We start from the raw sequence: 57,205 nt of genomic DNA, 5'->3' as shown, positions 1-57,205 counted from the left end.
GGTACGACATCCGGATCAAACGGCAAAGCGGACGAAAAGACTGTATCAAACTCCATATCAGCATCGATATTGAAACCGGTGTGATCCAGTGGTTTACGACCACACCATGGAATCGACATGATTCCAAAGAGTTTGAACATCTAATTAAAAACCTCCCGGAACTTGGTAATGTACTCGGTGACAAAGCATTTTCCTCCAGGAACAACTGCCAAATAGTGGCCGATAAAAATGGCACACCCTATCTCTGTTTCAGAAAGAATGCTACAAGCAAAGCGAAAGGCAAACCTGCATGGATTATCTCGTTCAGAGCACACAAAAAGGACCCAGATGCATGGCTTGCAGTCTACCATCTACGGTCTATTATCGAAAGTGTATTCTCTTCAATCAAGAAGCGTTGGGGTAGTATGCTTTTGAGTAAGAAAAGGTGGATGCAGAAACGGGAGTTAGCACTGAAGGTCTTTTCCTACAATGTAAAACAGGTTCTTATGGTTCGCTATGCGAAGGAACGGAAAGTTCCATTGTGGATCTCAGTCGTATAAGTCCACAGTAGGACCTTTCCATTCCCACACAAGATAGTGAATACCAGGATTATTTTTAAAGAACACGATGGTTTTGTTGAAAAAATCTGTAAAAAAGCTTGTTGAATTATGATTTTTTCTGTTTGCTGTGCGTGATTCTCACAGCAAAATGAGACGTTATGCTGAATTTATGGATTCATTTCGGGATGTAGCCTATGCAAGGATATTTTTTATATAGCGTTGACGTATGGTGAACTGCATGGTTGCGAACAAACTTGTATTCATCGGTCTTGGACTGTATGATGAAAAAGACTTATCACTTCGTGCTTATGAAGAGCTTACAAAAGCAGATACAATCTACTGTGAATTTTATACTTCAAAACTCAATGGTTTTAATAAAAATACTTACGAAAAACGCATAGGAAAAAAAATCACGATATTGCCCAGAGAACAAATAGAACAAGGTGACATGATCCTTCAAGCAGCTGAACAAGGAACAGTATGTCTTCTTGTCGGCGGGGACCCAATGACAGCAACAACCCATATTGAACTCCGGTTACGTGCTGAGAAAAAAAAGATATCCACACAGATTATCCATAATAGTAGTATCATTTCAGCAGCACCAGGGCTTCTTGGTTTGCAAAATTATAAATTCGGGCGGACCACAACACTTGCGTTTCCAGAAAAAAATTATTTTCCAACAAGTCCATATACCATCGTTGCTGAAAACAACAAAATAGGATTACATACTCTTGTTTTACTTGATATTCAAGCAGAAAAAAATCGATATATGACTGCAAACGACGGACTAGATATATTAGTAGAACTGGAACACAAAATGAAGCAACAGGTTCTTTCTGAAGATACGTTGGTTTGTGTTGTTGCTCGTGCAGGCGCTCCTGATAGTTTATGTGCTGCTGATACACTCCATTCATTACGTAGCAAAGATTTTGGACCACCACCCCATACTCTAATCATCCCTGGGATACTTCATTTTATGGAACTTGAAGCATTGCAGATACTTGCAGGTCTACCTGCACATCTAGCTACAAAAGTACAAAAACAATAATAAACCGGTTGACTATTTCCCTTGATAAAAAACTAGTTAGGGGTTTGGATGCCAGAGCAAAAAAGTGACGAGTTTGTCGGTATCATCTATGGTGATGTTGGTTCGACAGCATTCAATTTCACAGTTGATGGCCACAATATCAGGAAATTTGACTATGTTGCCGCTCCTCATGAAGAAGGGTATGTCCTTGCTCAAGTACTCGATATAAAAGGTCGTTCTGATTTGAAATTTGAGGATGCTGTCAGTGTGAAAACTAATGGTACTTTGCCTCAATTTAAAACCGATATTTCTGCATATGCTGGTGTGATTGGTTTTCGAGATAAAGAAGGAATTCTCCAAGTACCACGAACACCGTTTGAACCTGGTGCTCGAATCATGGTTGCTCAAGAAGATCTCATCCGTCATGTTCTTGGGTTACATCCTGACAAAGACACCGGAGCGTATATTGGCTTGTTAAAAGGCCATAATCTTCCAGTGTATCTCAATATTGATTCCCTCGTTCAAAAACATGTCTGCGTTCTTGCAAAAACAGGTGGTGGAAAAAGCTACGCCTGTGGAGTACTTGTTGAAGAATTACTGAAGAAAAAAGTCTCAATGGTGATCATCGACACTCACGGTGAATACATTTCACTCACTCAACCAAATAAAGATAAAAAAGATCTCAAAAACATGGAAAAATTTAATGTGAAACCAACTTCATATGCCGATCAAATTGTTCTCTATTCTCCTCTTGGTGGTAACAACGAGGTGCGTCATCTCACATTAAATGGTATGAATCTGGAGGGGCGAGAAATCGTAGAGTTACTCCAAGCAAAACTCTCAGGACCTCAGGTTGGTACCTTATATCAAGCAGTCAAAGAAATGAAAGAATTCAAACAAGTCTATTCATTACATGACATTATCGAAGCAGTTGAAAAAAGTAAAAGCAATGCTCGATGGAATGTCATAGCATCACTTGAATCTCTTGAATCCATCGGTGTTTTTTCTGAAAAAGGGACTCAAACCAGCGAGCTTGTGAAAAAAGGTCAATGTTCCATTATCAATATGAAGGGAGTCCCCCCAGATATTCAAGATGTTGTTGTTGCTCGATTAACCAAAGAACTCTTCGAAGATCGAAAACTCGGGAAAATCCCTCCGTTTCTCTTAATTGTTGAAGAAGCACATAATTATTGTCCTGAGCGAGGATTTGGAAATGCGGTTTCATCAAGTATTCTCCGAACTGTTGCATCTGAAGGAAGGAAATTTGGTATGGGGCTCTGCGTCATCAGCCAACGACCCGCAAAAATCGATAAAAACATTATTTCACAGTGCAACACGAACATCATTTTAAAAGTAACAAACCCAAATGATCTGAAGGCAATCACTCAATCAGTAGAAGGATTAACAACACAGACTGCTGATGAAATACAACGTCTCCCTATCGGTGTTGCTTTGATATCTGGTGCAAGCATCCAAATTCCAATTCTTACTGAAATTCGCACCCGTGAAACCAATCATGGTGGTAAATCAGTAACAATCTACAAGGATGTCGATCCTACTGACTTTAAACCAAAAATGCCAAAGATGCAGGCACCACCACGACAAGTACCAGTACGTGCTCCAGAACAAGTTGCGTCAGCAGAAAATAATGGTCCTACTGAAAAAGCAGTAATTGTCACTCGTGTTGCAATTCGTCTTGGCTGGGTGAAAACCACAGATCCGACAGAGGCAATCCAGTTTCTCTCCTCTGAAGCTGAAAAGATGAACGAAAATCCATACAAGTATCTTGAATCATTGGCACAACTTGGCAAAAACTTCTGTTATCCAAAAGAACCTGCCTGCCACAGATGCCCTATGAATACTGGTTGCCGATATAATCTGTCACATATGAAAAAACCTGGTTTATTTAGAAGAAAATAACGTATGACAAAAAAAATAAGATTCAAAAATTCTGCTGTTAGTTGTTTTGTTGTCATAAGTATCTTTCTGATATCTGGTTGTACTGAATTGATCTCTGATCTCTCTTCAATAAAATATGTGGAATCACCAACACACATCCAATATACTTTGTCATATGGATATACTGTTCACCCAACAGGCACAGGAAGCTATGAGATTCTGTATCGCTGTGAACTGCCATCAGTTCTTGCTGGTTCTGTTACCTATGAAGTACTCTATGATACGGATTATTCGATTACAACGATACTGAATACTAGTATGATTGAATGGAACATTTCATCTGACGAAAATCAAAAATTCAACCTTGGGATAACTGCAGATATCACTGCACATTGCTTTTACATAACTGATCTAACCGGGAAAGGTGCTCAGACCATCGAATCGATCCACGAAATGCATCCAGAACTTGCTGCTCAATATTGCCATGAGCAGTCAAATGAAACCATTGTTTTTATCACACCGAAAAACACAGACATCGTCCGCGTCGCCTCAGAAGTATACCAACAAACAGCATCATCAAATGCAGTACTTGTAGCAAAAGCCTTGTTTGCCTGGTTAAAAGAGCATACCGCGTATTCTCTTCACAGCAGCACCGATTCTGATATCCAACCTGCACCAACAACACTTATAAAAAAAACCGGTGATTGTGATGACTTATCATTTCTGTATGTTTCACTTTGTCGTTCAGTAGGAATCCCTGCACGGTTTATCCGCGGGTATCTTCTCTCAGAAGATAGCTTTGGCATGGTAACGGCGACACCCCACGCATGGGTTGAGGTTTTTGTTGGTGGCGACCTTGGACATCAGGGTTGGATTCCTGTGGAATGCGCAAGTACATCTTCTTCACCAACGGCAGATATTCATCAGAATTTCGGATGTGAAAGTGCATCCCACGTTCGATTATTTGTTGATGATGGAAGCAACGAATCAATCTCTGTTTTCATGCAAGGCATTTCGTATAAAATATTTAACAAAAATCGACATATGACTATTGAACCAATAACACAGATACAGAACTATGCGGTTCTTGTAAAACAAAAACTTGTCATCACTCAAGATAATCAACGATCCTTTGAATGAAAACAACCAAAACAAAAAGATTATGTTCTTGTTGTTCGTTCTCTTTATGGAAGATATACGAGCATTGTTCTTGAGATAGGATGTTGTGATTCGTTTGGTTCAGCAAAAAACCGCAGAGCAATTCATGAGATACATGCAAAAATACCCTGAGTTATATGATGCTCTTGCAGAAATAATCAAACAACAGTGTTCAATCAGCAATCCAACCATAGTTGATCTTGGAACTGGCCCTGGCCTTCTTGGTCCAGCAATTTTTAAAAAAATTCCACAAGCAAAGGTAGTTGGTGTTGATCCTTTGCAGCATATGCTGGTGCTTGCACAACACACAAACAAATTGTTTTCTTCTTTTTTTCCATTGCTTGGAAAAGCAGAACATCTGCCTTTAAAAACTCAATCAGTTGATCTTGTTATCAGTCGTTTTAGTCTTCCTTATTGGGAGCATCAACAAGAATGCTTTCGAGAGATTTATCGGGTGTTAAAACCTGGAGGGAGTATTGTTTTCGAAGTGTTAAATAAGGATTTCTCTTCAGTACGCCTTTGGTTTGTTCGATTCCATATGATGCTCCGGGGTGCATCTAGCATGGTTATCAGGTATCATCTTGATGCATACAAACAGGCGCACACCATGGACGATATCAAAAAATTGCTCCAACCGGCATCCTTTCGGAATATTCAGATCCTGGGAGCAAGAAAAGATTGGAAATTTACGGTACTTGCTCAAAAATAAAAAAAAGCGTTTTGTACTTTTTAAGTGGAAAAACGATATGCTTTATACAGAAGATATAAATACTATTGAAACCAACTATAGTATTATCATTATGCAGAGACAGGTAGCGTTCTTCATAGTTATCTTCATGGTGTGCAGTGCGGTAGCTCCGATGGTTTCCTCCTCACAACCTGTAACCATAGACGCAGATCATTCTTTTAAGCTCAACAATATAACCGATGCTGGTCAGGATACAGAAGTGTATCTGCTTCGAGGTGAACATTATCTATATCTTTCTGCTCAAGAAGCAACCGATGCATTCACCGTTCTTTTTTCATATCCTCCACAGTACGGATATCAAGTTCCAATCTATCTGGAAATCCATAATGATACCACAGAAAAACTGCTTGGGTATCAAATCGAAGATGATATCAACAAACCAAATAAGGTTATCCAATTTCATATTGATAGCTTAGATAAACATGCATTGGTGCTGCTGCATTTCTCATGTTACGTCGTTGTTCAGAATCATGATTTTAGCGACCTTTCAGATAACGTTCGGTTTCCTCGACGATGGCAGCTTCCAAAAGATACCAGGGTATGGCTTTCATCAAGTAAGGTTGTTCAGGTTCACAGCTTCTTGATTCAACGGAAAGCACAACAACTCCGAGGCATTCAGAATAATATGATATCGTATGCTAAAGATGTCGCTTGGTTTATCCGGCATCATCGATATGGTTTATTTGTTCTCCAATTAAATCTCGGTGTTTTTTTCTCTCAGGATGCACGGACAACCTTGCTTATCGGTGGTGAAAATGTTGGCAGATCTCATCTTGCCTGTGCATTGTTCAGATCGCAAAACATCCCTGCACGAGTTATTCTTGCGCATAATGATCAAGGGTTCTGGACGCAGATGCACTACATGGTTGAATACTATGTACCAGGATATGGTTGGGTGCTGCTTGATTCAACCCGCGGTGAAACACCCTATGCCACCAAACATCAGATCATCAACCGGATTTGTTATCCTTCTGACGAGCAGGATACGAAAACCGATTATATCTTCAAACGTATGAAAGGAGAAGAGCGGTGGCTGTGGATTAACACCTCGGCAGTGACACCATATTACGTCGATTGTAAAACTGGGAGTAAATCTCAGATGTTTCAAGAAGGTGTTGTATCCACGGATACGTTTACGAGTGAGTATACCGTATTTTTTACTGGTGTTGTTTTCCGGTTATATCAGCAGTATCTTGGGTTGAATTTAACCGGTGACAATAAACTTCATTTCGAACAAGCTGTGTTGTACCAGCAGAAAGCTTTAAAAGAATTCTCTGAAAACCAAGATATTCATGGATATTTACTGAATTTAGATTTAGCATACGGTGAATACAAACAGATTATCATCTAAAAATTATATATTTACAAATTTTAAATGGTATATAGACTATATAGAGTAAGTTAAGAAATGTTTAACATACTATCAACTCCTTATGCTTCTAAAACATCCGATAAAAATACTCTCCAAAACAATGAAAAGAACGGTTATTGTATTCGTTGTGGAACTAAGATTCCATTAAACCCTGAACGTCCGTATTGCTTGCATGATTTTCAAACGTGGAACATATACGGCGACTCAAGCTACGTTGAACACAAAGGTTTTTGTCATATCTGTGGTAAGCCGCATACTCCGTCAAAGGAAAACCCTGTCTGTGTTGCATGTTTCAGAAAAAATTCTAAATTGTTTCCATCTAAAGATTTCAAAAAATTAATTGTTAAGACGCACTAGCACATTCTTGATGTAGCCGACATCCTTTCTATAGAACAGAAAAAAACCAACGATACCATTTCCATTTTACAAGAACTAACTTAGACTAGCCTTTAGAATGTGCGAATGTTGGTATATCTAATATTCACCGATCAAATACCCAAATGAGTAATATCGGCGTTTTTGAAGATATAGGGTATGAGGTTGTTCGTGCATCGTTTTATGACGCTGAGGTTTTTTTGATTTCTTCGCCTTCATATAGATGTGTCACAAATCTTCTATTCTCTGGTTGATGATATTTAAAGATACCTTGGAAAAATGTCAAAATGTACAACATCGCTTTTCCATACATTTATTACGTTTTTTTGTATATAGTTTCAGCATGGCAGATTTGTCTCAACCCCGACCTACCGCAGGAACCACATCATGGAAACGAATCCTCATACCACTCATCCCGTGTGTTGTCTTCTGTCTTGGCATGCTTCCAACAGTTTTTCTTGCATACCTGTTTTTCTATTTTTTCTCATGGTCAACCATTTGGCATTATCTAGTGATACCTATTGCCCTGTACCTTGGTATGGTGATTCTATTTCTCTCAGAGCTTTTTATCTCAGCAGGTTGTATCAAACTATTTAAACTCACGTATGCCCCTGGAGTGTATACCTACACCCTACGTGATAAAAACGCGTTTCACTGGGTGGTTGTCTGCGTGCTCTATACACCGATGAGGATGCTCCTTGAAATGTTCCCCATGGGCCGGATAAAAAATATATACCTTCGTCTTCTCGGAATGAAAATCGGAAAAAATACGCTGGTTGGTGGTGTGATTAAAGATCCATGCCTAACTGAATTTGGCGATAATACCACGATGGGCGAATACGCAATTATCTATGGTCATATTCACAACACAGAGCACGGGACTATTACCATGAATAAAGTAAAGGTTGGCAGCTGCTGTGTTATCGGTGCAGGTGCGATTGTGATGCCCGGTGCTGTAATCCAAGACAATGTTACAGTTGCTGCAGGCGCAGTTGTTACCCAGAATCAGGTGCTTGAATCAGGAAAAATGTATGGTGGTGTCCCAGCAAAAGAGATCTGCAAAAAAGAACCTACAAATACTTAATAAATTATCCTCGATATGATATACCATCGTCGGTATCTTTATATACATAGATTGCTATAAATATAAATCATAGCGGGGAACTACCTATGAAGAAATACCTAGTTGGATTTGTGTGTTTAATGCTTATCTGTCTCCCAACGTTAAGTGCTGCAGCCGAATTTACCCATACGGTTTTTGCTGAATATGGAACAACAACTACCTGTCCCTACTGCCCACCAACCTCTGCAGATCTCTACAGCATCTATCAAAGTGAAGATTATCCGTTTTACTACGTCTCATTAGTAGCAAATAAAAACAAACTCGCAGGTCAACGTTTGTACAAATACAAAGCAGTTGCTGTTCCTGTTGTGTATTTTGACGGCGGCGATGTAAATCAGGTTGGCGACTCTGGCGAAACAGTGTACCGAAACATTATCGAAACTATGGGAGCACGTACAGTAAAGCAGAAAATCGATATGACAACTGCAGTAACCTGGCTTGGCTCAGCAAAAGTAAAAGTTAGCGTCACCCTAAAAAGCCAAGGTTTGTATATTGGTATCCTCCGATCCTATGTAACTGAGATTGTCTCACGCTGGCTTGACGCTGATGGATATCCATACCATTTTGCATTTCTTGATTTTGCTATCAATCGACCCGTGATTCTGCTGCCTGGTATTCAGAGAACATTTACGAAAATCTTTGATGGTGCTGCAACCCATGGCGATCAAACCTTTGAGGATATCACGCAGGATAATATTATGGTGATCTCAACAATATCTTATTGGATGCCCCAGAAACGAACAGGATACGATGACAAAACATATTATGCATTTATTGTTGATCAGACATCAGCAGACACTGCACAATAAATCACCGAGCGTTCTCTCCACTCATACTTTTCCAAATCTATAAATAAAACTCTTCCTATCACTCTTTTTCATTGATTCAGTCATGTAGTAGGTTACAGTATGAATGAAGATCGATACCAGCGGCAACGGCTAGTCCTTGAATTTGGAGATACTGCCCAGGATCTTATCAGAACAAAACATATCGTTATTATTGGCGGCGGCGGTCTCGGAAGTCATGGTGCTGAAATTATGGTTCGTATGGGTGTTGGATCAGTAACTGTGATCGATGATGATGTGGTTCATCGTAGTAATCTTCATCGGACTGCAGTTTTTACTGAAAAAGATGTTGGTCAACCAAAATCCGTAGTGTTACAAGAACGTCTATCACTTGTTAATGCTGATGGTATAATTCAGGGTATTGTGAAAAAGGTGACTAAAGAAAATATTTCTGAACTTGTGCAAAATGCTAATTTGATTCTTGATGGAACCGACGATCTCGAGACTCGTTTCCTGATCAATGAAACAGCGTTACAAAAGAGCATCCCTTGGGTGTATGCAGGAGTGTATGGAACCATCGGTATGATTCTGGGCATTGTTCCCGGAAAAACACCGTGTTTTGCTTGTATGATACAGACAGTTCCTGAGAAAAAAAGTATAACCCCGGTTCTTGGAAATTTACCTAGCGTAGTAGCATCGATTCAGTGTACTGAGGCGTTGAAGATCCTACTTGGGAAACCAGTTGGTAATTTAATTATGTATGATCTCTGGTTACACCGTTTCGACCTAATACCCTTGAAAAAAACCACGACCTGTCCTTGTTGCGGTAATCAGAGTACTCTGAGGAAAAGATAAGGTTTGTTGTCATGAAAATTATCGTGAAAGTAATTGGGAGATATACAGATATCGTAGGAAAATCTGAATTAGTTCTCGATATGAGCGACGATAGTTGTATCTGGGATATTATTAATCGCATGATTAGCTTGTTTCCGAAATTTGATCAGGATAAAAAATTCATGATGGTATTAAAAAATAATGTTTTTGCCCGTCGTGAAGAAAAACTTATTGATGGCGATGAGATAACGTTAGTGCCGCCAGTGGTAAGTGGTGGATAAGATGGTTATGAAAAAAATTTGTCTCTATTTTTTTATGTTGATCGTGGGTACATTCAGTGTTTCTGTAGTACTAGGAGCTACCGTTCAGAATACTATCTATGTCGACTATTTCTATAACCCGAATTGCGGTTCATGTCAAGCTCCACTGCAAATCATCAAAGCAATAGAACCATTCTACTCAAAGTATACGTCAGTTGTTGTATTTCAATATAAGGATGTTCGAGAGGAACCGGTAAAAAGTGAGTACGAATCATTAAAAAAAGAATATGGCGTAGGTTATCCTTTTGCTCTCGTCTATAACGCTACGAATAAAACACTTCTCCCGAAATCAGATATTATGCTCGAAGGTAAACTCAATGAAACGATTCAGCAATACCTCGCAGGAATACCAGCACAACAGTTTGACCGTGAAAATTTAACTTTTGATGTGTTGTTTTGGACGGTAACAATTAACGTCAAAGAATATTCTCTCCCAGTATTAACCATCATTTTTGGTGTGGTTGATAGTTTTAACCCCTGTGCTTTCTTTGTTCTTATCTTTCTTATGAACCTACTGATTCATATGCAGTCACGGAAGAGAATGCTGCTCATTGGCGGTATTTTTGTCTTTTTCTCAGGGTTGATTTATTTTATTTTCATGAGTATCATCTTGAATGCTTTTGTATTTGCTGAACGGATGTTGATCCTTGCAAATACTGATATTTTGATCCTGACGATTGCGGTTGGTTTTGTTGCAACTGTTCTTGGTTTATTGAATATCAAGGATTTCTTTTTCTTTAAAAAAGGTATATCCCTGAGTATTCCAGAAAGTAAAAAACCGGGAATTTTCAAACGAATGCGTAGGCTCATTCATGAAAAATCGTTAGTTGCAGTAATCGGCGGGGCAATATTTCTTGCGATATCAGTGAATCTATATGAACTGATTTGCTCAGCAATTGTACCAACTGCGTATATCAATATCCTCACAAAATATAATTTGAACATGCTTGAATCGTATCAATATCTTTTTGCGTATAACGTTGTGTATGTAATTCCCTTTATTATTATTGTTCTGATTTTTGTGTATACTCTTGGTCGACGACAGCTTTCTGAATGGCAGGGTCGTTTGTTAAAACTCTTTTCAGGAATTATGATTTTTTCATTTGGCCTGTTGTTCCTGATTAATTACCAATTATTAGAAAATATGTTTACCCCTGTCATTCTGCTTTTCGTTAGTCTTGCAAGTACCTGGGCTATAAGCAACTATTGGAAAAAATACAAAGAGCAACCAGAGAGACCTGAACCTGATAATAATAAGAAACCTGTTGATGAAGAAGATAAATAGTTATATTTGAAGGGTTTTTTTAGTTATCGCTACGAAGTCTAGTTCTTTGATGATGACCATCCGTTCAAACGAATACGTGCTGATGAATGGTGGTATTGCTATTAAGTCGTGTTCTTTGAGATATCTGATTTTTTGCATTTCATCATCTTTGTATTCTTGATAGGTTGGGTAGATTGAGATAAGTATCGCTTCAAAGGATTTTGATGCGAAGAAAATCGTTGATGGGGTGTCAAGAGCTTCTAGTTCATGAGGGGTTGGTACTCGATGTGGGGTGAATTTGATATGGTACATGGTGAGGAGTTCGAATCCAATTTTTTTCATATTTGGAACGATAAGTTGTCTAAGGATGCCTTCTTCAATAAATTCTTTTTTCATGCGTGAGACCGTATGTCGTGAAAGTCCGACTTTCTGTCCGATTTGTTGGGTGGTATCATTTGGATGTTCAACAAGGGCAGTGAATACTTTTTTTTGTTTATCAGTCAGGCTACGTGCTGATGTCTTTTGAAACCACGATTTTACTTGATGTCGTTGTTCAGGTATTATCTGACCGAATACATGACTCAGTATTCTTTTGAGATCTAAAAATCTGATGATGTTGCTTGTATCAAAAGGAAAAATAACTTCGTTGGGATATTCTTTGTCGAGTAGACCTAGTTTCCCAAAGGTTTGTGTTCGGATTTCATTGATTCGCCCGATGTTGGTGTAGTTTTGTGAAAGGTTCAATGAGAATCCTTTTTCTTGTTCACCGATTGAGAATATGATTTCATCAGAAATTTCAATGAATTTTTTCGTCGTTTCGATTCTTTTTTCGAGCGGTATTGTCGGGTTGAATTGTGTGTAGATGACTGCAAGGAGTTCGCAACCGAGATTGTTGAGTTGTGGTACAAGATAACTTTGATAGTACTGTTGCGTTTGAAGTCGTCGTTTGATTGCAGTGAGTGTTGAGAGTTTTACGGTAAGTATTCTTGATAGTTCAGTATCTGTAAGGCCTGGATAGTTGATGAGTCCAAGGAGAACTTGTTGTTCTTTAGACGTAAGTTTTGTTCGTTTCACGTTGGACGAATGGCAATTCAAGATATATATTTTTCTCATTTTTACAAAATTAATTATTTATTTTATTAAAAAGATTAAAAGTAATAAAATTTTAATCATTATTACATTTTATAATCATTAAAAATATTAATCTGTACAATCAATATCACAAACTTTATTAAATCATGATGAATTCACCTCAAACAACAAAAACAAATGTGAGAGGCGTGAAAAATTATGGGAATGACAATAACTGAAAAAATACTCTCTAACCATCTTCTTGAAGGAACCAAAGAGCAAGGAAAAGAAATCGGCATCAAAATCGACCAAACACTCACCCAAGATGCGACTGGAACCATGGCATACCTCCAATTCGAAGCAATGAATGTACCTAAAGTAAAAACAGAACTCTCGGTCAGCTACGTTGATCATAACACCGTCCAAATCGGTTTTGAAAACGCTGACGACCATAAATATCTCCAAACCGTCGCAGCAAAATACGGCATCATCTATTCTCGCGCTGGAAACGGCATCTGCCATCAAGTCCATCTGGAACGATTCGGAAAACCAGGAAAAACACTACTCGGATCAGATTCACACACCCCAACCTGCGGTGGAATCGGTATGCTTGCAATCGGTGCAGGCGGCCTTGATGTTGCTGTTGCCATGGCTGGAGGGCCTTTCTATTTAACGTATCCAAAAATCATAAAAATCAACCTCACCGGAAAACTTAAACCCTGGGTATCAGCAAAAGACGTCATCCTCAAAGTCCTTGAAATATTCACAGTCAAAGGAAATGTCGGAACCGTGTTTGAATACGGTGGTGATGGTGTCAAAACGCTCTCAGTCCCCGAACGCGCAACGATAACCAACATGGGTGCTGAATGCGGCGTCACCACTTCACTATTCCCAAGCGACGAAATAACCAAAGACTTTTTGAAAGCACAAGGAAGAGAAAAAGACTGGATTGAACTCAAAGCAGACGCAGATGCAACCTACGATAAAATCGTGGATATCAACCTCAGTGAACTTGAACCACTTGCAGCAGTACCACATAGCCCAGGAAACATCAAAAAGATTCGAGATATCGAAGGTATAGATGTTGATCAAGTCTGCATCGGCAGTTGTACAAATTCATCCTATAAAGATCTCATGACGGTTGCTCATATCTTAAAAAATAAAAAAACACATCCGAATGTAAGCTTTGTCATTGCACCCGGCTCAAAACAGGTTTTCGAAAACATTGCAAAAGATGGTGGTTTTTCAGATCTGCTCTCAGCAGGTGCTCGATTTGCAGAATCGGCATGCGGTTTTTGCATAGGAAACAGTCAATCACCAAAAACCGGTGCTATCTCACTACGAACCAGTAACCGGAATTTTGAGGGACGATCCGGTACCAAAGATGCACAAGTGTATCTCGTCAGCCCTGAAACAGCAGCAGCTGCAGTAATCACAGGAAAAATTACTGATCCCCGAGATCTCGAAAAAATAGGAATCAAATATCCAACGATCAAACTCCCAAAGAAATACTACATTGATGATAGTATGTTTATTTATCCTCCTGCAGATGGTACAAAGATTCATATCTACCGCGGCCCAAACATCGGTGAACCACCAAAAAGTACACCAATGCCTGATGAACTCCATGGTGTAGTAACCATCAAGGTAGGTGATAAAATTACCACTGACCACATCATCCCTGCAGGGGCACGAATGAAGTACCGCTCAAATGTCCCAAAATACTCAGAGTTTGTCTTTGAAATCATTGATCCAAAATTCCATGAAAAAGCAAAACAAATCCGTGAAAAAGGTAAGCACAATATCATCGTCGCAGGGGTTAGCTACGGGCAGGGATCATCCCGAGAACATGCTGCAATATGTCCAATGTATCTTGGAGTAAAAGCAGTACTTGCAAAATCACTTGAGCGAATTCATAAAGCAAATCTGGTAAATTTCGGTATTCTTCCGTTACGGTTTAAACACGAGCAAGACTATGATACCATCGAACAAAATGATGAGCTGCACATCCCGAACATTCAAAGTTTACTTGAAAAAAATCAGCCGCTAAAAGTTATTAACAAAACCAGGAATAAAACCATTGAAGTTGAGTATGACCTCTCTGATCGAGAAAAAAAGATTCTCCTTGCAGGAGGAACATTAAACATGATGGGAAAAACTGTAAAAAAAGAAGGAAGGAGTTGAAAAAAATATGGCACAGAAAGCAATTCGAGAAGCAGACGGAAAACGTATGATGGCACGTCTGCTCAAAGAATATTCCAACGGAAAATATTGTATTGAGGACAAATTTATAACTATTGGACCAGACACAGATCTGAAAAAAATACCAACACAGCATAAATGGGTAACAGAACAAAAACTAGTCGTAAAACCAGATCAACTGATCAAACGACGGGGAAAAAGCAAATTACTCCTTCTAAATGCTGACTGGAAAGAGGCAGAAAAATGGATCAAAGAACGTATCAACAAACCAATTACTGTCGGAACTGTAACTGGAATTCTTGACCATTTCATTGTCGAACCATTTGTCCCCCATGAACAATCAGATGAACATTACCTTGCTATTATATCAAAAAGAGAGGGCGATGAAATACTCTTCCACCATGAAGGAGGAATCAACGTTGGTGATATCGATGCAAAAGCAGTCCGCTATTTTGTACCAATCGGCGAATATCCAACTGCTGCAGATATCGAAAAAAAGCTCCTTAACAACGTTCCTAAAGAACGAAGATCACTCATTGCCGGTTTCATAGAAAATATGTTTAAATTCTACGCAGACCTCCACTATGCGTATCTTGAGATCAACCCGTTTGTTGTCACAGGAAATACTATTGTTCCTCTTGATCTTGCAGCAAAACTTGATGACACCGCTGAGTTCGAATGTGGCAAAAAATGGGGTGAACTTGAATTCCCCTCACCATTTGGCCGGATGCTGACAAAAGAAGAAGCATACATCGAAGAACTGGATTCGAAAACCGGCGCTTCTTTAAAACTCACCGTGCTCAACCCGGAAGGACGCATTTGGACGATGGTAGCTGGTGGTGGAGCATCAGTCATCTATGCAGATACAATTACTGATCTTGGCGGTATGGATGAAATGGCAAACTACGGTGAATACTCAGGAGACCCAAATGAAGAATTCACCTATCTTTATGCGAAAACGATCCTTGATCTCATGACCCGAAAAAAACACCCAAAAGGAAAAGTCCTCATTATTGGTGGTGGTATTGCAAACTTCACCGATGTTGCCAACACGTTCAAAGGTATTGTCCGAGCGATTCGAGAATACCAAGCTAAACTCAGAGATCATAAGATTAAAATTTTTGTCAGACGAGGCGGGCCAAATTACAAAGAAGGACTCCGAATCATGCGGGACTTAGGAACTGAAATCGGAGTCCCTATTGAAGTGTATGGCCCTGAAACCCATATGACCAAAATTGTTCCTATGGCAATGAATGTGATAAAAGGAGGAAAATAGATATGCCGCCACAAAAAAAAGACTATCTGCTTTTTAGTAAAGAGACCCAATCATTTATCTATAACATGCAGACCAATGCAGTGCAACGAATGCTTGATTTCGATTATGTCGCTGGTCGAAAAACACCATCGGTTGCTGCGATTATCAATCCGACCGGCAGTGACAGTTTTCAGAAGTTTTTCTACGGACCAAAAGAAATCCTCATCCCAGTATACAAACTCATGAAAAATGCAGCAGCAAACCATCCCAATGTGGATGTAATGATTAACTTTGCATCATTCCGATCCGCAGTATCATCAACCCTTGAAGCATTTGAATATCCGCAGATACGAACCGTAGTGATCATCGCTGAAGGAGTTCCAGAACGAAGAATGAAAGAACTCATCGTCAAAGCAAAAAAACTTGGAAAAGTAATCATTGGACCTGCGACAGTTGGTGGCATCATGGCTGGGGCGTTTAAAATCGGTAACACCGGTGGAACCATTGAAAACATCATCGAATCAAAACTTCACCGGCCTGGCTCTGTTGGTTTCGTCTCAAAATCAGGCGGTTTAAGTAATGAGGCGTACAACATTATCGCTCAAAACACAGATGGACTCTATGAAGGAATTGCAATCGGTGGTGACCGTTACCCAGGCACAACACTCCTTGATCACCTCCTCCGATTTGAAAAAAATCCTGAGATTAAAATGCTGGTCTGTCTTGGCGAAGTTGGTGGTGGTGATGAATACAATATCGTTGAGGCCCTCAAGAAAAAACAGATTACGAAACCATTGGTTATGTGGGTAACAGGAACTTGTTCAAAAGCATTTAAAACTGAGGTACAGTTTGGCCACGCTGGTGCAAAGGCAGGTTCTGATGCTGAAACTGCTGATGCAAAAAACGCTGCACTCAAAGCAGCAGGAGCAATCGTTCCAAACTCTTTTGACGATTACGGTGAAAAAATCAACCAAGTTTACAACGAACTAGTGAAAAAGAAAATCATTGTACCAAAACCCGAACCACAAGTACCTAAGGTACCTATGGATTATAATGCTGCAGTGAAAGCAAAACTTGTACGACGGCCAACGAATTTTATTAGTACAATTTCTGATGACCGGGGAGAAGAACTTATCTATGCTACCATGACCATCACTGAGGTTTTCGAACAAGATATCGGGATTGGTGGTGTTCTCAGTCTTCTCTGGTTTAAGAAACTGTTACCAAAATATGCAACCAAGTTTATTGAAATGGCAATCATGGTTACTGCAGATCATGGCCCTGCAGTATCTGGTGCTCATAACACGATTGTTGCAACGCGAGCAGGAAAAGATCTCATCTCATCGCTGGTCTCAGGGATGCTCACCATTGGTCCTCGATTCGGAGGAGCAGTTGATGGTGCTGCACAAATGTTTTCCCAAGCGCTTGACGAAGGAAAAACACCGCAACAGTTTGTCACTGAAATGAAGAACAAAGGCGTCAACATTCAAGGCATTGGTCATCGAATCAAATCCATTCATAATCCAGACATGCGGGTAACTATCATCAAAGAATACGCAAAGAAACATTTCAAAAAAACATCAGTGCTTGATTACGCACTTGAAGTCGAAAAAATTACTACGTCAAAACGTGATAACCTGATTTTAAATGTTGACGGATGCATTGGCGTGTGTTTTGCTGATATGCTCCGCAATGAGATGCCAAAACAAGAAGCTGATGAGTATATCAAAATGGGTGCGTTGAACGGTTTATTTGTCCTTGGTAGAAGCATTGGCCTAATCGGGCATCATCTTGACCAGAAACGACTCAAACAAGGACTCTATCGACACCCCTGGGATGACATCGCCTATATGCTCCCTGAACCTGAACACAAAGGAAGGTGAAAAAATAATGACTACGAATGAAAAAATTATCTACACCAAAGTTGACGAGGCGCCAGCACTAGCAACCTATTCATTCCTCCCTATTGTTAAAACATTTACCGATGCTGCTGATGTACCAGTTGAAATACGAGATATCTCTCTTGCCGGAAGAATCATTGCGAATTTTCCTGAATATTTAACCCCTGCACAAAAACAAACCGATGATCTCGCCTATCTAGGAGACCTTGTGAAAAAACCAGAAGCAAATATCATTAAACTCCCTTGTATCAGTGCATCGGTACCGCAACTGAAAGCAGCAATCAAAGAACTCCAAAACAAAGGATACAAAATACCTGACTATCCAGAAGAACCGAAAAACGAAAAAGAACAAGAAATCAAAGCAAGGTATGATAAAATCAAAGGTAGTGCAGTCAACCCGGTTCTCCGTATGGGCAACTCTGACCGACGGGTCCCTGCTTCAGTCAAAAACTATGCAAAAAACAATCCACATTTTATGGGAAACTGGTCAAAAAAATCAAAATCCCATGTCGCTTACATGAACCGTGATAACTATCAGGAAAACGAACAGTCAACAACAATCACCAAGGAAACCGCAGGTAACGCAAAGATTGAACTTATTAGAAAAGATGGATCACCAACCATTTTAAAAGATAAAATACTGCTCAATGAAGGAGATATTATCGACGCGACAGTAATGCGAAAAAAAGCATTACGAAAATTTTTAGAAAAACAAATCAACGATGCAGCAAAAAAAGACATACTGTTTTCAGTCCATCTGAAAGCAACCATGATGAAAGTATCAGATCCTATCCTCTTCGGCCATGTGGTATCTGTTTTTTTCAATGATGTGTTCGAAAAACATAAAACAACATTCAAAGAACTCGGTGTCAACCCGAACAACGGTCTTGGCGACTTATATGCAAAAATCCAGATGCTTCCTGAAGAAAAACGAAAAGAGATTGAACAGGACATACAACAATGCTATCAGAAACGACCAAAACTTGCCATGGTGAATGCAGAAAAAGGCATCACCAACCTCCACGTTCCCAGCGATGTGATCATCGATGCTTCGATGCCTGCTGCAATTCGAAATTCAGGACAAATGTATGGACCTGATGGAAAACTTCATGACACCAAATTTGTCATCCCAGACAGCAGCTATGCAAAAGTGTATGAAACCGTCATTGATTTTTGTAAACAACATGGTGCATTTGATCCGAAAACAATGGGTTCGGTCCAAAACATTGGTTTGATGGCACAAAAAGCCGAGGAATACGGATCTCATGACAAAACCTTTGAGATACCAAACGATGGGACCGTCAGGGTTGTATCACAATCAGGAGAAACACTGTTTGAACATCCTGTAGAAGAGGGTGATATTTGGCGTCTCTGCCACACAAAAGATCCTGCGATTCGAGATTGGGTAAAACTTGCAGTAACCAGAGCACAAGCAACTGGATATCCAATTGTATTTTGGCTAGATAAAACACGCCCGCATGATGCACAACTCATCAAAAAAGTAAACACCTATCTCAAAGACTATGATACCAAAAACCTCGAAATACACATCATGGCTCCTGCTGAAGCAACCTTACATACCTGCAAAGAAATCAAAAAAGGAAACAACATTATCGCGGTCACTGGAAATGTCCTTCGTGATTATCTGACTGATCTCTTCCCAATTCTTGAGGTTGGAACCAGTGCAAAAATGTATTCAATTATTCCACTTATGAATGGCGGAGGTTTGTTTGAAACAGGATCAGGAGGGTCGGCACCAAAGCACGTCCAGCAATTCCAACAGGAAGGCCATCTCAGATGGGATTCACTCGGTGAATTTCTCGCACTTGTTCCATCTCTTGAACATTACAGCAGCCGAACGAACAATACCAAAGCGAAAATTCTTGCAGAAACTCTTGATACTGCAATCGAAAAATATTTACAGAACAATAAATCACCATCTCCGAAAGTTCATGAGCTTGACAACCGCGGCAGTCATTTCTACCTTACCATGTACTGGGCAGAAGCACTTGCAGCACAAACCAAAGATAAAGAACTCCAGAAACGTTTTGCTGTGCTTGCAAAAACACTGAAAGAAAACGAACAGAAAATACTCCAGGAACTAAATGCTGCTCAGGGAAAACCTGTTGACCTCGGTGGATACTACAAACCTGATGATGCCCTTGCATCAAAAGCAATGCGCCCCAGTCAGACGTTCAACCAAGCATTACAAACAGTAGCTTTGGTGAATGCCTAAAAGCATTCCCATAAACACGTCTTTTTTCTTCTCTTTTTCTAAAATTTTTCTAAAAAAAATGTATTTATAAGTTGGTTCGTGTTTAACCCTACCTGTAGGCATGTCCGAAAAAACAGTTGAGGAAGGGATCATACAGCTGATTAAAAAAGCAGAAACCGAACTGCCAAATGATGTTACCATCGCATTACAGCACGCACTTACCAAAGAACATGGTGTTGCAAAACTCCAGATTAAAACGATGCTGAAAGCAGTCGAAACTGCTCAAAAAACCAAAGTACCTCTTTGTCAAGACACCGGCATTCTTACTTTTTTTGTGAAGATTGGTCAAAATTTTCCATATTCGCCGCAGATCAAAACATGGATCCAACAAGCAGTTATCAGAGCAACTACTGAAATTCCAATCCGTCCGAATGCTGTTGATCCTATTTCACGAAAAAATACCTGCTTAAATACCGCGGATCTGAGTCCACACCTCATCTATGAGTATACCTCTGGTTCGCATGCAACCATTACTGCTTTTCCAAAAGGAAGCGGGAGTGAAAACATGAGTAAACTTTGGATGCTTGCACCGTCAACACAGTTTGATAGAATCGAACAGCTGATCGTTGATGCAGTGCGAGAAGCTGGTGGAAAACCATGTCCACCAACAATACTTGGCATCGGTATTGGCGGGAGTGCAGATCAATGTCTTCAACTAGCAAAATATGCACTGCTCAGACCACTAGGTGCTCCACATCCAGATAAGATACTTGCGCAGAGAGAACAAAAAATAATACGCCAGTGCAATCAGACAGGTATAGGTCCTATGGGTCTTGGTGGAAAAACAACAGTGCTTGCTGCACATATTGAAACTGCACCGTGTCATCCCGCAAGTATGCCTGTTGGACTTATTATGCAATGTTGGGCGAATCGTCATGCTACCATGATCATCAATGCAGATCTATCCTGGGAGATACTTTAACATGGAATATTATTGTACGTTACCTTTAAAAAAGGATCTACGAAAAAAAATTCGCGTCGGCGATATCTTATACGTCACAGGAATACTTTGTACTGCTCGTGACCAGGCACATAAAAAACTCCTCAACAGAAGAAAAGCATCTTTTATAACAGCAGATATGGCACTATATCACTGTGGGCCGCTGATGAAAAAAGAACACGATCGGTGGGTTGTTCTTTCTGCAGGGCCAACAACAAGCAGCAGGATGGAGGAGTACGAAGCAGCAATTCTCAAACGATACGGTTTTAGTTGCATTATCGGCAAAGGTGGCATGGGGGAGAAAACGCAGGAAGCATTACAAGCAAACTCCAGTATTTATGCTTCATATACGGGTGGTGCAGGAGTTCTTGCTGCTAAGGCCATACAAGAAGTTAAAAATGTGTATTGGTTAGAAGAACTTGGTATGGTTGAAGCAGTTTGGATTTTTGATGTTTGCGAATTTGGACCCTTGATAGTTGCGTTGGATGCCCATGGAAGATCTCTGTATAGACATGAAAGCAATCGATAGGAAAAAATCATGAAAAATTCAGTGAAAGCATATATTGATCTCACCAGATTTCAGTTTGGTTTTGCTTGGCCGATTTTATTCTGTTCTGGTTTTTTTCTTGGATGTGCACAGTATCGTTGTTTTGATTGGGTTACCCTACTCAAAGCAGTAATTATTGGACTCTGTGGTTTTGAAGCTGGTTTGGTACTCAATGATTATGTTGATCGACATCTTGATCAAAAGGACATTGATCCGACGTTAACCAGATACTGGCGCGTGTTTAAAAAACGACCAGTTGGAGAAGGACTTCTCCATCCGAATCAGGCGCTCGGTCTTTTTTTTATTCTGGTAGCACTCACGTTGCTTGTCATTGCAACCCTTCCCCATCCACATTCGTTGTATCTTGTACTAATAACTGCGTATTGTTATAGTGTTGAATATTTTTACCAGATACATAAACGAAAACAGAAATATCCGATCGTACAGCTTATCGGTCGAACTGATTTTGCCTTGTTTCCTGTTGCGGGGTATCTTATGGTTGGCCATCCTGATATAACTGCTTTGTTGTATTTTTTGTTTTTTTATCCCTTTTCCTTAGCACATCTTGCAGTCAATGATATGGTTGACGAGCTTAACGACCAAGCGCGGAGGATGCAATCAATTACTATTCTATATGGTTTTACCGGAAGTATGATCTGGATAACTTTTTTTACGATTATTCATTATGCTATGGCAGCGATTTTTGTTCTCCGTCAGGGAATTATTGCATTGATTGGTTTTGCAATTGGTTTTATAGTACTAGGAATTGCAAATGTCGGTATCATCAGAAGGCAAACCCGGCAGGCAGCATTAAAGGCGTTGCCCTTCTTTCATAGTACGATGCTGATTTATTCGGTTTCACTGATTTTAGATGTGGTATATTAAACAAAAGGGTGCAATTTTTTGATAGCAATGGATTGTTGGTTTCCTTTTTTATTCTGTTCAGTAGTATACATAGTCAAAACGTAGTTCAATAAAAAGACAGAATGAAAATCATGGAAAAACGATAAAAAATTCTTTTATGAAAAATAAAGAAGATCACTTGCTAAATTGTAATACGACCGAATATCTTTTGCTGTTCGATCAAAACGGATGAAACAGATATTTTTGTTAAAAGAAATGGTACAGATGTTTATCATTTGACCAACCACTATCTGTTTGATGTTCCCAAGATGCTTTTCAAGTAATGGATATAGTTTCAGACTAAATGCTATAATCTGTTCTGTATTGGCATTGGTTTCAGTGAGGAGAAGGTAGTTTGAATCAAATTCTTCATGGTTTGTTTTCACAACTGTTTGGTGTTGAGATTGCGCAAATAAATTTTCAAACCATCCTCCATATTTTGTTATTTTTTTGTAAATTGAAAATTGGTGCGGGATATCTGTTTTTAAGGGGAGTGCAAAGATTCTTTCAGTAACATGTTTCGGTTGGTTTGAGCTGTGAGGATGACTATGGTAATGGTGGTGATGATGACTATGGTAATGGTGGTGATGATGACTATGGTAATGGTGGTGGTGACGATGCGATGGCATTAATACATTCCTCCCTGTCGACTCCAATATTGCACATCAAAAAGAGTTATCTTTCCACGTGACGTGTCTCGAGCATAGATGTTTTTATAGTTATCAATTCGATTATCGGGCGACATACCCGTAATAATTTCTGTAAGAGCAACCCCGATAGTATCCTCAATTGTTTGTTGTGGTTGGAATCCTTGTTCAAGTATGAACTCCTCCATTGCTTTTTCGCGCTTCGTTTTGCCAAAAAACTACTCAATACTATGAGTATACAAAACAAAACGATTAATACGAATGGAACAACAAAAAACAGCATTGATGTTTTATCAGGATATATAACTAGCCATACGAATGCTGCGATAAACAAAATCGCTGCAAACAATCCTAAACTATTTCTAGCTTCCATCGGATCTCCTCAAAATGATATATCGCAGAAGGTTAAAATAACTATTGTTTTTTAGTACATCGCCGTGAAACTTTTTATTTCTTTTTTCAACTCATTGACAAGCATCTCAACTCGCTCAGTTACCTCTGGAGAAAGACCTTGTCCGCATGACACATCTTTTGGTTGTACACCAAAAATTCGAAAAGAGTTTGGTAATTCGTTGAACTGTTTTGCGAGTTCAATAACCTGGGTTAGATTTATTTCATGGGCAGATATCGGGGAAAAATCGATGTTTTGTATTTCTTTTTCAGTAAAAATACGATATGTTCCAGGTTGTGCGTTATGCAGTACTGCATCGATGACGAGTACGTGGTTAAAACGAGCAAGGATGTGAAAGAGTTTTACACCCCCGGTCCCACCATCAATAAGCTCAATATGTTGTGGCAATGTTTTCCTTTGATCTTTGAGTTTTTCAAGTAGAACAATGCCGATGCCATCATCTCGTCGTAATGGATTTCCGATACCAATGACGCCTAGCTTCTTCATACAACGTTTTCATTCTTTTTCTATTTAAAGGTTACATCAAGATAATGGGTGCTGCAAGAGATACAAGGATCATAGGCTCGAACGAGCATCTCAAGAATGAGTTCTATTTCTTTAGGCGTCTTATTAATGATCTCTGGAACAAGTTTTTCCATATCCTGTTGAATGTTTGCATGGTTCTGATTGGTGGGAATAATACAGTTTGCTTTGATGCAGTATCCTTTTGAATTCAACGTGTAATCATGGATCAGAAGACCCCGAGGTACTTCAACAAGACCGACACCGCGTCCTGATTTGACGACAACCTTGGTTGGTTTTTCTTCTTTGATTCCTCGATCTAGTAACGTATCAATGAGCTGAATTGAATCATCGATGCTATGGGCAAATTCTACAAGTTGTGCAATGGTATTCATAAAAGGGTTGTAGTTAATTGGTTTGAGGTTAAACATTTTTGCAACATCTTGTGCCCAAGGGTGTAATTGTTTGCTGTTGAGATTAAACCGGGCGAGAGCACCAACCATATAGGACGCTCGGTTGTGCTTTGTGTATTTCGCGGTTGATTGAGGAACCACATATTCATTGGTTAACAGCTGATAGTTATGATATTCATGGAATCGACCGGTATCAGTCGAGTTGAGCACACCCTCATATAATGCGTATTCATCATCAGAACTCAATGCAATATATTCGGTTTCTCTAGTGAATTGTGGTATCGCATCAGCAACACTTAAAAGTATTTTTGCAACATCATGAACAACGGGTTTACTTTCTTTAAGTCTTTTTTGAAGTGTGAGGAGTTGTTTTTTTGTCGGAACCATGGAGAAACCGCCGACAACAAGTCGTATCGGATGAATGGTTCGACCGCAGATCAGATCAGACATTTCATTGGCAAGCCGATGGAGTTTTACTATTTTTAGAACTGTTTCCTTATGTTTTGATGCAAGCAGTGGAAATACACTACCAACACCAAGAAAATCAGGAGCAGCAAGATATCCAATGTGAAGGATATGACTTTGCATGTTTTCTGCATGGATTGCAAGTCTTCGTAACAGCTGGGTTTGTTCTGAGATGCTCACATTTAAAGCATCCTCAGTTGCTTTCAAAGATGCAAGAGAATGACCAATGGAACATATCCCGCAGATACGAGAGGTTATCGCTCTGAGTTCGTTGTACTGCTGGCCTCGGAGCATTGCTTCAAAGAATCGCGGTGCTTCAACTACAGACCATTGGATTTTTTCTATAGTTCCGTTTTTCACATCAAGTGTGATATTTCCATGGCCTTCAACACGGGTGAGATGTTCAACATGAACCGAGAAATCTTTCGTCATTGGGCACCACACTCCGCTCGACCATAGTTATACATCGTACATCTTCTTCTAATATCCTCATAGGAGAGGTTGTACCGTTCAAGGACTTCCCAGACACATTCAGTTTCAGCTTTTTTCACAAGACCACGGCATCCTTCGCAGGGACTGCCATTGGTTGGACAGATTGCTTTGCATCCTGCACGTGTAATTGGACCAAGACAGTACATACCCCGTTCGAACAAGCAGACATTTTCATTTTTCTTGCATTCAACACACACAGGATATGTTGGTATTTCTGGTTTTTTACCGAGAGCAAGTGCAGTAATTACATGTTTGAATTCATCTCGATCAATAGGACATCCATGGATGTAATAATCAACTGGGACAACCTCATTGACTGCTTTAGTTTTATTGACGTTGAATAGTTCGTTTCCTTTTACCTTAGCATTGCCATAGACATCTTTCATGACTTCTTCAGGCATCCATTGATTCCTGATTTTATTAACACCACCGATCGTTGCACAGGCACCAAGAGCAACAAGGATTTTTGCTTTACTCCGAATGTATTTTAATCGTTTTTCATCCATCGGTCGCATGATTGAACCTTCAACAATAGCAATATCATACTCATCTGAATGTTCTTTCATCACTTCTCGGAAGGATACAATATCAACGATTTCTAACAAATCAAGGATTTCTTCTTCAAGATTTGCAATCTGTAGTTCGCATCCCTCACAATCTGCAAAATCAAAAACAGCGACACGAGGTTTTGTACTCATTCAAACGCCTCCGGCAGTCTTTTAATTTGATTATAATTGAACACAGGTCCTTCCTTACAAGTGTAAATACCATTGATCTGGCAATGTCCACATTTTCCAACACCACATTTCATCCGTCGTTCAAGTGAAACCCAGATATTCTGATCAGGGATACCTAATGTTTGCAGACATTTGATAACAAATTTATACATCACTGGTGGACCAATAACCACAGCAATTGTATTCTTTGCATCAAGTTTATCTGCCCGGATTTTTGGAAACAGCGTTGTTATAAGACCAATGCATCCGCCCCAGCATTCGTTAGGTTCACAGCGGTCAACAGTCAACTCACATTGCATGTTGTCAACTTTTTTCCATACTTCAACATCATTCATAAACACGATTTCCTTCGGACGTTTTGCTCCATACAAAATAATCAGATCTTTGTATTTCTTCCGATGTTTTGGATCGGTAACATAGTTAATCAAGGAGCGCATCGGAACCATCCCAGTTCCACCTGAAACAAATAACATGTTTTTTCCTTCAAAGAGTTCCATATTAAAACCATTACCAAGCGGCCCGCGAATACCTACTTTATCACCAGGCTGTAAGCTGACAAGCTTTGAAGTAACATTACCGATTTTGCGAACCATGATTTCAAACACTGGTTTATCTGATGGCGGAGATGAGATGCCAAAGGGAGCCTCACCGTACCCCATAACCGATACCTCAACAAACTGTCCTGGTTTGTGACCAAGTGGTTTTTTATCATCAAGTTCAAGTTCAAACAACGTGTCAAGCTCATTACATTGGGCAACTTTTTTGATGGTCGCACTGCGAGGGATATGGATGATACCTTTCTCACCGACCTCAGTTTTTTCTTTGATGAAGAAACAACTAGTTTCTTTTTCTGATGGCAGCTTTTCAAGATCATTAAAGAGTTTACAAGGATCAGCGATATCAGGAAGACATGCAATGCCGCATCGACCGCAACCAACACAAGCTATAAACCCATATCGTTCTGGAAGATAGTTTCCTTTTCTGAAGAACCGGTGACGATACCTAGCTTTAATCTCCTCCCGGAATATCTCACCACTACCGACTTTAGTAAAATCACGAAGCATGCACCCATCCCACGTTCGAATCCGTTTCCCATCTTTCAGATTTAAACTTACATCTTCTCGAACATCGTAACAATAACAGGTTGGGCAGACCATGGTGCATGAGCTACATTCAACACATTTACTCGACTTTTCCTCCCAAATTACATGATGGTAATTTGCTACAAGAACCGACGACCATTTCTTTTTATCAAGCCGTAGTTTCTGTGTATATTTCGTTGGCAGTTCCCTGCGTATTTTTTCTATGGTTTTCAACTCTTGTGATGTTGCTTTAGTTCCTTTTGCGTATCGTTCAAAGAGTGCCTTTCCTTTATCAGACCCGATGGTTACCGCATATGTTTCTGTGCTGATATGGGTAAGCATGAGGTCAAAACCATCGTTTACCGTATGGGTGTTCATACTCCCTGCAAAGGAACGATCTGATACTGTTTCGATATCTGAACCGATAATGAGTGTATTGTCTCGTCGTTTTTTGTAAAAATCATCTTTTTGATCATCAAGATACACAAGGTCTGACTGTTGGAGAGCAATAATATCATAGGGATGGATGCCGATGATAATCCGTGGTTTATCATTGGATGCTGGTGTGACATCAAAGGGTTTTTCCAGCGAAAACGTCATCAGTGATTCATACTGAGGAAGGAAATATTTTTTTGGTGGAAGAATTGTCACATCATGATCAAGTCTGAGATCTGTAGCATTTTCCAGAGGGGCAAACCAAAATCGTTCCCCTTTTGCCTGAACGCCAACAACCTCATAGGTTTGATCAGCAATCAATTTGTTGACGAACGAATCTAACTCCTTTTTTGAAACGATATAAACAGGTTTCTCCATGAGCAGTCACCTTGTTTTTCTCGGAAGAAATATCAATTAATGTACTCATCCCCGAGAGTGTCTAACCCCCTGAACAACTTGTATCATATAAGGGTTATGTTGGCGGTTGAGGCAGGAGAAAACAGCAGTTATGGTGGGTTTGCAATAAAACCATGCCGCATGAGTGACTGGGTTTCATCCCGTGCTTTTTTAATGATACTCATCGCATGATCATAGAGTTCCTGTCGTGATGGCTTCACCCGAGCGATACCTTGTTCAATTGCTTTTAACCCGACAGCAACAGCTTCCCGTGGAAACACCTCCCATGAATCCATGGTTGGCACAATATAGGTTTCTGATAAACCTTGATCTTCTGCAGTTTTTGCAAGTTCTTTTGCTGCAGCAATACACATCTCATCGGTAATTGTTTTTGCTCGAACGTCAAGAGTTCCACGGAAAATGCCAGGAAAACCAAGTGAATTATTGATTTGATTTGGAAAATCAGATCTGCCGGTTGCGATAATCCGTGCACCTGCTGCTTGTGCCTCCCAAGGCCAGATTTCTGGAACTGGATTTGCCGTTGCAAAAACAATAGCGTCATCAGCCATGGATTTAATCCATTCTTTTTTAATCGTTCCAGGTCCTGGTTTACTTGCAGCGATACAGATATCTGAATTTTTAAATGCTTGTGCCATCCCTCCAGTTCGACCAAGCCCATTTGATTTTAGACATATCTTCCATTTTTCAGGATTTTCATGTTTTTCTTTTTCAAGATCTTTTCGAGAGGGATGCAGGATACCTTTGCTGTCAACCATGATGATGTTTTTTTGTTTCACTCCTGTTGCAACTAAAATACGGGCTATCGCTATGTTTGCTGCACCAGCTCCAATCATACAAACCTGTGCTGTGCCAAGTTTTTTTCCGACAAGCTTCAACGCATTGAGAGCACCAGCGACGACAATAGTTGCCGTTCCCTGCTGATCATCATGCCACACAGGTATGTCCATTTCTTTTCGTAACCGGTCGAGGATGTAGAAACATTTTGGCTTTTCGATATCTTCAAGATTGATGCCGCCAAAACTAGGTTTAAGCCATTTAACTATCTGGATGATCTCCTCTGGATCTTTGGTGTCAAGACAAAGAGGATATGCATCAACTCCTCCAAGATATTTGAAGAGCAGTGATTTTCCCTCCATAACTGGCAGTCCTGCTTCCGGTCCGATATCACCAAGGCCAAGAACTCGTGTTCCATCGCTGACCACTGCAATGGTGTTCCATTTGTTGGTAAGTTCATAGACCTTTGATGGATTTTTTTTAATTGCTTTACAGGGTGCCGCAACACCAGGGGTATACCAAATAGCAAAATCATTGAAATCACGGATACAGCATTTTGGAATAACTTCAATTTTTCCTTTATAAAAAGGATGCAGCAGCATTGCATCTTTTCCAGGTTTATTGGCTTTATCAAGAAGTTGTTGGACATTTGTGTTTTCCATAATTTTTCTCCCCATAACATCCTACTCTACGAAGGTATAAAGGTATATCTGTTCTCTATTTATTAGTGTTCCATCAGATTATCGTTCTTTTAATGGGGTTGGCCCAAGCTTTTTAAGTTCAGCGACAAAATCAGCAACTACTGACGCAAATTTTTTTCCTTCTGACGCTGAAATATATTCGAATCGAACGCGCTCATGTTCTAGACCCATATCAGTAAGTAGTTTTTTTAATAGTTTAATACGTCGATTCGTCTTGTAATTTCCACTTTGATAATGACAATCACCAGGATGACATCCTGCAACCAATACTCCATCTGCTCCTTTGCTAAGTGCTTCAAGAATGAAAACAGGGTCAACACGACCTGAACACATCACTCTGATTGACTTCAGATTCGGTGGATATTTCATCCTGCTAGTTCCTGCAAGATCTGCCCCAGCATAGCTACACCAGTTGCAGAGAAAACCAACAATGCTTGGTTCAAATTCAGTCATCAGGTATCGCTCTCCTTAAGGTTTTTTTTATGATGTTGAAGAAGACTGAGTGTGAGTTCTACTGCTTTGGGAACTGCTGCTGCTATCGGTGGGCTGAGGACATCGGTAAAAACACGTGGTGCTCTTTGAAGGCTGATTCCAATGATAGTGATGGTTTTTGGAAGGTTTTGCTGACCGAGCTGCTGTGCTAAACGGAGTGCTTCAGGGAGACTTACATCATGAGGATTGTAGGTATGCGTCGTTGGTAACTCTGAAATATCATACTGCTGCACGGTTCCTGGTTGAAGATCTGGTTTTTTCATCGTGTCGATGAGTATTGCTTGGTCGTAACCGATGATCATGTCAAGTAGGTTCATTCCACCAGTAGACGCAGTTTCAATGATGATCTCTTGATTGTTGAGATGCTTTTTCAACTCATCTACAACATGAATACCTGCTCCATCATCGCCAAGAATTGGATTCCCAATACCGACAATAATTGTTTTCATAGGCTTGTTTTCCTTTTTAATTTCGTATGATGGTTGTGCAGATTTTGTTCTCATACGTATAGATAGTTATATGAAGAGGCATATTCCCTGGCAACGTATGAGTTGCGCACCCAAAGCATGGATCATAAGCTCGAAACGCCATCTCAATCTTATTGAGTATGCCATCATTGATTACTCCTTTTTTGATAACACTACGAGCCGCATCACGAATTGACATGGTAATCGCACCAGCATTATTCGTCGTTGCCACAATCATATTTGCTGAATCAATGAGCCCCTGCTTGGTAAGTTTATAGTGATGGATTAACGTTCCTCGTGCCGCCTCAACAACACCGATTCCTTCGCCAGGTTCACCAATCGGGTTTCGCACTTTTGTTGAGGTAATATCCGGGTCATTAATGATCTCTTCTGCCCGTTCTGATGCATAGAGGAGTTCAATAAGTCGCGCCCAGTGATACGCCAATGTCGAGTTGACTGGTTTACTCCCAAGTGTTTCATACATCTTTTGATACTCCTTCTGTGCACGAGGAGTTGCCATCCCGTCTGCTACGTTAAGTCTTCCAAGCGGGCCGACTCGGTAAATACCACTGTCTTTACCTGCGGTAAGTCCTTTCCATCCGACTTTTTTCAGATAGGGATATTTCATATAGGTCCAGTCAACAACTTGTTCATCGATATGATTGGTGTATTCATGTGCATTGAATTTTAAAAACTCTTTTCCCTGCTGATCGGTTACGCGAATCATGCCATCATAAAAATTAACCTTGTTTTTTTGATCGACAAGACCCATATTATAGGTTGGTAGCTGATACGGATCACTTCTGATAAGGTTCACGTAGTCTTTATTTTTGAGGACGATGTCATGAAATAATGTAAGACTATATTCTGCAAAACGAACACAGGATTTCGCCTTGTTTTTTATTTCTGTTACTTCATCTCTAGTTAATGCTTTGGATACACCACCAGGTAGTCCGCAGACAGGATGGGTTGCTTTACCACCAAGAATTCCAGTAATCTGTTGGCCATATGCTCGATGTTGAATGACTTGTTTTCCAATGTCAAGCCCAGCTTTTTCAATAACACCTAAGATATTTCTCTGTGCTTTTGGTGCATCAGGTCCAACGATGAAATCAGGGCCCCCGAGATAATAAAAATGCAATATATGATCATAGATGAAATACCCGCAGTGCATCAATTCCCGAAGTTTTTTAGCCGTAGACGGTGGTTCAACATGATAGGCAGCATCAAGTGCTTTTGTTGCTGCAAAATGATGGGCGACTGGGCAGACACCACAGATACGTGACGTGATTTGCGGCATGTCTTCTGCTCGTCTCCCTCTGACAAATTGTTCAAAACCACGAAGCTCAGGAATCTGAAGATACGCATTTTCAACATCACCTTGGGCGTTGAGAAAGATACTGATCTTTCCATGGCCTTCAAGTCGTGTTATCGGATCAATGGTGATGGTTCTCATCGGATCACCTTACGTTTCAGTAGTGAAGACGGCAACGTATATTTGTAGAACGTTCCGACAACGTCAACAATTTGATTGATGAGTTGATCTACTTGTTCATCAGTTTGTTTTTCTTCAGTGTCGATACCAAGAATTGAAGCAAGCGCTGAGATCATTTTTGCTCCTTGATCAAGAGCATTGGGTGTTGGTCCACCACATCCTGTACAGGGCATATTTGCCTCAAGACATCGAGCAGCGCAACCGCCTCTTGTTGCTGGCCCAAGACAGATGATTCCTTGCTCAAGTAAGCATTTTTCTTCGATTTTATCCACATCGATAATGCGGACGATTTTACCGATTTTTTTCTCGCTTTTTTCAAACCGACATTCGTCACACACTGATTTTAACGGTGCGAGTACAGCTCCTTTTGGCGGTAGTTTTTTTTCAACAAGTGCGTTAAATGCATTTATAATCAGATCTGGTGTTGGTGGGCAGCCAGGAATATAGTAGTCAACCTCGACAACCTGATCAAGGGTTTTTACAGTATCATAAAACTTAGGAAGCGTTAGAGTTCCTTCAGGTGTTTTTGTTGTTGTTTGCGGCTCTATTTTCTTGTGATTATGTGTCGAAGGGTTATTATGGTAGACTGTGTTGAATATCTCTTTTTTATCTGATAAATTAGCAAGACCCGGAACACCTCCGTGGACTGCGCAGGCGCCAAAAGCAATCAGTGTTTTAGATTTTTTTCTGAGAAGTTCTGCGAGATGCTGCTGTTCTTCGTTTCTAATTGCACCATTAAAGAAACAGACATCGATGTGGTTATCTGGAAATGCCTCGACATCGTTATATTTTGTATCAAGTGCAACCGGCCAGAAAAGGATATCGGCTGCCTCGACAACATCAAGTAGTTGTTCATTGATATCCAGAACCGCGATTTCGCATCCTCCACAACTAGCAGCCCAATAAAAAGCGATTTTGAGTTTATTTGTTCTTTTGTCCGGATGTTTCCGCATTTCTTTACTCATGGACATAACACCATACGACCGTCGATGAAATGATTTTTCTCCATCCTGTCGGCGCCCAAGACACAGGTTTCTTTTACCGGTAGAGAAAAACCTAAGTAGCGTGTGAAACTATGAGTATCTGGCTATAAACAGGGAAACCTTTATATTAGTATTGTTTGTATAAATTACTTGACTTAGGGGGTTTCATAATTTCACATACGCATCAGCATCAAAAAAATATCCTCATGAACTATTTTTACGGTAAAAAAGGAATCTGGTTTCATCTGATCGGCATTGGATGCGTAGCATGGTTTTTAATTCGTGTGGTTCCAAAACCAACACGGTGTCAGTATCCTTGTCAACAGGTTTCTCTTTCGATCGCAGCAAGCTATCTTGCTTTTTGGAGTTTGCTTGTAAGTGGGCTACTGCTGTGGTTTCGATATGTAAAAATAAAAATCGCAGCTGTTGCTCCTGTTGTTCTAGCTAGTAGTGTGATTATCTGCAGTGTTTCTTGCGGCGTATTCGCTGCTGGTTTTTTCTCCCAAAACATGACACAAAAAACAGCGTGGAATCCAGTTCCGAATGAACCACTGGGTGTTGGTCAAGGTCTGCATCCTGGTCGAGTAGTATGGGTGTGGAATCCAGACGCAACCGAAACCCGTCTCACTGGGTATTGGTGGAATCCAGAGAATAATAATCAATCAGCGATTAATACGATGCTATCCTCAGGAATACAACATCTCGCTGGCGAGTCGAACGATGCTGGAGCCTGGGATAGTTTGTTTCGTTTCTTTAACCAAAAACACGATTTTGGCGATGTTGGATATGCACCTGGTGAAAAAATCGCGATCAAAATTAATTTGAATAACTGCTGGGAACCATATCTCAATCCATATCCTCGGAGAGATAATCAACTTGATGCAAGTCCATATGTGGTTGCTGCTCTGCTTCATCAGCTGGTCAACGTGGTCGGTGCCGCTCAAGAAGACATCACCGTGTTTGACGCATCTCGATGTATGGCAAACTGGTTTTATGATCTTGTCGCCCCGCTGTACCCAAATGTTCATTATGTTGATGCTCAAGGAGGAGCACCTGGTCGAAGCAAAGTTATACCAAGTACCGTGAAACTTTTTTTAGCTGATGAAACCCATTTGACCCGGACTCTACCTACCGTAGTTACCGAGGCAAAGTATCTCATCAACATGCCGCTACTAAAACGACACCCAATTAATCAAGGTGTAACTCTTGCTGGAAAAAATTTTTTCGGCTGTTGGATTGAACCAGTTGCTGATGTTCATCCGTATCATACTGCTGCATTTACTCCTGGTCATCCTACACCACAGACCGACCTATTTGCCAGCAATCAGCTCGGTGGAAAAACACTCCTCTATATCGGCGATGGTTTGTATGCAACTAAGAATGATCATCGGACAATTGAAAAATTCATGATGTATCCATTCAACAATGATTGGACGAATAGTTTGTTTTTTTCTCAAGACCCAGTTGCTCTTGATTCAGTGATGTTTGATTTTTTATATGCTGAAGGCACCAATCCTGTTGAAGGATCGCAGAATTATCTGCATCAGTCAGCAGTGCCCCCGCCGAATGTTTATGATCCTGAGGGAGATGGTGTTTTTCTGAATCAGAGCCTTGGTGTCCATGAACATTGGAATACCTCGGTGGATATTTTTTCCACAGAACGTTACGTTGGTCCAGACAATGATGGTATCGAGTTTATCCCGGTGGATCAGAATTCTATGCAGCCCTCTGTTTCGATTATTTACCCGCAGCAGAAATATCTCTATTTCAGAGGGATCGAACGCCGTTCATTTCCATTCACACTCGTGCTTGGACATATTGAACTACGTGCCACAGTTCTCGGTGTAAATACGTACCACGTGGAAAAAGTAGAGTTCTATGTAAATGATCATCATAGGCATACTGATTTTGATATGCCGTATACCTATCTTTGGAACATTCGCCAGTGTTCAAAATGTATTCTTTCGGTGAAAGCGTATCTTGAAGGTGGTAAGACACTTGATGATACTATGGAGATATATCGGATATTGTAACAATGCTTTCATGATTTGTTTGATGTTAGTTAGGTAGATCAGCTATGATTACTGAGAACTATTTTGATCAATTTTTTTCCTTGCTTCGAAAAGAACTTCACACATATACCGATCCTGTTGTTTCTCGTCGGAGAAACAGCTATCCACAAACACCATTCACCGTTCTTATCGCTTGTCTTCTCAGTCTTCGAACAAAAGATGAGGTGACTGATCGTGCAGCAGAAAAACTCCTTCGCAGATATGATACACCAGAAAAAATTCTACGGTTATCAGATCCATATCTTGAATCATTGATTTATCCGGTTGGTTTTTATAAAACGAAAGCGAAACGGATCAAAGAGATCAGTCGTAACATCATAGAAAACTATGCTGGGAGAGTTCCTGATGATTTCGATGAATTGTTAAAACTAAAAGGTGTCGGGCGTAAAACAGCAAACATTGTCATGGTGTATGGTCATAAAAAACACGGCTATCTTCCAATTGATACGCATTGCCATCGTATCCCAAATCGCCTTGGATGGATTCAGACGAAAACACCTGAGGAAACAGAGTATGCCTTAAAAAAAATATTACCTGAAAAATACTGGGATGAATTTAATCATTTTTTTGTAATCTTTGGGCAAAGAATCTGCGTTCCTATTGCACCTTGGTGTAGTAAATGTCCGGTATCGCAGCACTGTAAAAAAAATGGTGTCAAAAACAGACGATAACAGTTACTCCAAAACGAAGAGATGTTTGCGATTGTTGTATTCATGAGCAATTGTGAAAGTTCCTCAACGTCGAAAAGAACCGATTAATTTATAAATATGAAATCGTATTACTTTTTACTACGTGGATGGGATGCAGGATAGAGATGAGTCGACAGTTTCTCCAGAGATGCTTAAACCTTTAGTGATCCGAGCACTTCGGAGAAGTAGTGTCAGAAAGAAGATCACAGAATATCTTTTCGATATCAGTCCGAGTGGTAGTTATACTTCTGAGATTGCATATAATGTAAAAACAACACCGACAAATGTCATTGGAGCGATACGAGGTATGAACCTTCGATATCGAGATGACGAATCACTGATGAGCCTTCATCTTGTTGAACAGATCGACGGGGGAAAAAATAAGGATATTAAATTGTATCGCCTAACTGATTTTGGAAAAGAAATTGTCGAATCGCTTCGGGAAAACAAAAAGCGATTTTAACAGATAAATTGCTGTAGAAATGAACAGTTTGTTAATTTTCTGGAGTGACTAAGGAATCTTTATGTATCTTCTCAGTTCAGTGATACTTCACCGGTTTTTCTAAAATAAAAACAAAATGAGTATAATCGAAACTGATAAAATAACCCTATTTTATATGGTTGCTAGGAGGCACAACCGAATGGCTGATGTTTCAATCAAGGAAATGCTCGCGGATTACGATACAAAGAATCTTGTAATCGCTACAGTTTGTTCCCATTCAAGTCTGCAGATTTTTAACGGGGCAAAAAAAGAAGGATTCAAAACACTTGGGATTTCAGTCGGTGACGTCAAAAAATTTTATGATGCATTTCCATTGGGAAAACCTGATGAGTTTTTCATTGTTGACAAATATTCTGATATTATCAAATATGCTGATGAACTTTTAGAAAAAAATGTTATTGTGATTCCACATGGTTCCTTTGTTGAGTATCTCGGTGCGGAAAAATTCATAAAACTAATGCTTCCTACATTTGGTAATCGTCATGTGCTCATATGGGAATCTGATCGGAAGAAAGAAAAACAATGGCTTGAAGGCGCTGGGATCACAATGCCCCGACAGATCACCGATCCAAAAGAGATTAATAAACCCGTGATTGTAAAGTATCATGGTGCTAAAGGAGGGAAAGGTTTTTTTGTTGCAAAAACTTATGAAGAATTTAAAAAACGCGTTGATACTTCGAAACCGTTTTTCATCCAAGAGTTTGTCATGGGAACTCGATATTATCTGCATTATTTTTATTCACCGATTCAAAACAATGCATATAAACTGAGTAAAGGAAGTTTGCAGCTGCTATCAATGGATCGACGTGATGAAACAACGATTGACGAGGTGCAACGTCTTGGGTCAATTGCCGAGCTTGAAGAAATTGGTATTCATCCAACGTTTGTCGTAACAGGCAATATTCCGATTGTGATGCGGGAGTCATTACTACCAAAGGTTTTCAAAATGGGTGAAGCAGTGGTTGAGAAATCACTTGAATTGTTTGGCGGTGTTATTGGTTCGTTCTGCCTTGAAACTGTAGTAACTGAAGATTTAGAGTTTAAGGTTTTTGAGATATCTGCCCGTATTGTTGCAGGAACCAACCCGTACATTTCTGGTTCACCCTATTCTGATTTAATACAACCTGATTTATCGACTGGTCGGCGGATCGCACAAGAAATCAAATATGCGACACAAAAGAATTTGCTGCATGAAATCTTAAGCTAGTGAAGAGGAGCTATGCTACATCTCTTGATTGCCGAAGCAGCATTGGAACTGGTTCCTGAAGAACTATGGTCTCATCCAGTAGTTGTTGCAACTGCAAGGCGGCGAAACAAGAAGCCATCTGAGATCATTCTTGATTCTAGCTTGCACCATAATGCGATGTGGGCGCTACCTGATGCTGAGCAGCGTGGACGACCTGACATTGTTCATACCTGCTTGTTAGTTGCTTTAGATTCAATTCTTAATAAAAAAAATATGCTCAGAGTGTTAATCCATACACGAAACGATGAGTTGATATCGATTAATCCGAGCACCCGAGTAATTAAAAACTATGATCGTTTTGTTGGACTTATTGAACAACTCTTTGAAAAACAGTGTGTACCTGATGAGCAAAATCCATTACTTACCATAGAAAAAGACTACACAATCCAAAAAATTTTGAAAAGATATCCGGCAGACGTAGTTCTTGGCTTTGACACAGGAAATCATGAGATTCAACTACCTCTAATTTTTAAAGAACTCAAAAAACAAAAAAAACAGGAGTTGGTATGTATCATTGGTGGTTTTCCAAAAGGATCATTTCGTTGTAATCTTCATGATCTAGCTGATACGGTGGTATCACTCTACCAAGAGATGGTTCCTGCATGGACAATTGTGAGTGAAATATTAGTAAATTATGAAAATGTTTTCACACAAAAAAATAGGAACAGCTACCGCTGAATCAAAACAAAATTTAAAGAAACGATTGTTTTTAGAAGAATTTCCATACTTTGACTTCGGAGGTTCTACTATTGTTATTCACATCATAAGCAACTATAGTTATGTAGTAGAAGAAAAAGGATCGTGCCGACCATGTCCAGCGATACGGCGGTGTAGTACTGGTTTGCTGAAGGATACCATCGAGGTAGAATTCAACTCGATCTACACCTGATTCTTGATCAGTAACTTCTACATCAACATCAATAGTTCCAATGATACATGGCACTGGAAATGAGAGTATCTTTTTATTCATGATATAGAGAGCATTTTCCGGTTTTTTGATGGTAATACTTGGAGGATTGGGGTCTCGCAGCGTAGTAAACCGCCAGGTGTCCCCCTCGGTAACTGCACCGTGAATATCTTTACAGAAAATCTTCCAATAATAGGTGGTATTATATGCTACGAGCCCAAGTTGATATGATGATTGGGTAAGGTTGCTTGCAATTTTTTGCATGGGCATGCTCGTACCAAAATACAGATCAAACAGTACGGTATCATCAGGGTTTGGATCATCTGCACTCCAGCTTAGCGTCACCGGAGGGGAAACATTAGTTGCACCATCACTGGGTTGAGGGTTAGTTGGTTTGCTTGGCGGGTAGTTAATAAATGACTCGGTAGTGAAATCCCAAAGAGCGCCTACTGTCGAAAGCTGATGGGAATCCCAAGCGATAACTCTCCAATAATAGACTGTTTCATAGGCGAGTATCCCTGGTGCATACTGAGAGGTAGTACTGTTACTGACTTTTTTCGGCGGAGGATTAACTGATCCAAAATACACATCATACGTAACCGTGTCTGCTTGATTTGGATCACCACCAGTCCAAGAAAGACTGATGGTAATACTTACATTGTCAGCATGATTTGGAGGGTTTGGATCTGAAGGAAGATACGGTGGAAGGTTGAGTTCTTCAACAGTAGTAAAATCCCACAACGGCCCCGTTGTTGAAGCGCCGCGGTTATCCCATGCAACGATTTTCCAATAATAGGTTGTATTATACATGAGGATACCAAGATCATACGTATTGAATGGATGACGGATAACGAGTAACGGTGGAGGATTCGTCGTTCCAAAGTACACATCATACGAAACCGTATCGTAGGGATCGGGATCTCCTCCAGACCAGTTGAGATCTGTGGTGATTGCAACACCTTCAGCATGATGGTTTGGCAGTGGGTTACTCGGTTGGTATGGCGGATTATTTGGAACGTACAACGTGGTAAAATCCCACACAACACTTGATGTAGAACATCCCAGTGCATCCCATGCAACGACTTTCCAATAATATGTCGTCAGGTACTGCAATGTTCCAGGAGTATACGTAGTTCCGGTTTGATTACTTACCTGTTTCGGCGGAGGATTAACTGATCCAAAATATACATCATAAGTCACCGTATCACCAACATCTGGATCTCCGCCAATCCATGATACCACCACATTGACATCAATATCGGTTGCATGATGTAAGGGAAACGGATTGCTTGGTTGATAGGGAGGATAGTTCGTTGTAAAAAACCAAGTATCACCACTTGCTGATGCTTGATGATCATCCCAAGCAACAATCCTCCAGTAATAGGTTGTTCCTTGATTGAGAAGACCAGGAGTATATGTAGTTCCGGTTTGATTACTTACCTGTTTCGGCGGAGGATTAACTGATCCAAAATATACATCATAAGTCACCGTATCACCAACATCTGGATCTCCGCCAATCCATGAGAGAACCGGTGTGAAACCAACGCGTGGCGCACCATTCGAGGGAGAGGGGGCACTAGGAATGTTCGGAGGGCTGTTGATCTGCCAAGTGACATTCCAAGTGTCAAGTGCAGGTGACGTAGATGGTGCTGCTCTCGTCAAGGTCGCTTTCAAACGAATCGACGACGCGGTAAGGCTTTCAAGGGAACCACCAGAGGGAATTGCTTGGATGAGGAGAGACCCTGTAATTCCATCGAGTATATCGTAAGTAATACTTCCTGAAAAAACCGCAGCGAATGATCTCCAGGTATTAAGTTCAGCAGGCTGTATAGGAATCGAGGTGACATGTGCAGTTAGAATAACGGTTTGTTCATCACCAAAAGTATACGTGATGTCTGGTGCGATACGAGTGGTGAGATTGAGTATGTTTCCAAAAATATATTTATATGTCGATGAGAGACGTTTATCCTCCCACCCGACAAAGACTTTAGAGAGATCACCGGCAGTGTTTGCCCAATTTGCAAGACCGCTGCTGGAGCAGATTTGAATCTCACTGGTAATGAGTTCACCATTCGGGCCGATAAGTTTCCCATAGATTTTATTCCCGCTATCATAGGTGACAAGATAGGAGCTGCTCAGAAATGGCTGCACATCAGTTCGAACATACTCACCTGCTGCTATTTGAAAGGTGTTGACGACAAGATTTCCATTCGCATCATAGATCTTCCCCCAGATGTTTCCGTAGTAATCACCAGAACTGATATCACTTTGACTCCATGCAACAAGATACCGTTTCGTGGTTTCAGAAAAACCAACTGCGGGCCAATTATAATCAACCGAGGTTGTCCCATCAGCAACAAGGATATAGTTTCCAATTAAATTCAGATTACTATCAAATAACCCTGCGTAGATATCAAAAGGACCTGATGATGCGTCAACGCCATCTTCCCAAACAATCAGATACCGCCGGGTGATCGGATCAAATGCTGACCATGGTTCAAGCTGGCTGTTTGTTAAACTACAGATTGTCTTCTCACCACCAATTTGAGTACCAGAAGTGTCGTAGAGCTTGGCATACAGGTTATAATCAGTAACACCGTTTCGTGCATCCTGCCAGATAACACAGAATCGATTATTGACACTGTCAAAAGAAACATGGGGGTTCATTTGACGGTTGGTTTGACTGCTGACGATAATTTCTGATCCAATGATGGTTCCCTGAGTACTCACAAGTCGTGCATGAACGTCTTGCGATGAAGGATCAATTGGAGTGGCAAAATAATTGTAAGCAACGAAAAAACGACCTCCACCATAGGCTGCCGACGGGTTTTCATACCGATAGGGACTTCCAGGGTTCTCTTGGATGACAAAGGTGTTGACAACAACGTTTCCCTCAGAATCAAAGATTTTACCTTCGATACCGCGATAGTAGGGGGGTGAGGTTGTTCCTTCATCCCAACAGACGAGATACCGGTTGTTTCCATAGGCGACATCAGCATCTTCTGCACTCTGAGAACTAGGTTGATTTGATATTTGGATGTCATTGGTCCATTTCTTCGACCAGCCTGAGAAAACATTGTTGAAGTTGCTTGCGCTTGTTGCATCAGGTTTTCCATAGAAAAGATACAAGATGCTTTGCCCTGCTGGAAGCGTAATAATTTTAACCCAAACAATAGCAGTAGTTGTATTTTTATATTCAATCCAATACGCAAGCCAGGTCGTCGGGTTTTGTTGATGCTTGAATCTGATATCTCGAAAATCTGGTTGCATATCTGAATCATAAGAGATACTAAGTTTGATGACATGGTTTTGACGTTGGGGTCCAGGGTTGTTCAGAAGGATCGACTTCATTTTTGTGAAGGTCGGATCGGTCCATGCTGGAATTGTGTTTTGCATGGTGACTTTTCCATCTGAAACAATGATATTATCTGTGATCCCTTCACCTGGTGGTGTGAAATCAATTTTTGTGGTATCCTCAAAGGTATCCTCCCAAACGTTTGATCCTATGGTCGATAAACGCGTTTTACTGAAGTGAGAAAAAAGTTTCATGGTCGTTGGTTGAAAGGAATTTCTCACCGCAAGAGTCGAGCTGACAGCTGGACCCGAAATTAAGAAAAAAAACAGAATTGTTACACTTATTTTTGCAATGGTTGTTTTTTTAAGTATTATAACTCCCCCTTGATAATTAACTATGTTACAAGACATATATAAATATTTTTCATAAATATTTTTTATTTTACAGATTTTCATTTTTTGAAGTCTTTGATCTCCTGTTTTTCGTATGCACTCATAAGATTTTATATACCTAGTTTTTATTTATGGTACATCCGGGATGCAAGCTATGTTACTTGAAATAGCGCTGGCGATTATTTGTGCAAAAAGTTTTGGTTTTCTTTTTGAGAAAATCAAACAACCCGGTGTTATCGGAGAAATCATCGGCGGCATTATTCTTGGTCCAAGTTTGCTTGGCTCGCTCTCAGGATCAACCATAACACTTTTCGACACAACATTTATCACATTCACCCTTGACCTCACCTCAGAAGAGTTTAAAGAAATTGCATTTATCGGCGTTGTATTTCTGTTATTTATTGTTGGCCTTGAAACCAATATTTCTGATTTAAAAAAAACAAAAAGATCAGGAATTCTTGCAGGTTTATTTGGTGTAATTATTCCTTTTTGTTTTGGAACAATCGTCGGGCTATTTTTTTCACTAGATCTCCTGCAAAGTATGGCACTTGGAACTATCCTTCTTGCAACATCAGCAACAATAGCTATCCGGATTCTTACAGATATTGATATGTTGTCGACACGGATTGGTTTAACGTTAAATACAGCAATTGTGGTAAATGATATCCTTGCAATGATTATTTTTGCGTTGGTTTTTCGAACAGGAAACTCGTGGGGTTTAGTTGTTCAGATTCTTCTCTTTTTTAGTTGTACGATCTCTCTTGGTGTTATCATTGGTCATTTTCTCAAGAAAACAAAGATTGCTGAAAAAAGCCCTGCCGTCGTTTTAATGTTTGGTTTGATCATTTGTTTTTTGTTTGCAGCATTTGCTGAAAATCTTGGTATCACCGCGATCATCGGTGCTTTTATCGCAGGTCTTTTTATCAGAAAAACACATCGTGAACATCAACTCTGTGAATTTATAAAAACTATCGGGTATGCCTTTTTTATACCACTGTTTTTCGTCTGGGTTGGAGCCACGTTTAATTTTTGGTATTTATTTGAAGCTGCAGATCTAAGTTCATTAATCTTTTTTATTGTTGCTTTTGTAATAACTGGTCTTGTTTCAAATTTTCTTGGAGGATCTGTAGGTGCTCGTCTTGCAGGATTAAACCGTCGTGATTCCATCAGTGTAGGTATTGGTATGATGCCGGTGATGGGTGTTGCATTGATTATCGTAACCACGGGGATTGATAATCATATTTTTGGCGAGCCAAATGGGATCCTTGCAAATCAGATCAAGATATCAACCTTGCTATTAATTATCATTAGTTCTCTTATTAGTCCGTTTCTTTTAAAACGAAGTATTCGGTCACCATTACTTGGGCAGATTGGAAAAACAAAGACAAAACCAGCTATTTATCATCATCCTCATTGTTCTGAGTGTGATTCACCACTTCGATTGATGCCACAGAGTAAACAATGGTACTGTGATCATTGCCAGTTGTTGGTTCAAGCTTCATCATCAAAATCAACACAGAAACAATCTGCGAAAAAATCACGGATTGATACATATGTCCAGTATATTATCGGTGTAGCTACGATCATGATTTGTGGCATTGCTCTTCAAAATATGGAATCATCCTCTATTGTTGAGAAGATTTTTTCCTTAGTTGGTATTCTTCTTGGGACAATGCTTGGTTTTCTAACAGTGAATCATTTGTTCCTACGAAATAAATATCAAAAAATCCAGTAGGCAACAGCAGGATCTTTCAAGATATTTATTCATGCAGGAAAAAATTTGATTCGAAAACAACACTGCATCGATGATAACCTGTCCCCCCCACATCCTGTTGATGCACTAAAGATAGAAAATATTTAAATCAGCAAACCTTGTTATCAAATAGTTAATACGGAGGTATACATCTTGAATAATTCTCTCAAAAAAATAGTATTCTTTGGACTATGTGGCTGTGTGATACTCACCACTCTTTTTTCATCAGGATGCATCAAACCAACAAGCTACATGGTAGAAATGCGTGATGGTGTCCACCTGGCAACCGACGTCTATGTGAGAAGAACACAGCGTAACGAACCACACGGTTCGATCCTCATCCGAACACCCTACAACAAACAGAGCTTAGGAATGTTTGGGTCCCTGGTTGCTTTGAAAGGCTGGCCAATGATCATTCAAGATGTCAGAGGGCGGTTCAATTCAGAAGGGAAAGACACCGTATTCAAAAACGATCACTATGATGGGTACGATACACTTCTTTGGATCTCAAACCAAACCTGGTCAAATAAGAAGATTGCAACATTCGGCGGCTCAGCACTTGGCATTATTCAGTATCTTATGGCCGGTGAGAATCCGCCAAGTCTTGCATGCCAATATATCCAAGTGGCAACCCCGGATCTGTACAAACATGCGATTTATCCTGGTGGACAATTTCAAAAAGCATTAGTAGAAGGTTGGCTCAACAGTCAAGGAAGTGGTTATATCATCCCAGAACTCCTCGCTCATGAAAACTACACCTTAGATTACTGGACGAACGTATCACTTGCAGATAACTGGCAGGATATCAACGTTCCTGCAATTCACATCGGCGGCTGGTATGACTGTTTCACCCAAGGAACAATCGACGGTTTCATGGGATATCAATACTATGGTGGATCTGGAGCTCAAGGAAAATCAAAACTTATCATCGGGCCATGGACTCATAGCGGTTCATACTCACGGATCCAAGGGGAACTCAGATATCCACCGAACGCAATTGATACCTTTTCTGCTGAACTTTTTTGGAATATGACCAAGATGTACACCATGGGAAAAAACACAGGTTTTGAAAACTGGCCAGCAGTAACCTACTACGTCATGGGAGATGTTACCAATGCCTCTGCACCAGGTAACGAATGGCGGTTCTCAGATATCTGGCCGATCCCCGCAACACAGCACACCTGGTACCTCCACGGAGATGGAACACTCAAACAACAACCTCCAGGAGATGCCCCACCAAAAACCTACCAGTATAATCCTACCAACCCGGTCCCAACACGAGGAGGGCGTAACCTGAATCTCCCAGCTGGTCCCTATGATCAACGAGAGGTTGAACAGCGTGACGATGTCCTCGTGTTCACCAGCCCGGTCCTCGACCAGCCCTACGAGGTAACCGGTCCAATTCAAGCAAAATTGTTTGTCTCCTCAGATTGTCCTGACACTGATTTCACCGTTAAACTCACTGATGTTTATCCTGATGGTCGGTCCATGCTCATCACTGATGGTATTCTGCGTATGCGCAATCGACATGGTTTTGACCACTGGGAATTTATGCAACCTGGAGAGATTTACGAAATAACTGTTGATTTATGGAGTATTTCCTATATCTGGAATACCGGTCATCAGATCCGCATTGCAATCTCTTCATCCAACTATCCGCGATTTCTAGCAAACCCAAACACCAATGATGCAATGTATCAAAATACGACGTATCGTATTGCAGAAAACACGCTGTACATTGATACCCAGCATCCTTCATGTATCATAGTACCTTATGTGTCTGAACAAAACTATACGGTGTACACCCCGCCGTCGCCTCAACATCGAAATCTTTTTTCGAGTCTTAGCAAACAATACACACAAACCACCTGGAGATAGTCAACCTGAAATGCTTCCATACTGATATAGCATAAAAAATGCTTAAAATTGTAAACAAATATTTATATATAATTCTAGATGATATATAGCAAAAATCACCAAAAAGTAGGTGGTATACCTTATGACAAACAAACGAGGTTCCTGTTTTCCAAGAAAGCTGATCTGCATCATCTTCAGTTTCTTTTTCTTCGTAAATATGAGCGGTACCTCTACTCCAGCTGAAACACTGCCTGATCTCATCATATATTCGGTTGACGCTCCAACCACCGTTATTGAAGGCAATCTTGTCAGCATCACGGTTCGCATCAAAAACATAGGAACAAAAAATATTACCACAGGAACGATCATTACAAACGCACTCCTTGTTGATGGAACTACCGTTGCAACCAGTAGTTATTCTCAAGAATTGCCTCTCGACGGGATCCGATATTTGAATCTCTCATGGACCGCAACCCTAGGAGCCACAACCCAACGAAATATCAGAATCGTTATAGATCCTCAGAATACACTTCAGGAGCTTGACGAAAACAACAATATCTATGAACAAATCATGGATGTCCGCGAGCGAGACACTGATCTCACCTTCAGCAGCGATATTTTTCTTTCAGGAAAACCACGGGTTGGTGAACAACTATCACTTTTCATACAAGTCACGAATCTTGGAAAAAACACCACAAAACAAATCAATGTATCATTTTACGTTAACAACACCATCAAACAACATCAAATCATCGAAGGGCTAGCTCGAGGAACACACATAAATCTCTCATTTGCATGGATACCACATCGATTCGGACCCTATGAACTCAAAATACGGGTCGATCCGAACAATATCATCGAAGAATATGATGAAAACAACAATCAAAAAATTCGTAGTGTATCTGTAGACGCAAGCCGGCTTACCTGGTGGAATACTAGCTGGCATTACCGACAATTCTACAACATCGCAGGAACAGGTAATCTCTCAGTAGCAGTGAATTTTACCCAACTTCTGAAAAATCTTGGCGTCGTCAATAAAACCTTTGATAATACCTCAATTCGAATCATTAGATACAACGAAAATGGTTCAATGCATAGCCTCATCACCAATGTCTCTTTTAATAAAACCAATTCATATCATAATGTAACCAATGCTCAAGGAACTCTCATCTGGCAAATAACCGCTCCTGCATATTACTACCTCTACTTCGACGTCAAAGAAAACCCAGGCGTTCGATCGGTGCTCCCTGAACTGCCTTTTATGCAACCCTCAGGAAACCCAAGTGTTCAATTCAAAGGTTCAGCTGAAGGATGGTGGTTCGAACAACTCCAGACTATCAACACGTTTTATATTCCTAATCAAAAACTCTACATCAACATGAGCAGTACAGCATATGCCAACAATGCTACTGCTCGTTTCTCCAAAGAAGGAAACTTTGATCATTCGAAACCGCTCACGACCACAAATTCTCTCACCTGGAAGACCATTGAAACCTTTTCACCAGCTCAAAAAGGAAACTGGACGTTAGAACTCCTTGGTTTTGACCATGCAGGATATCAAACCGAAATTCTCCGGATACGTTTCTATGTTGGCTACCCTGACTTGATCCTTGAAAACATCCGTTTTTCATCTGAATTCCCGCAAGATTCACCCATCTATGAGGGGAACACCATCCTCATCACAATCCAGATCACCGCACGGAATGCCTCGGTTAATAATGTCAACATTTCTGTGTATATCAACGGTGTGTACAACAAAGTAAGCTCAAAACCAAAAGTCAATCTCTCGAAAGGATCAAATACGGTTTCTTTCACCTGGTACGCCGCAACCAAAGGAACCTATACAGTATCAGTATACGTTGACCCGTTAAACAAAATACCAGAGTCAAACAACAATAACAACAACAAATCAGCATCACTTTCCATTGAAGGAACACCGGATCTTGGGATCGTGAGTATCTATGTACCACCAACAATATTCCAAGAAGAAACACCAGTTCCACTCTCAGCAAATATTAAAAACTCAGGACGTGGAAAAGCAGTCAACTACACCGTAAATCTCTACCTGGAACAAAACACCCAAAATATCATGTACTACTCTTCAGTTAAAAACAGTACTCTGATTACCCTTGCAATCAATGAGACAAAAAACATCACACTCAATTGGCCTTCTGCACACTATGGTCAAACCGGGGAATGGATTGTCGGGTTCAAAGTCCTTGCTACTTCCCTCAAACCTGATTACTACCTAGAAAATAATAGTAAAGCATTTTTCTCCTATCGGCTGAAAGTGAATAAAACCGAAAATCTTGCACCAGTGATTCTCCTCACACCTCTTGGTACCTACGAACGTGGCCAAAAAGTAACCATCACCGCACAGATCACCGATGCTTCTGGTATCCGAAATGTAACTATACGTATCAAAAACCCAGAAAACACGAGGTACACAAAAATCCTCAATGCATCCTCAAACAATCAATATACCTATATTTTTACACACACCAAAATCCTTGGAATCTATAACATTTCAATCCTTGCAACTGATGCTTCAGCTGCAGTGAAAAAAAGCTGGAAAAACAGTTCTTTTGAAATCGTTGAAGATACAACACCACCGGTGTTTGACTACTACGGTGTACACCCCTCAGTACAACTTGTTGGAAAACCTCTGACAATGAGCTGTATCGTCACAGATATCAACAATATCTCCTCCGTTTGGATACACCTACAATTTCCAGATAGCACGTACGAGAATCATACCCTTGACCAACAAAAAGACTCACATACTTATAGCATCTCCCTGAATTTCACCAAGCAAGGTCGATATCGATACCGGATAACCGCTGAAGATACTATTGGAAATCGACGACAAACCCCTGACCAAGAATTCTGGATCACCCAGGATCTCAATGATACCGATAGCGATGGTATGTCTGATACGTGGGAGATGCTCTATGGTTTGAATCCTCGAGATCCAACTGATGCATCAGGTGATCTTGATAACGATGGATACACCAATCTTGAAGAATATCAACAAGGAACAAATCCACAAGAAAAAAACACACTGTTTGGTACGATCAATGAACGAATTCTTGAACATATCAACTATCTTATAGCATCAGTGATTCTGTTTGGTTTTCTTATGATCCTTGTCTGGTTTGGCCTACGGAGGATGAAACAATGATCCAGAAACAAAAACCGGCAATCCTTGCATTCCTTTTCCTTGGAATCGCTGTATTCCTCATATCACTTTTTGATATTATCACCAACCAAGGATGGATGCTCGAAATCATGGTGATATACAGTATTCTCATCATTCTGCTCATCATAATGATCTCCGTCACCATTCGGCAACAAAAACCAAAGGAAGAAAAAAACATTGTCGAAGAATTCGAAAAGACACTCAAAGGAAACCTCCATCATTTCAAATGTCCGAAATGCTATGGCATCTTTGCAGTAAAAAAGTCAAAAAAGAACAACAAAAAAGAATTCCTGCTCACCTGCCCTGACTGCGGCTATCTTGGTCGCATCCCAAAAAAACCAACAGTTATAACCGCTGAAATACCTGAGAAAAAATCTGCACGAATTACATTCACCTGTAGTGATTGCAATGAGTCGGTCTCGCTGTGGGCTGAAGGTACCCAACCGGTTGCTGAAATCTCAATTCTCGTTTGCCCATACTGCGGCAAACAAAACACCATGAAACAAACAGATCAACAATGATGCCGCAATTTTACAGCTTCACCATGCGAAAGTTGTACCATCTCAACCCCGTTCATCACTGCAACACCAACACCACAAACCCTATGATCTCGTCGGATGACAACCTCATCGCCTACCCGTATTAACGGATCTGCATGTTCAACTCCTGGTGCAAATACCGATCCTTTTAACGGAAAATCATCAAAGATATCAACCCAGTAATGATCCCATGTGCCAATATGCATTGCTCCTTCTAAAGTGAGCGACAACAATCCTCGTTCCTGCGTGAGCATACCAAGTTGCCGGCTATGATGCATAAGTTTATAGAAAGGATATTTTCCTCGAACCTCAACACCACTGAATAATCGGTCAGTAATCTTCTGATCAAACTGATATAAAGCAAGACTGTACAGATTTTCAATGATTCTTTTTCGCAGATCACACACCGATTTACCACTTGAAAAACTACTCAATATCGAAAAAAGTTTTTGTAAAGATTTCTCAGAGGAGGGATCATCAACACATGTTACCGTTGAATCAGGAAGTACCTCACCAAGAAACTCTTGCATAACCTTCGGAAGATGAATAAAGACAGCATCATATCTGTTTTTTTCGAGATACTGCTGGAGAAGTTCCTGAATCATCTTCTTTTCATCTTCATCCCATACCCCTGTAACAGCAATATCATACCGAGCAGCAGGATACACAAGCTCTAACTCTCGAGGAACGAGACCCAATGGTGAAGTTACCATCACTTCATGAATACATGCAGAGTTTTCCACCTGCTGTAGAACGCTTTGGAATCGCCGGTGCGAAGGTGAAAATGAGTACGGCTTTCGCGCTGAACAGGGTAACAATAAAAGAATTTTAGCACTTGATGGCTTAGCATAACGAGAAAGTAATCGCTCCTGAAAACGACGGATCTCAGGTCTGTGCAGAGCATCTTTGGTTGTGGCACAAAGAACCGTCTTTCTGGTAATTGGCATTCGCTCTTCAAAAAAAGAGTACTTCTCAGCATCAAGAACTCGGAGAATCGCAGCTTGATGAGGACTACTCCGTACTCGTTGTTCAACCAGATCTCGTAGATTTCCCTGAAGAATCGCATGTCGAATTAAACAGATCTCCTGAACCATCACAGAATAATTATGCAGAAGGATGTCATCAGAATCCATCTGCTGTGGATCGTGATGCGCAGTGGTACATGCTGGACAACTACACGGCACTTCACGAAGCAGGTCCTTTTGAATATTTCCTGTCGGAAAAAGAAAAATATTATTCCGTGCGTTGAGAAATGCGGCCATCGAATCAAACAAATCAACACCCATATACGACAGTAAAGCAAGATTCCTTGGCTCTCCTAACGAAGGTAAATATACGATTTTTTCATATCCGACCTGCTCCCGAAGTTTCAAAAGGAAAAAAACAAATAACTCAACCCGGAGAAATGCCTGTCGCGCACCAGCAACAATCCAGAGAACCACATGATTATTGTTCGTAAACAAATCAAGACATTCGAGATTCGCAGGTATAACACAGTACGGCTGGGTGCTATGCTGTTTGGTATATTCATATGCATACCGATGCAGCTCAGCTGAAACATCAGAGGGAAAAAACAAAGAACTTGATACAGATTCTTCCTCAGGATTAAGAGCTGTGGTAAATAAACTCTGATCAAGAAGCAACCTTGGTTTCCCATCAGGTTTCTTCCCCGGCTCTTTAGTCACTATAATATCAGCAAAAACAGGAGATCTACATCGAGACGTCTCAACGAACACAATCGTTGGTGTTGTAACCTGCTGTTCAGAAATCATGATGTTACCAATTCGCGCAGCACCATCACGATGACTCATATGAAATTTCATCTGCTGACATATCAAGCTAGAGGATAAAAAAATTTGGATACAAAACCAGCATTGGTTTTCAATCAATGTCTAAAGTACCGCTGTCCAGTAAACACCATGATCAGATTATGTTCATCTGCCGCTTGAATAACCTCGTCATCCCTGATACTTCCACCAGGCTGAACAATAGCTCGAACACCTGCTTGTGCAGCGACATCAACCGCATCTCGAAACGGGAAAAATGCATCGCTAGCCATCACTGACCCTTGAATATTCTCCTTACCCTTGTGTGTCGCAATCCATGTTGCATCAACCCGAGAAGTCTGACCACCCCCAATTGCAACAGTTCTCGTATCCTTTGCAAAAAGAACTGAGTTTGATTTTACATGTTTCACACATTTCACTGCAAACATCATAGTCTCAAGCGTTTTTTCATCTGGTTGTAGTTTCGTAACCGTTTTCCAGTTTTTTAACTCAGAAAACCAAACATCTCGCTCTTGGACAAGAAACCCCCCTACAACACTTCGGAGTTGCAACCCTTTCCGTTGTTCAAAATGATCAATGTTTTCTACCTTTAAGAGTCGTACATTTTTCTTCTGAGAAAGAATATGTACTGCATCAGGACTGTAATTCGGTGCAATAATAACCTCAAGAAACTGTTTTGAAAGTTCCATGGCAAGCTCTTTTCCAACCTCTCGGTTAAATGCAACAATGCCACCAAATGGTGAATACGTATCAGTTGCAAATGCATCAAGCCATGCCTGTTTCAACGTTGATGCACATGCAATTCCACACGGAGTCGCATGTTTAATAATCACACAGGAGGGCATTGTAAATTCTTTGACGCATTCAAGAGCACAGTCGGCATCAAGAATATTGTTATATGACAGTTCTTTTCCATGAAGTTGTTTTGCATTCACAATACAGGGTTCATGTACCTCAGGTACTGCTTTGTAAAATGCTGCTTTCTGATGCGGATTTTCTCCATATCGAAGCTCCTGAACCTTCCGCATCGTCACTGAAAAAGTATCAGGAAGTATCTCCTCACTCCATAAACCACGCAAATACGTAGCAATGATCGTATCATACTGCGCAGTATGTGCATATGCTTCAATAGCAAAACGTTTCCGCTGTTCAAGACTGATATTTTTACCGTCGCGTAAGGCAGCAACTACCTCCGCATACTGCGATGGATTCGTCAGTACGACCACATCAGGATAATTTTTTGCTGCAGCTCGAATCAACGTTGGGCCACCGATATCAATGTTTTCAATAACATCAAAAAGACTCACTTGGGGTTTTTGGATTGTCTGCTCAAATGGATACAAATTACAGACAACATAATCAATCGGATGAATCTTCTGTCGATGCAATGTTTCCATATGGTTTTTATCTTCACGACGTGCTAAAATCCCTGCATGAATCACCGGATGCAACGTTTTCACACGACCATCAAGCATCTCAGGAAAGCCAGTGAGCTGTGAAACCTCAACAAAAGAAATACCTGCTTTTTTTAACACCGCTGCAGTTCCACCGGTTGTAACAATAGTAATACCACAATGAGTCAATTGTTCTGCAAATTCAGTAATTCCTCGCTTATCATACACGCTTAAGAGAGCATAGCCCTGATGAACCGTCATTACTCTTACCCACAGGACATATGTACCCAACTCATAAACATTTGGGTTTTACTCACATCACCAGAAACCACACAGTGAACCATCGAAAGCAAAAAAACGTTAAATCGTATTGATCAGCTGATTGCAGTTAGAAACCACCTGATCAATCTCTTGTTGTGTAGCATGATCAATATGGATGCCGCCAAGAACAACTACTCGCGTCTTATACTTCGCACATGCTGCAGTAGCAACTGGCTCTAACACCCGATGATCATAATGCCCGTTAAAAGATACTACATGTGGCTTTTTACCCGGTTCGCAGATCACCACGCCACCGATATGTGGTTTTTCTCCACCAAAAAGAAAAAAAACAAGATCCTCACCAATTTGTTTCCGCTCCAGAGTAACTAGATATTTTCCTTCACCGCAGGTAGGCATTCACATCAACTTTTTTATATCGAACAATCTCATACTTACTCTTCTCAATACCAGTAGGAATCGTTGCATCAACACCAACCTTTGCGGTGAGTGCTTTTTTCCCAGGTTCCTGCTTTGAGGAAGGATCCAGTGAACTGCCGGGTTGATCAGATTTCACAATCAAATCACGATCCCCTTGGAAACGGGTTGCGATCGCCCATTCAACAGCAACTGGATTATAAATATCAACATCATCATCAACAATCACAACATGCTTCATACTCTTATGACCTTCAAAAGCTGCTTCGATTGCTTTTTTTCCATCATCAGGATGTTTTTTTTCGATCTGAACAATACCATGAAGCCAAGAACCACCGCCAAGCGTTATCAACACATTCTTACATGTTACAACCTTACTCACCTCATCATAAATCGTCGGCTCTTTGGGCATCCCCATGAGAACTTTGTGTTCAAAACGACCAGGAATCAACGCCTGGTACATTGCATCTTTTCGATGGGTGATACAATCCACGACAAATACAGGTTCTTGCCGTTCGAAATCCCGTGTTTCCGTTAAATCAAGAAACGGTCCTTCTTTGTCAACCTCTTTCGTGAGACGACCTTCAAGAACAATCTCTGACAATGCAGGAACTTCAAGATCTTTTGTCTTACATTTCACCATCTCCATCGGATCAAGCGCATTCGCAATGGAAAACTCATCAACACCAGACGGTGGACCGAGCGATGCTGCAAGCATCACCGCAACTGAATTCCCAATGCAGACCGCCATCTCCAAATCACCATCGGTCTTATCATACGTCGTCCGAGTCTGACGGCCTTTAATAAGCCGAGCGGTGAATCTGTTTTTCCCTCGTTGCATCAATCGATGATACGCAACATTCCGCCCGGTATCAGGATCTTTAATGGTTGAAACTGTTGCTGTGGCATACCGTCCGCCATCACCAGGTAGATGCAGCAGCAACGGAAGCTGATCAAGATCTGGATTTTTTATAACCACTTCTTGACAGGGTGCTTTGTCAACAAGCTTAGGTTCAACAGGATGACGTAATGCGTTCACCAGTCGCATGAGAAGTTGATCTTTGGTTGTTCCAAGCGCCTCAGCAATAATATCTCGATTTGACGTAATGCCTGCAAAAACAGGAAAACGATACCCTTTCACCTGTTCAAAAAGAATCGGTTGTTCGTTAAACCCATGAATAACATTCGCAATCTCATACTCTACGGAAACTGGTTTCTTAACACGGATCAATTTATTCTGATGTTCAAGATGTTTCAGAAAATCCCGAAGATTCATAGTTCTCTTATTCCTCCCCAACTGCTCCGATCACGGTTTGGAGTGTTTGAAATCCTTCTTTTTCAATCGCATTTGCAACTTTTTTCTGCAGATCTCTTCCTGGTGTGAGTGCAATCATATTTCCACCAAGACCACCACCAGTTAACTTTGCACCATATGCTCCGTACTCCCGTGCTATACTGACAAGAAAATCAAGCTCTCGACTTGATACTTCAATCTGCTGTAACAACTTATGATTCTCATTCATCAACTTCCCAAGACCTTTATAATCCTCTTCCTGTAAAGCTCGTTTTGCAAGGTAGGTAATGTTCTCTGCCCGGTCGAAAATTTCTTTGTACTTCGCAGGGTTCTTTTCTTTCCGCTCACGAACTCCGGCAACAGCTGCCTGGGTATTTGCAACTTTTCCGGTATCAGCGATCACCACTTCTACTGGTGCAGAGATACTAATCCGATCAATAACATTTGGTTCACCTTTTTGGAACCAAATCAAACCACCATAGGTTGATGCAGTATTATCAACACCAGATGGCGTCCCATGATATCCTTTTTCCCCTTCAAATGCAACATCGTTAATCTCTTCATCAGAAAGATGTAAATCAAAATAACTTGATAATGCACGAGCAATTGCAACGCAGGATGCTGCACTTGCACCAATACCACTAGCTGCAACAAGATTCCCCTCAAGGATAACCTGGAAACCATGTTTTTTCGGATCAATATTCATCTTTGCAAGTATTCTTCGCAACGAATCTTGCTGCTGGTCCCTTTTCTCCTCTTTATATCGTGGTGTCGCCGGTCGGTTATCAACCAAGTGAACTTCAGGTTTTTCCCATGGTTCAATTCGAGCAACCGTATAGTTCCCAATTGCCGACACAATCGAAGGTATTCCATAGACAACAAAATGTTCGTTAAAGAGTATCGCCTTTCCGAAACCAATGCCTCGCCCTTTCATATCTATCCCATAATATTATACTCAAATTTTTTTAGGTAACAATATCAAATGAGTTTATTATATTTATGGAATACATCACAGAAAAAACAGCAACTCCTCCAAGAGAAGAATATCAACTTCAAGCAGAATCCACATATACGCGTGACATGTGAGATCTCCCAGCTATCCTGATGAAAACTTGTAAACCCACTGCATGAACTCTTGTCCGGCATCAATTGCGACATTGCCGATGCTGATCTCGTTGTTCCCATCGTTGTCGCAATCACCAATGTTTAACACTGCGATCCATCCCCACGTGGGAAGAACTGCCTCTTCCACATAGGTTTCACCATTCCACTGCAGAATATGTGTGACCCCTGCACCTGCACATACCTCATTAAATCCATCCGAATCCGTATCTCCGATATCGATTCCTTCAATCACTGGCTCTCCACCAGGCCATTGAAGATCAAACTGTTGATGATATGCTGTTCCATTCCATTTAAAAATCGAAATTCGTGGTGCATAAAAGCTAAGGAGAATTTCATTGTTCCCATCGCTATCAGCATCTTTACAGACACAGCCAAAGGGACCACCATTCTGCCCCATATACTGTTTTACAATGGTTGCATCAAACTGTTTTGTTGCTTTGTTCCAATCAAGAACAACAAGTTTATTCGCAGATGCTACCGCAAGCTCGTTTTCACCATCACCATCGATATCACCAAGACCAGGCATGTACACGTATCCATCAACACCAGGATCATCCCATACCGCTATTTTGAAGAGTCGAAAACCAATCCAGCGGAATACGACAACCTCAGGAACTTGCCCATGAAAACCGCCGCCAGTAACAATCAACTCGTTTTTTCCATCGTTGGTAATATCGCCAATGATACAATCAGCACTTCCTCCACCATGTCGGAAAATCCATGGATTCCAACCAAGAAATCGATAATTCCCGAGGATGTATCTATACACTGCAGTTCCCCACGTTGCAGCAATCTCATTGGTTCCATCATTGGTCACATCACCTATTGCAAAACCACCAGGATCCATCTGATAGAACGGATAGAATGGACAAAAAATCGTCTCAACCTCGTCATAGGTTCCAACAGCATCATTCCATTTCATAATTCTTAAGCGTTGATCACGTCCTCCGATAATCAACTCGTTTTTTCCATCATTATCAGCATCACCTATCGGCTGTGGTCCCTCATAGCGGGCGCCGAAACCAGGATTTGAACCATAACTCTGCTGCCACTGAAGTACATACCCTGAAGAAACCCAACTGCCAGATGACAGTTCTTGTTTATGCGCACCTAAAGATGAAATCATGAATCCACTCGTACACAAGATACACATTAGAAATAACCAACATTTCTTCATATACGACCCCTTAAAATATAATGATAATTATAGCTCATGGTGCATTTAAATATATCGATTGTCCCACCAGAGACTGTCAACTTAAGACACCTCCAAGAGAAGATTATACAAACCAGTCCAAGCAATAGACCATTGATTAATACTCTGTAAAGAGCTACGATGTGGAAAACGCTTCCAGAAGCGTTTCACACGAGCTTTATACTGATTATACCACTGCTCAATATGATTTC

The 57,205-nt window shown here is 40.5% G+C and carries 45 protein-coding genes and 1 pseudogene; 27 read left to right on the top strand and 19 right to left on the bottom strand.

The features are described from left to right. From QXL17_01800 to QXL17_01750, 11 genes are all read left to right on the top strand, one after another. On the top strand, positions 1 to 539 hold a 539-nt coding region (locus tag QXL17_01800; GenBank protein ID MEM4257870.1), incomplete at its 5' end, for a transposase. Positions 540 to 777: 238 nt separating this feature from the next. Continuing rightward, complete coding sequence (gene dph5 / locus QXL17_01795; protein ID MEM4257869.1) at positions 778 to 1,587, top strand: diphthine synthase; 810 nt, start codon at positions 778 to 780, stop codon at positions 1,585 to 1,587. Positions 1,588 to 1,635: 48 nt separating this feature from the next. Further along, positions 1,636 to 3,486 (top strand): DUF87 domain-containing protein, encoded by a 1,851-nt coding sequence (locus QXL17_01790; GenBank protein ID MEM4257868.1) that lies wholly within the window; start codon positions 1,636 to 1,638, stop codon positions 3,484 to 3,486. 3 nt (positions 3,487 to 3,489) lie between these two features. Further along, positions 3,490 to 4,605 (top strand): transglutaminase-like domain-containing protein, encoded by a 1,116-nt coding sequence (locus tag QXL17_01785; GenBank protein ID MEM4257867.1) that lies wholly within the window; start codon positions 3,490 to 3,492, stop codon positions 4,603 to 4,605. Positions 4,606 to 4,729: 124 nt separating this feature from the next. After that, a complete protein-coding gene (locus tag QXL17_01780) occupies positions 4,730 to 5,332 on the top strand; it encodes a class I SAM-dependent methyltransferase (GenBank protein MEM4257866.1) in 603 nt (200 codons plus the stop codon). Positions 5,333 to 5,369: 37 nt separating this feature from the next. After that, on the top strand, positions 5,370 to 6,722 hold the full coding sequence (locus tag QXL17_01775) for a transglutaminase-like domain-containing protein (GenBank protein ID MEM4257865.1): 1,353 nt from the start codon (positions 5,370 to 5,372) through the stop codon (positions 6,720 to 6,722). 739 nt (positions 6,723 to 7,461) lie between these two features. Then, on the top strand, positions 7,462 to 8,202 hold the full coding sequence (locus tag QXL17_01770) for a DapH/DapD/GlmU-related protein (protein MEM4257864.1): 741 nt from the start codon (positions 7,462 to 7,464) through the stop codon (positions 8,200 to 8,202). 86 nt (positions 8,203 to 8,288) lie between these two features. Continuing rightward, entirely contained in the window at positions 8,289 to 9,050 is a 762-nt protein-coding gene (locus QXL17_01765; GenBank protein ID MEM4257863.1) for a hypothetical protein, read from the top strand. Positions 9,051 to 9,149: 99 nt separating this feature from the next. Beyond that, positions 9,150 to 9,881, top strand: coding sequence for a ThiF family adenylyltransferase (locus QXL17_01760; GenBank protein ID MEM4257862.1), 732 nt, complete (start codon positions 9,150 to 9,152; stop codon positions 9,879 to 9,881). Positions 9,882 to 9,892: 11 nt separating this feature from the next. After that, complete coding sequence (locus QXL17_01755; GenBank protein MEM4257861.1) at positions 9,893 to 10,141, top strand: MoaD/ThiS family protein; 249 nt, start codon at positions 9,893 to 9,895, stop codon at positions 10,139 to 10,141. 7 nt (positions 10,142 to 10,148) lie between these two features. Next, positions 10,149 to 11,465: a hypothetical protein gene (locus tag QXL17_01750; protein MEM4257860.1), complete on the top strand. Its 1,317-nt coding sequence runs from the start codon at positions 10,149 to 10,151 to the stop codon at positions 11,463 to 11,465. On the opposite strand, the gene QXL17_01745 is transcribed toward QXL17_01750, so the two are convergent. Further along, positions 11,466 to 12,518 (bottom strand): hypothetical protein, encoded by a 1,053-nt coding sequence (locus tag QXL17_01745; GenBank protein MEM4257859.1) that lies wholly within the window; start codon positions 12,516 to 12,518, stop codon positions 11,466 to 11,468. A 216-nt stretch (positions 12,519 to 12,734) separates the two neighbouring features. Between QXL17_01745 and QXL17_01740 the strand changes: the two genes are divergently transcribed. The 7 genes from QXL17_01740 to QXL17_01710 all read left to right on the top strand — a co-directional run bounded on the left by QXL17_01740 (position 12,735) and on the right by QXL17_01710 (position 22,520). Further along, positions 12,735 to 14,699 (top strand): aconitate hydratase, encoded by a 1,965-nt coding sequence (locus QXL17_01740; protein ID MEM4257858.1) that lies wholly within the window; start codon positions 12,735 to 12,737, stop codon positions 14,697 to 14,699. A gap of 7 nt (positions 14,700 to 14,706) precedes the next feature. Continuing rightward, positions 14,707 to 15,993: an ATP citrate lyase citrate-binding domain-containing protein gene (locus QXL17_01735; GenBank protein ID MEM4257857.1), complete on the top strand. Its 1,287-nt coding sequence runs from the start codon at positions 14,707 to 14,709 to the stop codon at positions 15,991 to 15,993. A 2-nt stretch (positions 15,994 to 15,995) separates the two neighbouring features. Next, entirely contained in the window at positions 15,996 to 17,855 is a 1,860-nt protein-coding gene (locus tag QXL17_01730; GenBank protein MEM4257856.1) for a citrate/2-methylcitrate synthase, read from the top strand. A 7-nt stretch (positions 17,856 to 17,862) separates the two neighbouring features. Then, positions 17,863 to 20,109: an NADP-dependent isocitrate dehydrogenase gene (locus tag QXL17_01725; protein ID MEM4257855.1), complete on the top strand. Its 2,247-nt coding sequence runs from the start codon at positions 17,863 to 17,865 to the stop codon at positions 20,107 to 20,109. A 100-nt stretch (positions 20,110 to 20,209) separates the two neighbouring features. Then, positions 20,210 to 21,070 carry a fumarate hydratase gene (locus QXL17_01720; protein MEM4257854.1) on the top strand — a complete coding sequence of 287 codons (861 nt, stop codon included), beginning with the start codon at positions 20,210 to 20,212 and terminating at the stop codon, positions 21,068 to 21,070. 1 nt (position 21,071) lies between these two features. Next, positions 21,072 to 21,617, top strand: a complete 546-nt coding sequence (locus QXL17_01715) for a FumA C-terminus/TtdB family hydratase beta subunit (GenBank protein ID MEM4257853.1) — start codon at positions 21,072 to 21,074, stop codon at positions 21,615 to 21,617. Between the two features lie 9 nt (positions 21,618 to 21,626). Then, positions 21,627 to 22,520 carry a UbiA family prenyltransferase gene (locus QXL17_01710; protein ID MEM4257852.1) on the top strand — a complete coding sequence of 298 codons (894 nt, stop codon included), beginning with the start codon at positions 21,627 to 21,629 and terminating at the stop codon, positions 22,518 to 22,520. Positions 22,521 to 22,654: 134 nt separating this feature from the next. On the opposite strand, the gene QXL17_01705 is transcribed toward QXL17_01710, so the two are convergent. From QXL17_01705 to QXL17_01655, 11 genes are all read right to left on the bottom strand, one after another. Further along, positions 22,655 to 23,167, bottom strand: a complete 513-nt coding sequence (locus QXL17_01705; protein MEM4257851.1) for a hypothetical protein — start codon at positions 23,165 to 23,167, stop codon at positions 22,655 to 22,657. Further along, positions 23,167 to 23,373: a hypothetical protein gene (locus tag QXL17_01700; GenBank protein ID MEM4257850.1), complete on the bottom strand. Its 207-nt coding sequence runs from the start codon at positions 23,371 to 23,373 to the stop codon at positions 23,167 to 23,169. The genes QXL17_01705 and QXL17_01700 overlap by 1 nt, the downstream gene beginning before the upstream one ends. Positions 23,374 to 23,609: 236 nt before the next feature. Further along, positions 23,610 to 24,083 (bottom strand): hydrogenase maturation protease, encoded by a 474-nt coding sequence (locus QXL17_01695; GenBank protein MEM4257849.1) that lies wholly within the window; start codon positions 24,081 to 24,083, stop codon positions 23,610 to 23,612. A 20-nt stretch (positions 24,084 to 24,103) separates the two neighbouring features. Further along, complete coding sequence (locus QXL17_01690; GenBank protein ID MEM4257848.1) at positions 24,104 to 25,408, bottom strand: Ni/Fe hydrogenase subunit alpha; 1,305 nt, start codon at positions 25,406 to 25,408, stop codon at positions 24,104 to 24,106. After that, complete coding sequence (locus QXL17_01685) at positions 25,405 to 26,166, bottom strand: hypothetical protein (protein ID MEM4257847.1); 762 nt, start codon at positions 26,164 to 26,166, stop codon at positions 25,405 to 25,407. The genes QXL17_01690 and QXL17_01685 overlap by 4 nt, the downstream gene beginning before the upstream one ends. Next, positions 26,163 to 28,100, bottom strand: coding sequence for a 4Fe-4S dicluster domain-containing protein (locus QXL17_01680; protein MEM4257846.1), 1,938 nt, complete (start codon positions 28,098 to 28,100; stop codon positions 26,163 to 26,165). The genes QXL17_01685 and QXL17_01680 overlap by 4 nt, the downstream gene beginning before the upstream one ends. Positions 28,101 to 28,228: 128 nt before the next feature. Continuing rightward, positions 28,229 to 29,575, bottom strand: a complete 1,347-nt coding sequence (locus QXL17_01675; protein ID MEM4257845.1) for an NADP-dependent malic enzyme — start codon at positions 29,573 to 29,575, stop codon at positions 28,229 to 28,231. Positions 29,576 to 29,653: 78 nt separating this feature from the next. Then, entirely contained in the window at positions 29,654 to 30,067 is a 414-nt protein-coding gene (locus QXL17_01670; GenBank protein ID MEM4257844.1) for a hydrogenase iron-sulfur subunit, read from the bottom strand. Next, positions 30,067 to 30,555 (bottom strand): hydrogenase maturation protease, encoded by a 489-nt coding sequence (locus tag QXL17_01665; GenBank protein ID MEM4257843.1) that lies wholly within the window; start codon positions 30,553 to 30,555, stop codon positions 30,067 to 30,069. Before QXL17_01665 ends, QXL17_01670 begins: the two co-directional genes overlap by 1 nt. Positions 30,556 to 30,571: 16 nt before the next feature. Continuing rightward, a complete protein-coding gene (locus QXL17_01660; GenBank protein MEM4257842.1) occupies positions 30,572 to 32,029 on the bottom strand; it encodes a Ni/Fe hydrogenase subunit alpha in 1,458 nt (485 codons plus the stop codon). Then, positions 32,026 to 33,033 carry an oxidoreductase gene (locus QXL17_01655; protein ID MEM4257841.1) on the bottom strand — a complete coding sequence of 336 codons (1,008 nt, stop codon included), beginning with the start codon at positions 33,031 to 33,033 and terminating at the stop codon, positions 32,026 to 32,028. Before QXL17_01655 ends, QXL17_01660 begins: the two co-directional genes overlap by 4 nt. A 224-nt stretch (positions 33,034 to 33,257) precedes the next feature. Between QXL17_01655 and QXL17_01650 the strand changes: the two genes are divergently transcribed. The 5 genes from QXL17_01650 to QXL17_01630 all read left to right on the top strand — a co-directional run bounded on the left by QXL17_01650 (position 33,258) and on the right by QXL17_01630 (position 38,238). After that, positions 33,258 to 35,084: a DUF362 domain-containing protein gene (locus QXL17_01650; GenBank protein MEM4257840.1), complete on the top strand. Its 1,827-nt coding sequence runs from the start codon at positions 33,258 to 33,260 to the stop codon at positions 35,082 to 35,084. A gap of 44 nt (positions 35,085 to 35,128) precedes the next feature. Next, entirely contained in the window at positions 35,129 to 35,794 is a 666-nt protein-coding gene (nth, locus tag QXL17_01645; protein ID MEM4257839.1) for an endonuclease III, read from the top strand. A gap of 130 nt (positions 35,795 to 35,924) precedes the next feature. Further along, on the top strand, positions 35,925 to 36,275 hold the full coding sequence (locus tag QXL17_01640) for an archaellum operon transcriptional activator EarA family protein (GenBank protein ID MEM4257838.1): 351 nt from the start codon (positions 35,925 to 35,927) through the stop codon (positions 36,273 to 36,275). Between the two features lie 178 nt (positions 36,276 to 36,453). Further along, the gene (locus tag QXL17_01635; protein ID MEM4257837.1) at positions 36,454 to 37,521 is read left to right on the top strand and encodes a formate--phosphoribosylaminoimidazolecarboxamide ligase; all 1,068 of its coding nucleotides are present in this window, start codon (positions 36,454 to 36,456) and stop codon (positions 37,519 to 37,521) included. 12 nt (positions 37,522 to 37,533) lie between these two features. Further along, the gene (locus tag QXL17_01630) at positions 37,534 to 38,238 is read left to right on the top strand and encodes a 16S rRNA methyltransferase (protein MEM4257836.1); all 705 of its coding nucleotides are present in this window, start codon (positions 37,534 to 37,536) and stop codon (positions 38,236 to 38,238) included. A 31-nt stretch (positions 38,239 to 38,269) separates the two neighbouring features. Here the strand turns inward: QXL17_01630 and QXL17_01625 are convergent, their stop codons facing one another. Further along, complete coding sequence (locus tag QXL17_01625) at positions 38,270 to 42,172, bottom strand: DUF2341 domain-containing protein (GenBank protein MEM4257835.1); 3,903 nt, start codon at positions 42,170 to 42,172, stop codon at positions 38,270 to 38,272. Between the two features lie 136 nt (positions 42,173 to 42,308). Between QXL17_01625 and QXL17_01620 the strand changes: the two genes are divergently transcribed. The 4 genes and pseudogenes from QXL17_01620 to QXL17_01605 all read left to right on the top strand — a co-directional run bounded on the left by QXL17_01620 (position 42,309) and on the right by QXL17_01605 (position 49,484). After that, complete coding sequence (locus QXL17_01620; GenBank protein ID MEM4257834.1) at positions 42,309 to 43,889, top strand: cation:proton antiporter; 1,581 nt, start codon at positions 42,309 to 42,311, stop codon at positions 43,887 to 43,889. Between the two features lie 171 nt (positions 43,890 to 44,060). Further along, complete coding sequence (locus QXL17_01615) at positions 44,061 to 45,785, top strand: CocE/NonD family hydrolase (protein ID MEM4257833.1); 1,725 nt, start codon at positions 44,061 to 44,063, stop codon at positions 45,783 to 45,785. Positions 45,786 to 45,906: 121 nt separating this feature from the next. Continuing rightward, positions 45,907 to 47,949: pseudogene (locus tag QXL17_01610) on the top strand (CARDB domain-containing protein). Positions 47,950 to 48,941: 992 nt separating this feature from the next. After that, entirely contained in the window at positions 48,942 to 49,484 is a 543-nt protein-coding gene (locus QXL17_01605) for a hypothetical protein (protein MEM4257832.1), read from the top strand. Here QXL17_01605 and arcS read toward each other — a convergent pair. The 6 genes from arcS to QXL17_01575 all read right to left on the bottom strand — a co-directional run bounded on the left by arcS (position 49,475) and on the right by QXL17_01575 (position 56,924). Next, positions 49,475 to 51,325 carry an archaeosine synthase subunit alpha gene (gene arcS, locus QXL17_01600; protein MEM4257831.1) on the bottom strand — a complete coding sequence of 617 codons (1,851 nt, stop codon included), beginning with the start codon at positions 51,323 to 51,325 and terminating at the stop codon, positions 49,475 to 49,477. The two genes, QXL17_01605 and arcS, sit on opposite strands and share 10 nt — an antisense overlap. A 62-nt stretch (positions 51,326 to 51,387) precedes the next feature. Then, positions 51,388 to 52,944, bottom strand: coding sequence for a bifunctional phosphoribosylaminoimidazolecarboxamide formyltransferase/IMP cyclohydrolase (gene purH, locus QXL17_01595; protein MEM4257830.1), 1,557 nt, complete (start codon positions 52,942 to 52,944; stop codon positions 51,388 to 51,390). Between the two features lie 99 nt (positions 52,945 to 53,043). Next, positions 53,044 to 53,361 (bottom strand): hypothetical protein, encoded by a 318-nt coding sequence (locus QXL17_01590; protein ID MEM4257829.1) that lies wholly within the window; start codon positions 53,359 to 53,361, stop codon positions 53,044 to 53,046. Then, positions 53,345 to 54,655 (bottom strand): UbiD family decarboxylase, encoded by a 1,311-nt coding sequence (locus QXL17_01585; protein ID MEM4257828.1) that lies wholly within the window; start codon positions 54,653 to 54,655, stop codon positions 53,345 to 53,347. Before QXL17_01585 ends, QXL17_01590 begins: the two co-directional genes overlap by 17 nt. Before the next feature lie 7 nt (positions 54,656 to 54,662). After that, positions 54,663 to 55,607 (bottom strand): mevalonate kinase, encoded by a 945-nt coding sequence (mvk, locus tag QXL17_01580; protein ID MEM4257827.1) that lies wholly within the window; start codon positions 55,605 to 55,607, stop codon positions 54,663 to 54,665. A gap of 162 nt (positions 55,608 to 55,769) precedes the next feature. Then, on the bottom strand, positions 55,770 to 56,924 hold the full coding sequence (locus tag QXL17_01575; GenBank protein MEM4257826.1) for a VCBS repeat-containing protein: 1,155 nt from the start codon (positions 56,922 to 56,924) through the stop codon (positions 55,770 to 55,772). Positions 56,925 to 57,205 lie beyond the last annotated feature (281 nt).

Source organism: Candidatus Thermoplasmatota archaeon (assembly GCA_038884455.1).
GTDB lineage: Archaea > Thermoplasmatota > E2 > DHVEG-1 > DHVEG-1 > JAWABU01.
This window is presented reverse-complemented; position numbering and strand designations above follow the sequence as displayed.

Excerpts from the sequence above, each read along its gene's own strand:
- dph5 (MEM4257869.1), top strand. The coding sequence starts at position 778 with ATGGTTGCGAACAAACTTGTATTCATCGGTCTTGGACTGTATGATGAA.
- QXL17_01790 (MEM4257868.1), top strand. The coding sequence starts at position 1,636 with ATGCCAGAGCAAAAAAGTGACGAGTTTGTCGGTATCATCTATGGTGAT.
- QXL17_01785 (MEM4257867.1), top strand. The coding sequence starts at position 3,490 with ATGACAAAAAAAATAAGATTCAAAAATTCTGCTGTTAGTTGTTTTGTT.
- QXL17_01780 (MEM4257866.1), top strand. The coding sequence starts at position 4,730 with ATGAGATACATGCAAAAATACCCTGAGTTATATGATGCTCTTGCAGAA.
- QXL17_01775 (MEM4257865.1), top strand. The coding sequence starts at position 5,370 with ATGCTTTATACAGAAGATATAAATACTATTGAAACCAACTATAGTATT.
- QXL17_01770 (MEM4257864.1), top strand. The coding sequence starts at position 7,462 with ATGGCAGATTTGTCTCAACCCCGACCTACCGCAGGAACCACATCATGG.
- QXL17_01765 (MEM4257863.1), top strand. The coding sequence starts at position 8,289 with ATGAAGAAATACCTAGTTGGATTTGTGTGTTTAATGCTTATCTGTCTC.
- QXL17_01760 (MEM4257862.1), top strand. The coding sequence starts at position 9,150 with ATGAATGAAGATCGATACCAGCGGCAACGGCTAGTCCTTGAATTTGGA.
- QXL17_01755 (MEM4257861.1), top strand. The coding sequence starts at position 9,893 with ATGAAAATTATCGTGAAAGTAATTGGGAGATATACAGATATCGTAGGA.
- QXL17_01750 (MEM4257860.1), top strand. The coding sequence starts at position 10,149 with ATGAAAAAAATTTGTCTCTATTTTTTTATGTTGATCGTGGGTACATTC.
- QXL17_01740 (MEM4257858.1), top strand. The coding sequence starts at position 12,735 with ATGGGAATGACAATAACTGAAAAAATACTCTCTAACCATCTTCTTGAA.
- QXL17_01735 (MEM4257857.1), top strand. The coding sequence starts at position 14,707 with ATGGCACAGAAAGCAATTCGAGAAGCAGACGGAAAACGTATGATGGCA.
- QXL17_01730 (MEM4257856.1), top strand. The coding sequence starts at position 15,996 with ATGCCGCCACAAAAAAAAGACTATCTGCTTTTTAGTAAAGAGACCCAA.
- QXL17_01725 (MEM4257855.1), top strand. The coding sequence starts at position 17,863 with ATGACTACGAATGAAAAAATTATCTACACCAAAGTTGACGAGGCGCCA.
- QXL17_01720 (MEM4257854.1), top strand. The coding sequence starts at position 20,210 with ATGTCCGAAAAAACAGTTGAGGAAGGGATCATACAGCTGATTAAAAAA.
- QXL17_01715 (MEM4257853.1), top strand. The coding sequence starts at position 21,072 with ATGGAATATTATTGTACGTTACCTTTAAAAAAGGATCTACGAAAAAAA.
- QXL17_01710 (MEM4257852.1), top strand. The coding sequence starts at position 21,627 with ATGAAAAATTCAGTGAAAGCATATATTGATCTCACCAGATTTCAGTTT.
- QXL17_01705 (MEM4257851.1), bottom strand. The coding sequence starts at position 23,167 with ATGCCATCGCATCGTCACCACCACCATTACCATAGTCATCATCACCAC.
- QXL17_01700 (MEM4257850.1), bottom strand. The coding sequence starts at position 23,373 with ATGGAGGAGTTCATACTTGAACAAGGATTCCAACCACAACAAACAATT.
- QXL17_01695 (MEM4257849.1), bottom strand. The coding sequence starts at position 24,083 with ATGAAGAAGCTAGGCGTCATTGGTATCGGAAATCCATTACGACGAGAT.
- QXL17_01690 (MEM4257848.1), bottom strand. The coding sequence starts at position 25,408 with ATGACGAAAGATTTCTCGGTTCATGTTGAACATCTCACCCGTGTTGAA.
- QXL17_01685 (MEM4257847.1), bottom strand. The coding sequence starts at position 26,166 with ATGAGTACAAAACCTCGTGTCGCTGTTTTTGATTTTGCAGATTGTGAG.
- QXL17_01680 (MEM4257846.1), bottom strand. The coding sequence starts at position 28,100 with ATGGAGAAACCTGTTTATATCGTTTCAAAAAAGGAGTTAGATTCGTTC.
- QXL17_01675 (MEM4257845.1), bottom strand. The coding sequence starts at position 29,575 with ATGGAAAACACAAATGTCCAACAACTTCTTGATAAAGCCAATAAACCT.
- QXL17_01670 (MEM4257844.1), bottom strand. The coding sequence starts at position 30,067 with ATGACTGAATTTGAACCAAGCATTGTTGGTTTTCTCTGCAACTGGTGT.
- QXL17_01665 (MEM4257843.1), bottom strand. The coding sequence starts at position 30,555 with ATGAAAACAATTATTGTCGGTATTGGGAATCCAATTCTTGGCGATGAT.
- QXL17_01660 (MEM4257842.1), bottom strand. The coding sequence starts at position 32,029 with ATGAGAACCATCACCATTGATCCGATAACACGACTTGAAGGCCATGGA.
- QXL17_01655 (MEM4257841.1), bottom strand. The coding sequence starts at position 33,033 with ATGAGTAAAGAAATGCGGAAACATCCGGACAAAAGAACAAATAAACTC.
- QXL17_01650 (MEM4257840.1), top strand. The coding sequence starts at position 33,258 with ATGAACTATTTTTACGGTAAAAAAGGAATCTGGTTTCATCTGATCGGC.
- nth (MEM4257839.1), top strand. The coding sequence starts at position 35,129 with ATGATTACTGAGAACTATTTTGATCAATTTTTTTCCTTGCTTCGAAAA.
- QXL17_01640 (MEM4257838.1), top strand. The coding sequence starts at position 35,925 with ATGCAGGATAGAGATGAGTCGACAGTTTCTCCAGAGATGCTTAAACCT.
- QXL17_01635 (MEM4257837.1), top strand. The coding sequence starts at position 36,454 with ATGGCTGATGTTTCAATCAAGGAAATGCTCGCGGATTACGATACAAAG.
- QXL17_01630 (MEM4257836.1), top strand. The coding sequence starts at position 37,534 with ATGCTACATCTCTTGATTGCCGAAGCAGCATTGGAACTGGTTCCTGAA.
- QXL17_01625 (MEM4257835.1), bottom strand. The coding sequence starts at position 42,172 with ATGTCTTGTAACATAGTTAATTATCAAGGGGGAGTTATAATACTTAAA.
- QXL17_01620 (MEM4257834.1), top strand. The coding sequence starts at position 42,309 with ATGTTACTTGAAATAGCGCTGGCGATTATTTGTGCAAAAAGTTTTGGT.
- QXL17_01605 (MEM4257832.1), top strand. The coding sequence starts at position 48,942 with ATGATCCAGAAACAAAAACCGGCAATCCTTGCATTCCTTTTCCTTGGA.
- arcS (MEM4257831.1), bottom strand. The coding sequence starts at position 51,325 with ATGAAATTTCATATGAGTCATCGTGATGGTGCTGCGCGAATTGGTAAC.
- purH (MEM4257830.1), bottom strand. The coding sequence starts at position 52,944 with ATGACGGTTCATCAGGGCTATGCTCTCTTAAGCGTGTATGATAAGCGA.
- QXL17_01590 (MEM4257829.1), bottom strand. The coding sequence starts at position 53,361 with ATGCCTACCTGCGGTGAAGGAAAATATCTAGTTACTCTGGAGCGGAAA.
- QXL17_01585 (MEM4257828.1), bottom strand. The coding sequence starts at position 54,655 with ATGAATCTTCGGGATTTTCTGAAACATCTTGAACATCAGAATAAATTG.
- mvk (MEM4257827.1), bottom strand. The coding sequence starts at position 55,607 with ATGAAAGGGCGAGGCATTGGTTTCGGAAAGGCGATACTCTTTAACGAA.
- QXL17_01575 (MEM4257826.1), bottom strand. The coding sequence starts at position 56,924 with ATGATTTCATCTTTAGGTGCGCATAAACAAGAACTGTCATCTGGCAGT.